The 53,420-nt window shown below is 65.9% G+C and carries 64 protein-coding genes (2 of these 64 only partly in view); 40 read left to right on the top strand and 24 right to left on the bottom strand.

The window, feature by feature from the left end:
• The 15 genes in view from fliG to ACGHN1_RS09535 are tightly spaced (at most 60 nt apart) and all read left to right on the top strand, a layout consistent with a single transcriptional unit that may run on beyond the window.
• Window positions 1–59: the end of a flagellar motor switch protein FliG gene (gene fliG / locus ACGHN1_RS09605; protein ID WP_390550706.1), read on the top strand. Its footprint begins 967 nt before the window's first position; only the last 59 of its 1,026 coding nucleotides appear in the window; the start codon falls outside the window, past its left edge; it ends in the stop codon at window positions 57–59.
• Complete coding sequence (locus ACGHN1_RS09600; protein ID WP_390550704.1) at window positions 52–630, top strand: FliH/SctL family protein; 579 nt, start codon at window positions 52–54, stop codon at window positions 628–630. Before fliG ends, ACGHN1_RS09600 begins: the two co-directional genes overlap by 8 nt.
• The gene (locus ACGHN1_RS09595) at window positions 618–1,943 is read left to right on the top strand and encodes a FliI/YscN family ATPase (protein ID WP_390550702.1); all 1,326 of its coding nucleotides are present in this window, start codon (window positions 618–620) and stop codon (window positions 1,941–1,943) included. Before ACGHN1_RS09600 ends, ACGHN1_RS09595 begins: the two co-directional genes overlap by 13 nt.
• The gene (locus ACGHN1_RS09590; protein WP_390550700.1) at window positions 1,940–2,326 is read left to right on the top strand and encodes a hypothetical protein; all 387 of its coding nucleotides are present in this window, start codon (window positions 1,940–1,942) and stop codon (window positions 2,324–2,326) included. Before ACGHN1_RS09595 ends, ACGHN1_RS09590 begins: the two co-directional genes overlap by 4 nt.
• Window positions 2,327–2,386: 60 nt before the next feature.
• Window positions 2,387–3,985, top strand: coding sequence for a hypothetical protein (locus ACGHN1_RS09585; RefSeq protein ID WP_390550698.1), 1,599 nt, complete (start codon window positions 2,387–2,389; stop codon window positions 3,983–3,985).
• Between the two features lie 33 nt (window positions 3,986–4,018).
• Window positions 4,019–4,600, top strand: a complete 582-nt coding sequence (locus ACGHN1_RS09580; protein WP_390550696.1) for a flagellar basal body-associated FliL family protein — start codon at window positions 4,019–4,021, stop codon at window positions 4,598–4,600.
• Complete coding sequence (locus ACGHN1_RS09575; RefSeq protein ID WP_390550694.1) at window positions 4,597–5,493, top strand: FliM/FliN family flagellar motor C-terminal domain-containing protein; 897 nt, start codon at window positions 4,597–4,599, stop codon at window positions 5,491–5,493. Before ACGHN1_RS09580 ends, ACGHN1_RS09575 begins: the two co-directional genes overlap by 4 nt.
• A gap of 4 nt (window positions 5,494–5,497) precedes the next feature.
• A complete protein-coding gene (fliN, locus tag ACGHN1_RS09570) occupies window positions 5,498–5,821 on the top strand; it encodes a flagellar motor switch protein FliN (RefSeq protein WP_390550692.1) in 324 nt (107 codons plus the stop codon).
• The gene (locus ACGHN1_RS09565; RefSeq protein ID WP_390550690.1) at window positions 5,821–6,102 is read left to right on the top strand and encodes a flagellar biosynthetic protein FliO; all 282 of its coding nucleotides are present in this window, start codon (window positions 5,821–5,823) and stop codon (window positions 6,100–6,102) included. Before fliN ends, ACGHN1_RS09565 begins: the two co-directional genes overlap by 1 nt.
• Window positions 6,099–6,866 (top strand): flagellar type III secretion system pore protein FliP, encoded by a 768-nt coding sequence (gene fliP / locus ACGHN1_RS09560; RefSeq protein ID WP_390550688.1) that lies wholly within the window; start codon window positions 6,099–6,101, stop codon window positions 6,864–6,866. The genes ACGHN1_RS09565 and fliP overlap by 4 nt, the downstream gene beginning before the upstream one ends.
• 5 nt (window positions 6,867–6,871) lie before the next feature.
• Window positions 6,872–7,144: a flagellar biosynthetic protein FliQ gene (locus tag ACGHN1_RS09555; RefSeq protein ID WP_390550686.1), complete on the top strand. Its 273-nt coding sequence runs from the start codon at window positions 6,872–6,874 to the stop codon at window positions 7,142–7,144.
• An 11-nt stretch (window positions 7,145–7,155) separates the two neighbouring features.
• Entirely contained in the window at window positions 7,156–7,941 is a 786-nt protein-coding gene (gene fliR, locus ACGHN1_RS09550) for a flagellar biosynthetic protein FliR (protein WP_390550684.1), read from the top strand.
• Window positions 7,938–9,098: a flagellar biosynthesis protein FlhB gene (locus ACGHN1_RS09545; RefSeq protein WP_390550682.1), complete on the top strand. Its 1,161-nt coding sequence runs from the start codon at window positions 7,938–7,940 to the stop codon at window positions 9,096–9,098. The genes fliR and ACGHN1_RS09545 overlap by 4 nt, the downstream gene beginning before the upstream one ends.
• Window positions 9,095–10,513 (top strand): flagellar filament capping protein FliD, encoded by a 1,419-nt coding sequence (gene fliD / locus ACGHN1_RS09540; RefSeq protein ID WP_390550680.1) that lies wholly within the window; start codon window positions 9,095–9,097, stop codon window positions 10,511–10,513. Before ACGHN1_RS09545 ends, fliD begins: the two co-directional genes overlap by 4 nt.
• A gap of 1 nt (window position 10,514) precedes the next feature.
• Window positions 10,515–10,895 (top strand): flagellar protein FliS, encoded by a 381-nt coding sequence (locus ACGHN1_RS09535; RefSeq protein WP_390550678.1) that lies wholly within the window; start codon window positions 10,515–10,517, stop codon window positions 10,893–10,895.
• 72 nt (window positions 10,896–10,967) lie between these two features.
• On the opposite strand, the gene ACGHN1_RS09530 is transcribed toward ACGHN1_RS09535, so the two are convergent.
• From ACGHN1_RS09530 to ACGHN1_RS09495, 8 genes are all read right to left on the bottom strand, one after another.
• A complete protein-coding gene (locus tag ACGHN1_RS09530; protein WP_390550676.1) occupies window positions 10,968–11,693 on the bottom strand; it encodes a sigma-70 family RNA polymerase sigma factor in 726 nt (241 codons plus the stop codon).
• A complete protein-coding gene (locus ACGHN1_RS09525) occupies window positions 11,690–13,792 on the bottom strand; it encodes a flagellar biosynthesis protein FlhA (RefSeq protein ID WP_390550674.1) in 2,103 nt (700 codons plus the stop codon). The genes ACGHN1_RS09530 and ACGHN1_RS09525 overlap by 4 nt, the downstream gene beginning before the upstream one ends.
• Window positions 13,789–14,649, bottom strand: a complete 861-nt coding sequence (locus ACGHN1_RS09520; RefSeq protein ID WP_390550672.1) for a transglycosylase SLT domain-containing protein — start codon at window positions 14,647–14,649, stop codon at window positions 13,789–13,791. The genes ACGHN1_RS09525 and ACGHN1_RS09520 overlap by 4 nt, the downstream gene beginning before the upstream one ends.
• 76 nt (window positions 14,650–14,725) lie before the next feature.
• The gene (locus ACGHN1_RS09515) at window positions 14,726–15,061 is read right to left on the bottom strand and encodes a hypothetical protein (RefSeq protein WP_390550670.1); all 336 of its coding nucleotides are present in this window, start codon (window positions 15,059–15,061) and stop codon (window positions 14,726–14,728) included.
• Complete coding sequence (gene flgM / locus ACGHN1_RS09510; protein ID WP_390550668.1) at window positions 15,058–15,345, bottom strand: flagellar biosynthesis anti-sigma factor FlgM; 288 nt, start codon at window positions 15,343–15,345, stop codon at window positions 15,058–15,060. The genes ACGHN1_RS09515 and flgM overlap by 4 nt, the downstream gene beginning before the upstream one ends.
• Window positions 15,346–15,425: 80 nt before the next feature.
• Complete coding sequence (locus ACGHN1_RS09505; protein ID WP_390550666.1) at window positions 15,426–15,881, bottom strand: flagella basal body P-ring formation protein FlgA; 456 nt, start codon at window positions 15,879–15,881, stop codon at window positions 15,426–15,428.
• Window positions 15,882–16,004: 123 nt separating this feature from the next.
• Window positions 16,005–16,433: a hypothetical protein gene (locus ACGHN1_RS09500; RefSeq protein ID WP_390550664.1), complete on the bottom strand. Its 429-nt coding sequence runs from the start codon at window positions 16,431–16,433 to the stop codon at window positions 16,005–16,007.
• Window positions 16,430–17,086, bottom strand: coding sequence for a MotA/TolQ/ExbB proton channel family protein (locus tag ACGHN1_RS09495; protein WP_390550662.1), 657 nt, complete (start codon window positions 17,084–17,086; stop codon window positions 16,430–16,432). The genes ACGHN1_RS09500 and ACGHN1_RS09495 overlap by 4 nt, the downstream gene beginning before the upstream one ends.
• Window positions 17,087–17,268: 182 nt before the next feature.
• Between ACGHN1_RS09495 and ACGHN1_RS09490 the strand changes: the two genes are divergently transcribed.
• Genes ACGHN1_RS09490 through ACGHN1_RS09430 form a run of 13 tightly spaced genes read left to right on the top strand, consistent with a single transcriptional unit; the run spans window position 17,269 to window position 26,736 of the window.
• Window positions 17,269–17,616 (top strand): flagellar basal body rod protein FlgB, encoded by a 348-nt coding sequence (locus tag ACGHN1_RS09490; protein ID WP_390550660.1) that lies wholly within the window; start codon window positions 17,269–17,271, stop codon window positions 17,614–17,616.
• Window positions 17,613–18,023, top strand: a complete 411-nt coding sequence (gene flgC / locus ACGHN1_RS09485; protein ID WP_390550658.1) for a flagellar basal body rod protein FlgC — start codon at window positions 17,613–17,615, stop codon at window positions 18,021–18,023. Before ACGHN1_RS09490 ends, flgC begins: the two co-directional genes overlap by 4 nt.
• A complete protein-coding gene (locus tag ACGHN1_RS09480; protein ID WP_390550656.1) occupies window positions 18,020–18,301 on the top strand; it encodes a flagellar hook assembly protein FlgD in 282 nt (93 codons plus the stop codon). The genes flgC and ACGHN1_RS09480 overlap by 4 nt, the downstream gene beginning before the upstream one ends.
• Window positions 18,302–18,317: 16 nt before the next feature.
• Window positions 18,318–19,130 (top strand): flagellar hook-basal body protein, encoded by an 813-nt coding sequence (locus tag ACGHN1_RS09475; protein ID WP_390550654.1) that lies wholly within the window; start codon window positions 18,318–18,320, stop codon window positions 19,128–19,130.
• Between the two features lie 5 nt (window positions 19,131–19,135).
• Window positions 19,136–19,876, top strand: coding sequence for a flagellar basal body rod protein FlgF (locus tag ACGHN1_RS09470; RefSeq protein WP_390550652.1), 741 nt, complete (start codon window positions 19,136–19,138; stop codon window positions 19,874–19,876).
• Window positions 19,877–19,896: 20 nt separating this feature from the next.
• Window positions 19,897–20,685 (top strand): flagellar basal-body rod protein FlgG, encoded by a 789-nt coding sequence (gene flgG / locus ACGHN1_RS09465; protein ID WP_390550650.1) that lies wholly within the window; start codon window positions 19,897–19,899, stop codon window positions 20,683–20,685.
• An 11-nt stretch (window positions 20,686–20,696) separates the two neighbouring features.
• Window positions 20,697–21,350: a flagellar basal body L-ring protein FlgH gene (locus ACGHN1_RS09460; protein WP_390550648.1), complete on the top strand. Its 654-nt coding sequence runs from the start codon at window positions 20,697–20,699 to the stop codon at window positions 21,348–21,350.
• Complete coding sequence (locus ACGHN1_RS09455; RefSeq protein ID WP_390550646.1) at window positions 21,350–22,459, top strand: flagellar basal body P-ring protein FlgI; 1,110 nt, start codon at window positions 21,350–21,352, stop codon at window positions 22,457–22,459. The genes ACGHN1_RS09460 and ACGHN1_RS09455 overlap by 1 nt, the downstream gene beginning before the upstream one ends.
• Complete coding sequence (locus ACGHN1_RS09450; protein WP_390550644.1) at window positions 22,456–22,764, top strand: rod-binding protein; 309 nt, start codon at window positions 22,456–22,458, stop codon at window positions 22,762–22,764. Before ACGHN1_RS09455 ends, ACGHN1_RS09450 begins: the two co-directional genes overlap by 4 nt.
• The gene (flgK, locus tag ACGHN1_RS09445) at window positions 22,764–24,104 is read left to right on the top strand and encodes a flagellar hook-associated protein FlgK (RefSeq protein WP_390550642.1); all 1,341 of its coding nucleotides are present in this window, start codon (window positions 22,764–22,766) and stop codon (window positions 24,102–24,104) included. The genes ACGHN1_RS09450 and flgK overlap by 1 nt, the downstream gene beginning before the upstream one ends.
• Window positions 24,101–25,012 (top strand): flagellar hook-associated protein FlgL, encoded by a 912-nt coding sequence (gene flgL / locus ACGHN1_RS09440; RefSeq protein WP_390550640.1) that lies wholly within the window; start codon window positions 24,101–24,103, stop codon window positions 25,010–25,012. Before flgK ends, flgL begins: the two co-directional genes overlap by 4 nt.
• Window positions 25,013–25,043: 31 nt before the next feature.
• A complete protein-coding gene (motA, locus tag ACGHN1_RS09435) occupies window positions 25,044–25,907 on the top strand; it encodes a flagellar motor stator protein MotA (protein ID WP_390550638.1) in 864 nt (287 codons plus the stop codon).
• A 1-nt stretch (window position 25,908) separates the two neighbouring features.
• A complete protein-coding gene (locus tag ACGHN1_RS09430; RefSeq protein WP_390550636.1) occupies window positions 25,909–26,736 on the top strand; it encodes a flagellar motor protein MotB in 828 nt (275 codons plus the stop codon).
• A gap of 48 nt (window positions 26,737–26,784) precedes the next feature.
• On the opposite strand, the gene ACGHN1_RS09425 is transcribed toward ACGHN1_RS09430, so the two are convergent.
• The 9 genes from ACGHN1_RS09425 to ACGHN1_RS09385 all read right to left on the bottom strand — a co-directional run bounded on the left by ACGHN1_RS09425 (window position 26,785) and on the right by ACGHN1_RS09385 (window position 34,498).
• Window positions 26,785–28,209 carry a sugar transferase gene (locus ACGHN1_RS09425; RefSeq protein WP_390550634.1) on the bottom strand — a complete coding sequence of 475 codons (1,425 nt, stop codon included), beginning with the start codon at window positions 28,207–28,209 and terminating at the stop codon, window positions 26,785–26,787.
• Window positions 28,210–28,812: 603 nt separating this feature from the next.
• Window positions 28,813–30,120, bottom strand: coding sequence for a hypothetical protein (locus ACGHN1_RS09420; RefSeq protein WP_390550632.1), 1,308 nt, complete (start codon window positions 30,118–30,120; stop codon window positions 28,813–28,815).
• Window positions 30,120–30,383: a hypothetical protein gene (locus ACGHN1_RS09415; RefSeq protein ID WP_390550630.1), complete on the bottom strand. Its 264-nt coding sequence runs from the start codon at window positions 30,381–30,383 to the stop codon at window positions 30,120–30,122. The genes ACGHN1_RS09420 and ACGHN1_RS09415 overlap by 1 nt, the downstream gene beginning before the upstream one ends.
• 300 nt (window positions 30,384–30,683) lie before the next feature.
• The gene (locus ACGHN1_RS09410) at window positions 30,684–31,301 is read right to left on the bottom strand and encodes a riboflavin synthase (RefSeq protein WP_390550628.1); all 618 of its coding nucleotides are present in this window, start codon (window positions 31,299–31,301) and stop codon (window positions 30,684–30,686) included.
• A 7-nt stretch (window positions 31,302–31,308) separates the two neighbouring features.
• Entirely contained in the window at window positions 31,309–32,304 is a 996-nt protein-coding gene (ribD, locus tag ACGHN1_RS09405; protein ID WP_390550625.1) for a bifunctional diaminohydroxyphosphoribosylaminopyrimidine deaminase/5-amino-6-(5-phosphoribosylamino)uracil reductase RibD, read from the bottom strand.
• A complete protein-coding gene (locus ACGHN1_RS09400; RefSeq protein ID WP_390550623.1) occupies window positions 32,270–32,713 on the bottom strand; it encodes a hypothetical protein in 444 nt (147 codons plus the stop codon). The genes ribD and ACGHN1_RS09400 overlap by 35 nt, the downstream gene beginning before the upstream one ends.
• 32 nt (window positions 32,714–32,745) lie before the next feature.
• Window positions 32,746–33,468: a M48 family metallopeptidase gene (locus ACGHN1_RS09395; protein ID WP_390550621.1), complete on the bottom strand. Its 723-nt coding sequence runs from the start codon at window positions 33,466–33,468 to the stop codon at window positions 32,746–32,748.
• A complete protein-coding gene (locus ACGHN1_RS09390) occupies window positions 33,465–33,920 on the bottom strand; it encodes a YcgN family cysteine cluster protein (protein WP_390550619.1) in 456 nt (151 codons plus the stop codon). Before ACGHN1_RS09390 ends, ACGHN1_RS09395 begins: the two co-directional genes overlap by 4 nt.
• The gene (locus tag ACGHN1_RS09385; protein WP_390550617.1) at window positions 33,908–34,498 is read right to left on the bottom strand and encodes an SCO family protein; all 591 of its coding nucleotides are present in this window, start codon (window positions 34,496–34,498) and stop codon (window positions 33,908–33,910) included. Before ACGHN1_RS09385 ends, ACGHN1_RS09390 begins: the two co-directional genes overlap by 13 nt.
• Before the next feature lie 87 nt (window positions 34,499–34,585).
• Here ACGHN1_RS09385 and ACGHN1_RS09380 point away from each other — a divergent pair, with 87 nt between their 5' ends.
• The 5 genes from ACGHN1_RS09380 (at window position 34,586) to ssb (ending at window position 38,646) form a co-directional block, all read left to right on the top strand.
• A complete protein-coding gene (locus ACGHN1_RS09380) occupies window positions 34,586–35,191 on the top strand; it encodes an ankyrin repeat domain-containing protein (RefSeq protein ID WP_390550615.1) in 606 nt (201 codons plus the stop codon).
• Window positions 35,188–35,871, top strand: a complete 684-nt coding sequence (locus ACGHN1_RS09375; RefSeq protein ID WP_390550613.1) for a COQ9 family protein — start codon at window positions 35,188–35,190, stop codon at window positions 35,869–35,871. Before ACGHN1_RS09380 ends, ACGHN1_RS09375 begins: the two co-directional genes overlap by 4 nt.
• Before the next feature lie 58 nt (window positions 35,872–35,929).
• Entirely contained in the window at window positions 35,930–36,169 is a 240-nt protein-coding gene (locus tag ACGHN1_RS09370; RefSeq protein ID WP_390550611.1) for a ferrous iron transport protein A, read from the top strand.
• Window positions 36,166–38,028: a ferrous iron transporter B gene (locus tag ACGHN1_RS09365; RefSeq protein WP_390550609.1), complete on the top strand. Its 1,863-nt coding sequence runs from the start codon at window positions 36,166–36,168 to the stop codon at window positions 38,026–38,028. The genes ACGHN1_RS09370 and ACGHN1_RS09365 overlap by 4 nt, the downstream gene beginning before the upstream one ends.
• 90 nt (window positions 38,029–38,118) lie before the next feature.
• The gene (gene ssb, locus ACGHN1_RS09360) at window positions 38,119–38,646 is read left to right on the top strand and encodes a single-stranded DNA-binding protein (protein ID WP_390550607.1); all 528 of its coding nucleotides are present in this window, start codon (window positions 38,119–38,121) and stop codon (window positions 38,644–38,646) included.
• Window positions 38,647–38,652: 6 nt separating this feature from the next.
• Here the strand turns inward: ssb and ACGHN1_RS09355 are convergent, their stop codons facing one another.
• On the bottom strand, window positions 38,653–40,473 hold the full coding sequence (locus tag ACGHN1_RS09355; protein WP_390550605.1) for a hypothetical protein: 1,821 nt from the start codon (window positions 40,471–40,473) through the stop codon (window positions 38,653–38,655).
• A 77-nt stretch (window positions 40,474–40,550) separates the two neighbouring features.
• Between ACGHN1_RS09355 and ACGHN1_RS09350 the strand changes: the two genes are divergently transcribed.
• Window positions 40,551–41,792 (top strand): glycosyltransferase family 2 protein, encoded by a 1,242-nt coding sequence (locus ACGHN1_RS09350; protein WP_390550603.1) that lies wholly within the window; start codon window positions 40,551–40,553, stop codon window positions 41,790–41,792.
• Window positions 41,789–42,406: a class I SAM-dependent methyltransferase gene (locus ACGHN1_RS09345; RefSeq protein WP_390550601.1), complete on the top strand. Its 618-nt coding sequence runs from the start codon at window positions 41,789–41,791 to the stop codon at window positions 42,404–42,406. Before ACGHN1_RS09350 ends, ACGHN1_RS09345 begins: the two co-directional genes overlap by 4 nt.
• Here the strand turns inward: ACGHN1_RS09345 and ACGHN1_RS09340 are convergent.
• Window positions 42,403–42,927: a YceD family protein gene (locus tag ACGHN1_RS09340; RefSeq protein WP_390550599.1), complete on the bottom strand. Its 525-nt coding sequence runs from the start codon at window positions 42,925–42,927 to the stop codon at window positions 42,403–42,405. The genes ACGHN1_RS09345 and ACGHN1_RS09340 overlap by 4 nt on opposite strands.
• The gene (locus ACGHN1_RS09335) at window positions 42,924–43,436 is read right to left on the bottom strand and encodes a ubiquinol-cytochrome C chaperone family protein (RefSeq protein ID WP_390550597.1); all 513 of its coding nucleotides are present in this window, start codon (window positions 43,434–43,436) and stop codon (window positions 42,924–42,926) included. The genes ACGHN1_RS09340 and ACGHN1_RS09335 overlap by 4 nt, the downstream gene beginning before the upstream one ends.
• A gap of 193 nt (window positions 43,437–43,629) precedes the next feature.
• Between ACGHN1_RS09335 and ACGHN1_RS09330 the strand changes: the two genes are divergently transcribed.
• The 4 genes from ACGHN1_RS09330 to ACGHN1_RS09315 all read left to right on the top strand — a co-directional run bounded on the left by ACGHN1_RS09330 (window position 43,630) and on the right by ACGHN1_RS09315 (window position 46,658).
• Window positions 43,630–44,106 carry an outer membrane protein assembly factor BamE gene (locus ACGHN1_RS09330; RefSeq protein ID WP_390550917.1) on the top strand — a complete coding sequence of 159 codons (477 nt, stop codon included), beginning with the start codon at window positions 43,630–43,632 and terminating at the stop codon, window positions 44,104–44,106.
• Window positions 44,107–44,176: 70 nt separating this feature from the next.
• Complete coding sequence (gene hslV / locus ACGHN1_RS09325) at window positions 44,177–44,737, top strand: ATP-dependent protease subunit HslV (RefSeq protein ID WP_390550595.1); 561 nt, start codon at window positions 44,177–44,179, stop codon at window positions 44,735–44,737.
• Between the two features lie 7 nt (window positions 44,738–44,744).
• Entirely contained in the window at window positions 44,745–46,043 is a 1,299-nt protein-coding gene (gene hslU / locus ACGHN1_RS09320) for an ATP-dependent protease ATPase subunit HslU (RefSeq protein ID WP_390550593.1), read from the top strand.
• Window positions 46,044–46,121: 78 nt separating this feature from the next.
• A complete protein-coding gene (locus ACGHN1_RS09315; protein WP_390550591.1) occupies window positions 46,122–46,658 on the top strand; it encodes a hypothetical protein in 537 nt (178 codons plus the stop codon).
• 34 nt (window positions 46,659–46,692) lie between these two features.
• Here ACGHN1_RS09315 and ACGHN1_RS09310 read toward each other — a convergent pair whose 3' ends face one another.
• The 3 genes from ACGHN1_RS09310 to ACGHN1_RS09300 form a co-directional block, all read right to left on the bottom strand.
• Complete coding sequence (locus ACGHN1_RS09310) at window positions 46,693–48,198, bottom strand: SulP family inorganic anion transporter (protein ID WP_390550589.1); 1,506 nt, start codon at window positions 48,196–48,198, stop codon at window positions 46,693–46,695.
• 97 nt (window positions 48,199–48,295) lie between these two features.
• Window positions 48,296–50,125: an ABCB family ABC transporter ATP-binding protein/permease gene (locus ACGHN1_RS09305; RefSeq protein WP_390550916.1), complete on the bottom strand. Its 1,830-nt coding sequence runs from the start codon at window positions 50,123–50,125 to the stop codon at window positions 48,296–48,298.
• Between the two features lie 40 nt (window positions 50,126–50,165).
• On the bottom strand, window positions 50,166–51,155 hold the full coding sequence (locus tag ACGHN1_RS09300) for an aspartyl protease family protein (protein WP_390550587.1): 990 nt from the start codon (window positions 51,153–51,155) through the stop codon (window positions 50,166–50,168).
• Window positions 51,156–51,260: 105 nt separating this feature from the next.
• On the opposite strand from ACGHN1_RS09300, the gene ACGHN1_RS09295 reads away from it, so the two are divergent.
• Window positions 51,261–52,136: a glycosyltransferase family 2 protein gene (locus ACGHN1_RS09295; RefSeq protein ID WP_390550585.1), complete on the top strand. Its 876-nt coding sequence runs from the start codon at window positions 51,261–51,263 to the stop codon at window positions 52,134–52,136.
• On the opposite strand, the gene ACGHN1_RS09290 is transcribed toward ACGHN1_RS09295, so the two are convergent.
• A protein-coding gene (locus tag ACGHN1_RS09290) for a lipopolysaccharide biosynthesis protein (protein WP_390550583.1) crosses the window boundary here: on the bottom strand, window positions 52,060–53,420 show its 3' portion. The gene runs 172 nt beyond the window's last position; 1,361 of the gene's 1,533 nt are visible here — the last part of the coding sequence; its start codon lies off the right edge, out of view; its stop codon occupies window positions 52,060–52,062. The genes ACGHN1_RS09295 and ACGHN1_RS09290 overlap by 77 nt on opposite strands.

The raw sequence follows: 53,420 nt of genomic DNA, 5'->3' as shown, positions 1-53,420 counted from the left end.
AGCGCCTGATCGCGCAGGGCGACCTCATCATGGGCGAGGGCGACGAGGATTATGTCTAGGATCGCCTATTCCGCCCTCGGCAAACGGGGCAGCTTCGCGCGCGACATCCGATACTCCCGATTGCCCGACCCGGCCGATAACCACGCCGCGGGCGAGGATGCCGTCGAAAAAGCCTATCGCGACGGTTTTCAGGACGGGGTGGTCTCCGCCCGCGCCGATTGCGAGGCGCAAGCCGTGGCGGAACGGGCGCAGCGGGCGGCGATCGAACTGGCCTTTGCTCGCTTCGATACCGACAGCGAACAGCTTCTGCGCGAACGCCTGCTCGCGACCGTGCAGGCGCTGTGCGAGGAGGCGGTCGTGCCGCTGGCGCTCGATGCAGATGGGCTCGCCCGGCGCATCGAAGCCGCCGCAGCGATGCTCCAGCGCAAGCACGACCAGCGCATCGTCCATATCCATCCCGACGATCTAGACCTGGTGCGACAGAGCCTGCCCGACAATCTCGAACTCCTGCCGGACGCCAGCGTGGAGCGCGGCGGATTGCGCATCGAGACCGATGACGGCGGGGTCGAGGACGGCCCGCAGCAGTGGCGGCGTTCGCTCGCCGAGGCCTTCGACGCATGCACGCACTGATAGACCGGACGTTTTCGGCGCTGGAGACGGCCTCGGTCGACTTCGCGCCGCGCCGCTTCGGCCGCGTCGTCGCCTGCGACGGCGGGCTTATCGAGGTGTCCGGCCTCGGCATACCGATCGGCACGATCTGTTCGATCGCGCAGGGCCAGTCGGCACCGCATCGGGCCGAGACGATCGGCTTTCGCAACGGCAACACGATGATGATGATGCTCGGCGATACCGTATTGCTGCGGCCCGGGGCGATCGTTCGCCCCGAAGGCACGCCCGGCATGCTCAACGTCGGGCAGGGTTTTCTCGGCCGGGCGGTCGACGGGTCGGGCGAAGCCATCGATGGCGGGGGTACGATCCTCGCCAGCGCTTCCTGGCCTGCGGGCGGTCATCGTGTGGGCGCTCTCGATCGCTCGCGCGTGACTCAGGAATTCGACAGCGGGATCCGCTCGCTCAACGCGCTGACGACGTTCGGCGTCGGCCAGCGCATCGGGATCATGGCCGGTTCGGGTGTCGGCAAATCGGTGCTCATGGACATGATCGTCGACAATGCCCAAGCCGATGCCGTCGTCGTCGGGCTGATCGGCGAACGGGCACGCGAGGTTTCCGACTTCGTCACTCGCCACATGTCCGGCGATCGCGCCGCCAAGACGGCGATCGTCGCCGTGCCCGCCGATCATGCGGCGAATTTGCGCCTGCGGGGTGCGATGTTGGCGACATCGATCGCCGAGCACCTGCGTTCGCAGGGCAAGCGCGTCCTTCTCATTCTCGACAGCCTGACCCGCGTCGCCCATGCAGCGCGCGAGATCGGCATTCTGTTGGGCGAGCCCGGAGCCGCGCGTGGCTATCCGCCATCGGCACTATCGACCATTACCAAACTGATCGAACGGGCCGGGAATTCCGAACGCTCGGGCGGCGCGATCACCGGGGTCTACACCGTCCTCGCCGATGGCGACGACCAGAACGACCCCGTGGTCGATACCGCGCGCGCGATCCTCGACGGGCATATCGTGCTCTCGCGCGAGATCGCTCAGCGCGGGCAATATCCCGCCGTGGATGTCGGCGCGTCGCTGAGCCGGGTAATGAACGATATCGTCCCGGCGGACCATGCTGCCAATGCTCGCCGGTTCCGCGCGCTGAGCGCCAGCTACGAGGCCAACCGCGACCTGGTGATGATGGGCGCCTATCGGCAGGGCACCGATCCGCTGCTCGACGAAGCCATCGCCATGCAAACGGGAATGGGCGCATTCCTGTCCCAGCGGCAGGACGAAAGCGTAAGCTTAGTCGCCGCGCGCGAACAGCTCGCGGAACTCGTCGCGAAATGAACCTCGAACGACGCAAACTCAAGCGAGCGCAGTTGATCCAGCGGATCAGAAGCGTCGAGCGGATGCAATCGGCCTTCGCCGCCAGCGAGGCCGAGGCTACGCGGGCGCGGCTGTTCGGCGTGGCGGAGCGCACCCGCAGCCTGGCGGCGCATTACGACCTGCGCGAAGGCGATCGGGTCGGTGCCGATCTGCGCAGCGGCAAGGCAATGCGCGATCAGTTGCAGAAGCTCACCGAACTGAGCGCGACCCAGGCCCAGGAAGCCGAGCTTCAGTCGCAAGCGCGGCGCGAGACCTTGGGCCAGTCCGACCTGCGTCTGCGAAAGGCGGAAGAGAAAACGCGCGAACTGGTCCGCACGATCGTCGCCGGTCTCGAGAAGGGCTGACGTCGACCCGATTTGGCACGGTTCTTGATAGATTGTCCGCAAATGAAAGACGGACACGCCATGAACCTCTCGCCAAGCATCGCGAACTCTTCGGACTTCCTATCCCTAAGCCCCGGTCTGGACGGCGGGAAGGGGCAGAAATCCGCGGGCTCTGCGCTGGCGGATGGCTTCGCCGACCTTCTGGACAGCCTTTCCCAGATCACGCCTTTGCCCAAAGTCGAAGGAGTCGTGGGCGAAGCGGCGGATGCACCCATGATCGCGCGGCAAGTTTTCGAGTTGCCGACCGGCAAGTTCTTGCCGGACGCCCTGCCGAAGGGTCGGATTGCCGGGCTTGCGCCGACGGACTTGGGCTCGGAAGCGAAGACCGAAGAAAACAGCCAGGGAATACAGCGCGCGCCCGAGGAGATAGCCGCCTTGGTCATGCCGCTCGTAGCGCCGACCCTCACCGAAGCTTCGATCTCGTTCACGCCAAGCATTCCAAACGCGTCGACTCCGGGGTTGGTCGCGCCTCTGGCGTCGACAATGCTGTCCGCTGTGACGGTCGAAAGCACTGCCAACGACACAACAGGCTCGACGAACACCTCGGCTCCCGCCGACCCGTTCGGAGCAAAGCCGGTGAGGGCGCTCTCGACCTTGTCGGCCGAGGCGAAGGCCGGGTTGTCCAGCGCGTCAGCTAGCATTTCGACGTCGGTTGCCACGGCAACATCCTCCACCAACGCGAGCATCCCGTTCGGGACGACTTCGGCTGCGGCGACCCCGTCCTCGGTTCTTCCCAACATGCCGCAAGTGCAGTCCGCACCGGCTGTCACAACAGCAGCAACGCAATCGATCGCCATACCGGTGCAGCTGGCTGCATCTTCCGCGATGATCGTCGAACCGGCCAGTGTAGCAGGCAAGGAAGCCACGACCGCGGCGGTCACTTCGACCGTGGCCGTCCCAAAGACCGCAACCGCTTCGGGTCGATCGGACGCATTGGCGACGCCAGCACTTGCCGAGGCGCTTGCCGCTACGGAATCCTCAGGTGGAGAGGCCGCGGCGGAACACCACGACACCGGGACAACGAGTGGCTCGGACAAGCAGCAGTTCGCGCTGCGTGGTGCGCATGTGTCGGAGATCGCCAAAGCTCAGGCCCCGACCTTGGCTCCGCAATCCGAACCGACAGGGGATACTCCCCGGCCCGTCGCGGCAACAGCCCGACCGGTGGTCAACGATCCCTTCGCAGATGTCGAACGCGTCGTCGAACAGCTCACAGCCGCACGTCATGTCGATCTGTCGAAACCGGCCGCGATCGCCGTGGCTCACAGGGAATTCGGCGCCCTGACCGTTGCCTTCGATCATTCGTCGGATGGCATCAAGGCCGAAATCTCCGCCGAAACCAGCGAGGCCCAGCGCGCGCTCGCCGCCGCCATGGCGAACGAAAAGGGAGCCTCGCGGTCCCACGAAACGTCCGCTCCGGCCCATCCTTCGCAGACCCAGCACGCGCCGACCGGTTCGGATCGAGGCGGCCTTGGAGGCCAAGCCGGCTCCAGCCTGGGCCAGGGCGGCAACGGCGACCAACGCTCGCCGTCTTCCGATCCGCGCAGCCAGCGCGAGGAACGCGCCGCACAGCATCACAAGCAAGCGCCGAAATCCGCGTCGGACGACGCACTCTACGCCTGATCACTTTCTATCCCACTCACGCAGGAACTCACAATGTCGAACGAAGTCACTTCGCAGGAACCGGTCAAGAAGAAGGGCGGCAAGCTCAAGCTCGTTCTGTTCGCGCTCGTCCTTCTTGGCGCGGGCGGTGGCGGTACCTACGCCGCGGTCGCCAGCGGCATGCTGGGTGCCGGTGGCGAGAAGGAGGATCCCAACCCCAAGCTCGTGCTGAAGGGTGAGGAGGATCCCTATCCGATCGCCGATGACGGCAAGGCCAAGGAGCATGTCGAGGTCGTGCACGGAGCCGGGGGCGGCAAGTACCGCACCGCCTATTACGATTTCAGCGAGGAATTCACCTCGAACCTCGCCAACGGCACGGCGCTGGTCCAGGTCAGCCTGGCGGCCTCGACCCATTACGACGGGCGCGTGCTGATGTGGCTGGACGAGCACGAGACGGCACTGCGCTCGCGCATTCTCGCCGAACTCGCCGCCACGAGCGAGGAAGAGCTCGCCAGCATCCGCGGCAAGGAAGAGCTCCAGCTGCGGCTCACCAAAGCCATCAACGAAGCGCTCGAGGAACGCGAAGGCTTCGGCGGCGTCGACAGCGTCTACTTCCGGTCGTTCATCGTCCAATGATCTCCGGTTCCGTCCCTCTGGCAGCGGCGCGGGCCGCGTGCCATTGCAGCGAGCTGCTGAGCCGCGCCGCCGCACCGCCCGATCTCGAGGCGGAGTTCGCGCGGTTCGCGGCCGGTTTCGCCGCGCGGGCTGCTTCCGAGCTCGCCGCGATCTGCGACGACCGCGGCCTGACGGCCGATGTCGTCGCAACGGGAATGCTGAGCGCCGACCAATGGTTCGCCGAGGTCGGGGATACGTATCGCAACGGCTTCTATTCGGTGGGTCAAGAACGCCGCGGCGTCCTGGTCTCGGTTCGGATCGGCGAACTCGTCGCCCAGTTCGAACGCCTGCTCGGCGGGCCAGGAGAAATCGACGAGGACTGCACCGTGCTTCCGGTCTCGACCGCGCGCTTCGCACGCCAGTTCGAAGAGCGCATTGCCGATGTCTTGCGCGGCCTGTGCGACGGCCGCAACGTCTCCGCGGCAACCGACGGCGATCAGTCCGATCGTCCCGCGCCCTTCGCGCCCGAAGAGACCGTCTGGACGGCGACCGTCGTCGTCAGCAATGCCGGCGGAGGCACGGCGTGGAAGCTGCGCCTCGCTGCCTGCAACTCGACGATCGGGGATTTCGTGGACAGCCGGGCCGTCTCGCCCGCCACAGGCCGGACCATCGGTGCCCGCGGGATCGACGGTTCGGCGATCGCGGAGGTCGACCTGCCGCTGCGCGCGGTCCTGGTCGACGTGCCGATGTCGATCGCCCGTCTCGCCTGCCTCGAGCCGGGGTCGGTCATCCCGGTCGCGGTCAACCGCCACGTGCCCCTGATGACCGGCGATCTCACCATCGCCCACGGGTCGGTCGGCGAGCTCGACGACCGGGTCGCGCTCGAACTCACGCAAATCCATCTTTCGGAGTAAGCCAATGATCTCTCAAGCAGAAGGCTTCGGCCTCATTCAGGATATCGACGTCCGCATGACCGTCGAGCTGGGCCGCAAGTCGATGCGCCTGCGCGACGTGTTGGCGCTGGGCGAAGCGAGCGTGGTCGAGCTGGATCGCCTGACCGACGAACCGCTCGACATGTTCGTCAACGGCAAGCTGATCGCGCGCGGCGAAGTCATCGCCCAGGGTGGCCGCTTCGCCATTCGCGTGCTGGAGATCGCCGGGGCCAGCTCCGCCGAACCGGCGGTCGACCGCCGTTCGCAGCCGATCACCGTCGCCGCCACGGGTGCGAGCGAGACCGCCTGATGTTCTGGTACGTCCTCAAGCTCCTGATCCTCCTCCCGCTGATTGGAGCGATGATCTGGGGCAGCCTCAAGCTTGCCAAGAAGATGCAGGGCCAGTTCGGCGCGCCTGCCGGCGGCAGCAAGGCGGTGCGCATCGTCGAGAGCACCATGCTCTCGCCGACGATGCGGCTCGCGGTGATCGAATTTCACGGCCGCGAGATCCTGGTGTCTACGTCGCGCAACGGCCTGACGCGCCTTGCCGAGGCCCCGGCGCGCGCGAGCAGCGAGGACGTCGTTCCATGATCGCGCGCCTGACCAAGTTCGCGGCTGCCGCAACCGCCTTCGTCTATCCCGCGCTGGTGAATGCCCAGACGGGCGACACCGCGGTATCCGGCGCGCTCGATCGCGCCTTCGGCGAGATGGCCGGGGCCGGTGGCGAGCCGCTGAGCCTGTCGCTTCAGCTGCTCCTGATCATGGGGCTGCTGACGATCCTGCCCGCCCTGCTGCTGATGATGACCAGCTTCACGCGCATCATCGTGGTCCTCGCGATCCTGCGCCAGGCACTGGGGCTCCAGCAGTCGCCGCCGAACCAGGTCCTGATCGGCATCAGCCTGTTTCTGTCGCTGTTCATCATGGCGCCGACGCTCGAGCGGGTGAACGAGGCGGCGATCGCGCCCTATTCCGCGGGGCAGATCGGCGCCGAGGTCGCGATCGAACGCGCCGGGGACCAGTTCCATGCCTTCATGATCCGGCAGACGCGCGAATACGATCTCGAGATGTTCGCCGACATCGCAAATGCCGGACAGTTCGAAAGCCCGCAGGACGTGCCGTTCTCGATCCTGCTCCCCGCCTTCGTGACCAGCGAACTGAAAACCGCGTTCCAGATCGGCTTCATGCTGTTCCTGCCCTTCCTCGTCATCGACCTCGTCGTCTCGAGCGTGCTCATGAGCCTGGGCATGATGATGATGAGTCCGATGATCGTCTCGCTGCCCTTCAAGTTGCTGCTCTTCGTCCTCGTCGACGGATGGGCGCTGCTGATGGGCTCGCTCGCCTCCAGTTTCGGATAGTTCCCATGGACGAAAGTGCCGTTCTTCTCTCGTTCGCCGACCGCATGCTGTGGATCTCCGCGCTCGTGGCCGCGCCGATCCTTATCGCGAGCCTCGCCATCGGTCTCGTCATCGGGCTCGTCCAGGCGGCGACCTCGGTCAACGAACAGACGCTGACCTTCGTCCCCAAGCTGGGCGCGGTCGCCTTCGTCATGGTCGTGCTGGGGGCCTCGATGATGGCCCTCGTCGGCGATTTCATGCACGATATCTTCTACGAAATCGCCAAGATCGGCGGCTGAGCCGCACCCTCGTGAACGGACTCGATCTCGGCATCGGCGCGCTCGAGCAGGACATGTGGCGCGTCGTCTTCCTGATGACGCGGCTCGGCGCCGCGCTCCTCGCCGCACCGTTCTTCGGCGCGACTTCGGTGCCGATGTCGGTGCGGGTGTCGATCACCGGGGCGCTCGCCATCTTCGTTTCGGTGTGGATGCCCGAAGTGCAGACACCCGAGGCTCTCGTGTCCCTGGAGGGACTGCTCGTCATCGCGGGTGAAGTGATCGTCGGGCTGGCGCTGGGTTTCGTCCTGCAGCTTGCCTTCGCCGCCCCCACCGTGGCGGCCGAACTGATCGGCGGCGGGATGGGCATGAGCATGGCGGTCTCGCCCGATGCGATGGGCGGCGGGACTACGACCTCCTTCGGCCAGTATTTCATGATCGTGCTGACGCTGATCTTCCTCGGAACAGGCGCGCACCTGCATTGGATCGCGCTGGTGACGGAAAGCTACAACACCTTCCCGCCGGGGCAGACCTGGCTGGGTCCGGAACGCTTTGCCGCGATCGCCGGTTTCGCCAGCTTCATGTTCGAGACCGCGGTTCGGATCGCCTTGCCGGTGACGCTGATCCTGCTGCTAGTCCAGGTCCTGACCGGAATTCTCAGCCGGTCCGCGCCTTCGCTCAACCTCTTCGCGCTGGGTCTGCCGGCGGGGGTCCTCGCCGGCATGGCCGCACTCATCATTTCCGCCCCGCTGATCTACGACCAGTTCACCGATCTGGTCGGCGACGCGCTGGAGCAAGCCGAAAGCGTGATCGTGCGATGAGCGAGACCGCCGGCGAAAAGACCTTCGCGCCAACCGAGAAGCGTCTCGCGGACGCCGCCAAGAAGGGCGACGTCCTGCGCTCCAAGGACGCGGGCACGGCGGCCGTGGTGCTTCTGGGCGGAGCGTGGCTGGCGCTCGCCGGCCCGTTGCTGCTCGACGGGCTTGCCGACCTGACGCGCGAGGCGTTCTCCTTCGACGCGCGGGACCTTCGCGATTTCGGCGTCCGTGGACTGTTCCTGCAGGGTCTACTTCTCGGCGTGCCGGCGATCCTGACACTCGCGGTCCCGGTGATCGTCGTCACGCTGATATCCCAGCTCGCCTTCGGTCGCGGGCGATGGGTGGGGGACAATTTGAAAGCCAAGGGCCAGCGCATCAATCCGCTGTCCGGGCTTAAGCGGATGTTCGGCCCCCAGGGTCTGATCGAAATGGGCAAGGGCCTGCTCAAGATCACCCTCCTCGGCGGCATCGCTGCGGTCTGGTGGTGGACCAGCATGGAGACCGTGATCGGACTCGGCCGCGGAAATCTCTCCGCCCAGCTCACTGCCGCCTGGGATGCGATCGTCTCGCTGATCTTCGCGCTCGGTGCCGGGCTGGTGGTGATCGCCCTGGTCGATCTGCCGATCCAGTGGCTGCGCCAGCAGAAGCGGCTCAAGATGAGCCACCAGGAACTTCGCGACGAAAACAAGGAAACCGAGGGCTCGCCCGAGATGCGCGCTGCGCGCCGCCAACGCCAGCGCGACATCGCGTCGGGTTCGGTCGCCGGGGCAATGCGCGAGGCACAGTTCGTGATCACCAACCCGACGCATTTCGCCGTCGCGATGACCTACGATCCGGCCAAGGCCTCGGCGCCGATCGTTCTTGCCAAGGGACGCGGCGACAAGGCCATGGCGATGAAGGAACTGGCGCGCGAGTTCGATCTGCCGGCCATCGAGATTCCGCAGCTCGCCCGTTCGGTCTACTACACCACGCGCGAGAGGCAGATCATCTGCGAAGACCTTTATGGAGCGGTCGCCTCCGTCCTCGCGTACGTCCTCTCGCTCAAGCGCGGGGAAACGCCGCCGCTCCCGGATGTCGACGTGCCCGCGGCGCTGCGCTTTGACGCCGATGGCCGGATCGCGGTTAATCCGCGGCAAGACGGGCCGTTATCAGAACGATGAACATTTCTCCTTCCTCGATCGCCAATTCGCTAGGCATCGGCAGCGGCGTCGACATGACCGGGCTGGCGAATCAGCTTGCCGAGGCCCAGTTCGCCAGCCGCAACCAGCGGCTGACCTCGCAGTCGGAAACGCTCGAACGCCGCATCTCGATCGCCGGATCGATCCGCAGCAGCCTCTCGACCTTCGCCGCGGCGCTGGGCGACCGCCTGCGCACCGGCGATCTCGCGCCGCTTCCGACCATCACCAATCCTTCTGTCGCCGCGGTGTCGAGCCCGATCGGATCGATCGGCAAGGGCAGCTATTCGCTCGAAGTCACCAGCCTGGCGACCAATCAGGTGCTGACCAGCCCGAACTATTCCAGCGGAGCGGATCCAGTCGGTTCGGGAACGCTGACGATCCGCTTCGGCGCGACGGATGCGGCGGCATTCGCTCCCGATGGCGCCCGCGAGCCCTTGACGCTCGCCATCGCCGAAGGCGCGACGCTGGACGACGTGGCATCCGCCATCAACACCGCCAATGCCGGGCTGAGCGCCTATGTAGCGCAGACAACCACCGGCGCGCAGCTTGTGGTCAAGGGTGCCGACGGACGGGCGAACGGCTTCACTATCGAGGCGACCGAGAACCCCGGCGAGCCCGGACTTTCAGCCCTGGCGTGGCAACCCGGCAGCGATCCGGCACGACTGCTCAAGGCATCCGGCGATGCGCAGTTCCTGCTCGACGGCATTGCCCGGCAAAGCCCCTCCAACACCATAGACAACGCCGCCCCGGGCCTGTCCCTGGCGCTGACCGGGACCAATCCCGGCGCGCCGGCAACGATCGGCTTTCGCAATTCCTCCGGAGCGCTCGCCTCGGTGATGCAGGACATCACCGGCGCCCTCAATGAGATCGTGGGTGAATTGCGGACTGCGATCGACCCGAAGACGGGCGATCTGGCGCGCGATACCGGCGCCAAGGCCTTGGCTCGCAGCCTGTCGGCCCTGGGCACATCGGTGCTGATGCCCGATGCTCCGGAAGGCGCGCCGCGCACGCTGTCCGAGCTCGGCCTGTCGATCCAGCGCGATGGCAGCTTCACCTTCGACAGCAGTCGGCTGACCGCGGCCCTGGCACGCGACCCAGCGGGTGTCGCCGCGATGTTCACGACCGGCATCGACGGGGTCTATTCCTCGATCGAGCGGCTCGCGCGGTCGAACAGCATTGCCAGCGATCCCGGCGGTCTTGCCGGATCGATCGCGCGCTACGAGAGCCAGGCGCAGCAGGTCACGAGCGATCTGGAAAAGCTGACCGCCCAGCAGGAAACCCTGCGCGCCACAATGGTCGCGCGTTTCGCAAAGGCCGACACCCGGGTCGCCGCATCGATGTCGACGCTGTCCTTCCTCCAGTCCCAGATCGACGTCTGGAACGCCCAGAAAGACTGACATGCTGAGCCGTTCGAGACCCGATGAAGCCTATCGCGAGGCGAGCTTCGACGTCCGTCTGCTGGGCAGTTCGCGCGAAGAGCTGGTGCTCTTCTGCCTGGAGGATTTCCTCGAGAATATCGCTCGCCTGGAATTGGCGGACGCCAAGGAGGACAGGGCGGCCCGGAGCAGGGCCATAACCCGCTGTGTCACTGCGCTCACCGCTCTCGAACTCGGCATAGACCGGAGCGCGGAGATGGGCGATGCACTCGCCCAGTTCTACGGCTCGGCCAAGAGCACGTTGCTGGATTCGATCCGTCACACCGACGGTGCCGCGATCGCGACGCTCAAGGCCGATTTCGGCGAAGTCGCCGGCGCGTTCCGCGGGGCGCTTTACCACTAAAAAGGGGAAGGGGAGGGGGCTTGGCCTTCTCGCCAACCATGCCACGCCTGCAGCTTCCGCGGGAAAGCTGGGCTAAGCAGCCTCTGCCGCTACCAGCCCGATCCGCAGTTTCTCGAGTGCGCTGGCCTTCAGCTGGTGGACGCGAGGTACGCTGACATCCAACACCGCGGCGATCTCGGTCAGGTTGAGTTCTTCCAGGAAATGCAGTTGGATCACCAGCTGCAGGCGTTCGGGCAGGGCGGCGATGGCGACGGCGAGCGCGGCCTTGTCCCCGGCTTCGAGCAGGGTCGCCTCGGCGTCGGGTTCCTGGCTGGCGAAGGCGGGATTGGTGTCGGAATAGCATTCCTCGAGATCGACGATCCTGGTCGCCATCTGGCCGTGGAACCGATGGTAGTCCTCGGTCGACATGCCCAGCGAGTGCGCCATTTCGTCAGGGGAGGGGTCGCGGCCCAGCCTCTGTCGCAATTCGTCCGCCGCAGCGTCCATCCGGCGTCGCAGGGCGGCGGCGCCGCGCACATGGTGAGACTGGGAGCGCAGCAGGTCGATCATCGCGCCGCGCACGCGGATCTTGGCATAGGCGGCAAAGCCGTCGTCGTTGGGGCGTTCGTGGCGCTGCGCGCATTCGGTCAGCGCGATCATTCCGGCCTGGAGAAGATCGTCGATATCCAGCGAAGCTCCGCAGCTGCCTTCGTAATACCAGGCCAGCTTGCGAACCATGGGCATGAACTGCTCGATCCGCTGGCTGATCTCGCAGCCATAGGCACGCTGCGCATCGAAGTGGGTGTGGTCGTGCTTCATGCTGCGAGGGCCTCCGTTGAATGGCCGATTTGTGCAGGTGCCTGGTTGGCTTCGTCGCCGATCACCGCGATCACTTCGATCGGCTGGGCGGCGGGGAGTTCGTTGATCGACAGCACCACGCATTGCGGCGCGCGCAGGCGCAGCAGTGCGGAGAGTGCACGGCGGGCGCGGGGCTGGACGATCAGTGCCGGACGGGGCGCGGCGGGATCGCGCTGGGCGATGATCGCCGAGATGCGTTCGCCGATGGAACGCGCCAGATCCGGTTCGATCACGATCTCGCCGGTCGCAGGGTCCTGCAGACCGCCGACGACCATGTCTTCGAGCCCCGCTGCCAGGGTCAGTACGGGAAGTTTGGCATGCGGCGGGCAGATGTCCGCAACGATCATCGAGCCGAGATCGGCGCGGACGATGTCGATCAACCGGTCGTGTTCGGCGGTCTGCTGCGCGGCGAGCGAGATGCTCGAGAACACGCGCAGGGCGTGGCGCAGCGAAATGCCGTCGGCGAGCAAGGCCTTGAGCAGGCGGGTGAGGGCCGCCAGCGTTAGCGGTTGCGGCGTGATCGTATCGATCAGCTGGCCGTGGCGCGCGCGCAGATGATCGACGAGATCGCGGACTTGGTCGGGGCCGAGAAGGTCGTGCGCTCGGGCACCCAGGAGCTGGTGGATCTGGGTCGCGATGACGCTTTCGGGATCGACGGCGAGATAGCCTTCCGCGACTGCGAGGTCACGGGTGCCGGGATCGATCCACAGCGCGGGACATCCGAAGCTGGGATCCACGGTCGCTTCGCCATGGACGACCTGCGAGTGCATGACTTCGCCGGTGTCGATCGCCAGCAGATGCCCCGGTTTGATCTTGCCGCTTCCGATGTTCGCGCCGCCGAGAGTGATGCGATAGCCGTCCGGTTCCACTTCGAAACTGTCCTCGATGCGGAATTGCGGGACGATGAAGCCGAAGGTCTGGCACATCTGCTTGCGCAGCCCGGTAAGCCGGGCGACCAGAGGCGCCCCGCGCTTCTCGTCGGTCATCTGGATGAGGCCGTACCCGAGCTGGATGGTGACCAGGGTCTGATCGGTCACCTCTTCGATGGCGATGTGCGAGGGATCCCGCACCACTTCCGGTTCGGGCACATTGTTCGCTGCATCCTGCCGCTTGCGCAGGCTAAACCACAGCCAGAACGCCCCGGCCGAGAGGGGCAGGATGATCGACTGGGGCATGGCCGGGATGCAGCCGATCACGAACAGAATGCAGGCGACGGGCAGCCAGATCTTGGGATCGGCGAGCTGACCGCCGATCTGGCCGGTCAGGTCGCGCGTATCCGCAACGCGAGTGACGATGACCGCCGCGGCAATCGACAGCAGCAGCGCCGGAACCGAAGCGACCAGCGCATCGCCGACAGCGAGCGTGACGTAGAATTCCGCCGCCTCGCCGGCCGAAAGGCCGTGGGTGGTGACGCCGAGGACGAGCCCGGCAACCACGTTGATCAGCAGGATCAGCAGGGCTGCGACGGCATCGCCCTTCACGAACTTGCTGGCGCCGTCCATCGACCCGTAGAAATCGGCTTCGGTGGCGATCTCGCGCCGGCGGGCCTTGGCCTCGTCGGCGGTCAGCAGTCCGGCGGCAAGATCGGCGTCGATCGCCATCTGCTTGCCGGGCAAGGCATCGAGGGTGAAACGCGCCGAGACTTCGGACACGCGGCCCGCACCCTTGGTGACGACCATCAGGTTGATGATCATCAGGATCAGGAAGACGAAAATGCCGACGGCGAAATTGCCGCCGATGAGGAAGGCGCCGAACGCCTCGATTACCTTGCCCGCGGCAGCACCGCCTTCGTGCCCGTTGAGGAGCACGATACGGGTGGAGGCGACGTTGAGCGCCAGGCGCAGCAGCGTCGCGAACAGCAGGACGGAAGGGAAGGACGAGAAATCGAGCGGCTTCTTGGCATTCATCGCCGCCATCAGGATCGACACCGACAGTGCGATGTTCATGACGAAGAACACGTCGAGCAGCATCGCCGGGATCGGCATCACCATCAGGAGGATGATCGTGAGAATGCCGATCGGCAGAGCGAGGCCCGGGTTGAGGATTTGGCGGGCGGTCACAGGTCGAACGCCCGGAATTTGCTATAGGCTGCGTTGATCTGTGCGTGGGCCCGGCTGCCGGCGACGCTTCCGTCGCCGAAAGTCGAACGCAGCGTATCCGCCATCGAGGCGCGCGGACCTCCGCCGCCACCCCCCGGGAGGCTGGGGGCGGAGAGACTGCCCGAACCGAAGGATGCGCGCCGCGCGGCCTGCTGGCCCGCAAGCCCCGCGAACCGCTGTTCGACGCCGGGGCCTACGGAAGGTAGCCCGCCCTCGCCATAAGCGCCCGCGACCTTGTCGCGCATCAGGTTCATCACCTCGCCGATCGATCGCGGCGAACCGCCGCTGAAGAAGATCGAACGATTGGCCCGTGCCGCCTGCGGCATCAGCGCCACTGCGGACTGGTCGGGATTGCTGCCCAGCGCACCCAGAAACTGCTGTGCACCGCCGAGTCCCAGGAAATGGGCGAGATAGAGTTCGGCCGGTTCCGGTTCGCGCCCGAGAGTCGTGCGCAGGCCCTGTGCGTTTTCGCGGGTCAGCTCGGCCGCCATGAGGGAGGAAGCGTCGGCATCGTAGCGCAGCGCGAGAAGCTGGCTGCGGGTCGTCGGATCGCCGACACGGCCGCCCGATCCGATCGCCGCGTCCGCCCAATCCATGCCATGCTTGGCCCCGTGCCGGTCGAGCGTGCGCAGCCAAGTGGAATCGATGAACTGGTAGAGTCCGGTGGCGCTCGAGGTACGCGCCTTGGCGCTTGGATCGAGACCGGACTCCAACCTGGCCTGGGCCAGAAGATAGTCGAAATCGACCCCGGTCCGCGTCGCCGCGCGGGCGATCGCGCCTCGCACCTCGGCGGTCTGGACAGGATTGATATTGGGCACACATCCTCCGGGAAAAGCTACCCGGGGTGTTCAGCAAGATGCGTGCCAACCAGAGCGCCGAACCGGTCGGCGGCGGTCACACGATGGCGAGATTCCCACCATGTCTGGGATGCGCGGAATAGGCCGCGCCGCCACCGGTGAAAGCGCCCAGGCGGTTCTGTACGTTGCTGGCGATGAGGTTGCGCAGGCGGCGGTTGATTTCGTTGAGGCGACGCACGGCATCGAGAATGCCCAGGCATTCCTCGTCGAGGCTGTCCTTCTCGACAGCTTCCAGCCGGTTGCACAGATCGAGCTTCCCGTTGGTGCAGGTCACGATGCGTTCGAGATCGAGAGCGGCAAGCGCCTGCCGCTCGCCCTGCAAAAGTGCGAGCATCTGCTGCAGCGTTGCCAGGGTTTCCTGTTTGCGCGTCATTGACCGATCTTTCCGTACAGCCGCGCCGCGATGAAGGCGTCGGCGATCTTGGCGGGGAGGAGCGGATAGGTGCCGCTCTCGATTGCCTGGCGAATTTGGGCGACGCGTTCGTGATCGACCGGGGCTTCGGCGCCGGCGGAAAACGATGATGTGGCCACCGGTGCCTCGGACTGGCGTGCCTGGGATGCGGCCTTCTGCGACGCTGCGACCCGTTCGGTCGGATTAACCGGGGCACCAGGCCTCCGAACCGATCCTCCGAATTCCGGCAATCCGACAATACGCATCGTTTCGCTCCACTGACTGGTCACCCAACAGAACGGCGAATGCGGACGGGTTTTAACACCCCCGGCAAGCAAATTGCCGCTTACGGCAAATCGATGCCGACCTTGCCGGGCTGGATGACCTGCGCCCGCATGGTTTCGCGGCCCTTGCCCTCGACATTCACCCGTATCCATTCGCCCTGTGCACCGTCCTCGACGGCAGCGCCTTGCCGGGTCAGAGTGAAGCCCTTGCCCCGGACGAGGATGCTCACGTTCTCTCCGCGCTTCACGATGGGCTCGCCGAATTGCTCGCCGGGGCGGTTTCCGGGTGAAGGAGCGGTGTTGGCAGTGCCGTCCACGGCGACGTAGATCCGCCAGCCGACCGCCGGACAGGCGACCTGAACCGACCTTCCTTCGCGGCCGAACCATTGCAGGTCGAGCGCCGCAGGGCAGGCGGTTAGGCGCAGGCGCCGATCGACGGGCAGCTTGGCGCCGCCCGGCTGGCCGACACCCGCACCGGTGAAATCTGCGACCGCCCGGTCGATAATCGAGAGGTCCATCGGTGTTGCCGCGAGGGCGGTCGAGGCAAATGCGAGCGCTGCAAGAGGCGCTAGAAATCTATGGCTGGCCATCGTTGTCGACTCCGGATCCTTGGCTTCCCCGGGCTTCGGGGGCATCATCGCTTATTCAGCAAAATCCGTGCCAGCCATGCTGCTGCGGAAGTAATCGATGGTGACGATGGCCCGCGTTTCAGGACCGGGCGCGACGATCAGCCGCGCATCGACCGCCTCCGCCTCGGCGCTTGCGAGCAGGCGATCCGCCTCGCGCAGAGCGACGGCGCGTTCGCCGGGCGCGTAATCGATCGAGATGGTCGCCACCTGGCGTTCGTCGATCGCCGCCGAGCGCAGCCATTCACCCATGTCCTCTCCGATGGCCGGTCGATGGACGGCAAGCGCTCCTGTCGATTCCACCGGGGCCCCGGGTTCGCTTCGTGCCAGAGTCGGCTTCTGCTCCGGCTCGGGCTCCGACACAGCCTGGGCGGTGATAAGAAAGAGGATCAGGGCCAAATCGGCCGTGATCGTCTGCCAGCCGGAGGTCGCGCGCAGGATCATGCCGCCTCGCGCTCGATCCGCGGTTGCGGGTCGGTGATCCCCGTCTGGCGGATACCCTGTTCGAGCCAGGCCAGCACGGCGTCGCGATCGCGCTCTTCGCGGCGCGATTTACGGGCAATGGCACTGCCGAGCGGGGCGAACACGAAATTGGCGGCGACCAATCCGTAGAGGGTCGTCACCACGGCCATGGCAATGGCACCGACCAGCCCTCCACCCTGTGCCGCCGGACCGGGGGCCTGGGCCAGCGCCATCAGTGTGCCGGCAAGGCCGAAGACCGGCGCAAGCTCGGCAGCGCTCTCGAAGACGCGGGTCGCCGTCTGCGCATGGGCAAGCCGCGCCTCCTTGAATTTCTGGTGCTCGCCGTGAAGCGACTGGATCGAACGCTGGTGGATGATCAGGTCGGACAGGCTGTCGAATTCGGTGTCGCCGATATGGCGCGGTTCCGCGCGGATGAAACCGTCGTCCGCGATCTCGCGAATCTGCACGGACAGTTCCGCCTTGGCGCGATCGACGGCGAAGGGCCTGTCCAGCAGAGTCCGTACGCCAGCAATCGCCAAGCGGCTGTCGGCCACGCCGCATCGCAGCAGGGTCGCAGCCAGCGTCCCCAGCAGGACGATGGCGATGGCCTGGGGATCGAGCAGGGTTTCGGTCATTTCGCGGAATCTCCTTGCCATCGAGAACGGCGGCGGAAGCGACGTTTTTATCCGGCGGACGAACTTTGCCGCCCTCCGGCAAATCCTTGCCAGCCGTTGCCGTTTTCTCCGGTGAATGAGCGCGTCACGCGGTTTGGCACGGGCATTGCAAAGAGGGCTTCGCAATAATCGCGGAGGCTCAGATGAGCGAAGGTTTGTTCGGCATTCATGGGGCGGCACTGGAGATCCGGTCGCAGCGCATGGGCGTGCTCGGTTCGAATATCGCCAATGCGGCGACGCCCGGATACAAGGCGCGCGACGTGAACTTCGCCGCGGCGCTGCAAGCGCGGCTGGGCGGGGTCGAGGCCGACCGCGCAACCGACGGGGCGATCCAGTACCGCGTCCCGACGATGACCAGCCTCGACGGCAACACCGTCGAGATGTCGACCGAACAGGCCGCCTTCGCCGAGAATGCGGTCGCCTATTCGGCGACGCTCAACTTCCTTCGCGGCCGGGTCGAGACCGTCACGCGCGCGATAAGGGGCGAGTGACCGTGAGCGGCCCCACCTCCTTCTTCGATGTCGGCCACCGCGCCATGTCCGCGCAGCTCGTGCGGATGAATACCGCGGCGTCCAATCTTGCCAATGCCGGCTCCGTCGCGGGCAGCGAGGCCGAAGCCTATCGACCGATGCGCACCGTCTTCGAGCAGGAGCTCGACCGCGCGTCGGGCCTGTCCTCGGTCCGCGTCGGCGGCGTCGTGCGCGAGGATGTCGCGCCCATTCGTCGGCACGATCCGGGTCACCCGCTCGCCGACGAGAACGGCGACGTGTGGGAAGCGCCCGTCGACGAGAATGCCGAGATGGTCGAGATGCTCGAAGCCTCGCGCCAGTATCGCAACATGGTCGAGGCCCTCTCGACCGCCAAGCAGCTCATGCTGGAAACGATGAGGATGAAATGATCACTTCCGTCACCAACACCACGCCCGCCCCGGGCACCACCGGCCAAGTCCAGGGCCGCGGCATGGATTCGCTCGGCCAGGGCGATTTCCTCAAGCTGCTGACGGTCCAGATGCAGCAGCAGGACCCCTTCGACCCGGTCGATAACAAGGAGATGCTGGCGCAGATGGCGCAGTTCTCCTCGCTCGCCGGCGTCGCCGAAACCAACGCCTCGCTCGAGCGGATTGCGGACAAGCTCGACCTGCTGATCAACGCCACGACGACCGCATCCGACACCTGATCAAAGGAGACCAGACATGTCCTTCTACACTTCTCTCAACGGCCTGAAGAACGCGCAGACCTCGCTCGGCGTGATCGCGCACAACATCGCCAATTCGGAAACCTACGGCTTCAAGCGCAGCCGCACGGAATTCTCGGAGATCGTCGCCGGATCGGCGCTGACCAACCCGAAGATGATCCAGGGCATCGGCGCATCGGTGAAATCGATCAGCCAGAACTTCTCGCTCGGCCCGGTCGAACAGACCGGTTCCGCGCTCGACCTCGCCATCACCGGAGACGGGTTCTTCACCACCCGCTCGCCGATCGACGGCGTCACCCGCTACACGCGTGCGGGCTCGTTCCAGCTGAGCGAGACCGGCAACATCGTCGACAACAGCGGCAACAGCCTGCAGCTGTTCCCCGTCGATGCCAGCGGCCGGGTCACCGGCAACAGACTTGGCAATGCGACGGTGCCGACCCAGAACGCGGCCGGTTCCGAATTCATCGGCGTCACCATCAGCGAGACTGGTGTCGTCAATGCATCCTATGCCGACGGTTCGGTCGAACCGGTTGGTGCGGTGGCGCTCGCCACCTTCATCTCCCCCGGCGGATTGAAGAAGGTTGGCGACGCCAATTGGGAAGGCACCGGTCTTTCCGGCCCCGCCAGCTACGGCGCGCCGGGTTCGGGTGCCTATGGCACGCTCCTTTCGGGCGCGCTGGAGCGGTCGAACGTGGACATTGCCGAGGAACTGGTCGGGCTGATCACCGCCCAGCGCAACTTCCAGGCCAATGCCAAGGCGATCGACACCGCGACCCAGATTTCGCAGACCGTCATCAACCTGCGGACCTGATCGCCATGGACCGCCTCATCCATACCGCGCTTTCGGGCATGCGGGCGTCGATGGACAGCCAGCGCGTCATCGCGAGCAATATGGCCAATGCCAACACGCTCGGGTTTCGCGCCGAATTGCTCGATCAGCGCGCCGTCACTCTCGAAGGTCAGCCCGTCGAAGCCCGCGCGATGCAGATCGCGCAGGTTCGCGGCGCGGATATGGCGAAGGGCGAGGTGATCGAAACCGGTCGCGATCTCGACCTGGCGATCGCTACCGACGCGCTGATGGCGGTTCAGGCGGAAGACGGCACCGAAGCCTACACCCGCCGCGGCGACCTCTCGATCTCGGCCACGGGGCTCCTCGTCAATGGCGAGGGGCGCCCGGTGCTGGGAGACGGGGGTCCCATCACGGTGCCTCCGGTCGGCACCCCGGCGATCGCGCCCGACGGAACGGTGACCATCGCCGATCCCGCCACGCCCGACCAGCCGCCCGCCGAAATCGGCCGGATCAAGCTGGCGGCCTGGCAGGGCTCGCCGCTCAGCAAGGGTCTCGACGGGCTGTTCCGGGTCGAGGGCGGGGGCATCCTGCCGACCGACGAGGCCGCCACCGTCCAGGTCGGCGCGCTCGAGCAGTCCAACGTCAAGACCACCGAAGTCCTCGTCGAGATGATCGACGCGCAGCGGCTCTTCGCCATGCGCAGCAAGCTCATCTCCACGGCACGCGAAATCGACGAAAGCGGCGCGCAGCTCATGCGCCTCGGCTAATCAGGGGAAAGGACAGTTCCATGCCCACTTCAGCTCTTCAGGTCGCCCGCACCGGGCTCGAGGCGCAGGATGCGCGGATGCGCGTCATCGCCAACAACCTCGCGAACGTCGGCACCACCGGTTTCAAGCGCGACCGCGCCAATTTCGCCACGCTCGCCTATCAGGATGCGCGGGTCGCAGGCCAGCGCTCCTCCGGTGAGACGGCCTATGCGACCGGTCTCAACCTCGGCACCGGCGTGGCGGTCCAGTCGACCAGCCAGATCATGACGCAGGGCGCGCTCAACACCACGAACAACGCCTTCGACCTCGCTCTGGATGGGGACGGCTATTTCCAGATCGAGATGCCCGGCGGACGTACCGGCTACACCCGCGCCGGCAATTTCACGCTTTCCGCCGAGGGCCAGCTGGTCACCCAGCAGGGCTATGCGGTCCAGCCGGCGATCACCGTGCCCGAAGGCGCGACGGCCATCGCCGTCTCCCCCGACGGAACCGTGTCCGCGACGCTTCCCGGCGAGGCCGAACCGGCAGAACTCGGCCAGATCCAGGTCGCGCGTTTCACCAATCCTTCGGGATTGCAGGCGATCGGCGACAACTTCCTGGTGGAGACCGCTGCCAGCGGTGCCGCCGAGGTCGCGCCCGCTGGCGAAAACGGTCGCGGCAACATCCGCCAAGGCATGCTCGAAGGCTCGAACGTCAACATCGTCGAGGAGCTGGTCGAGATGATCGAGTGCCAGCGCGCCTACGAAATCAGCTCGAAGATGGTCTCCGCCGTCGACGAGATGCTGCGCAACGCCAACCAGACGCTGTGAGGACCGGAACGATGACGAACCGCATCCTGGCCCTGCCGCTCGTGCTGGCCTGTACCGCCTGCGGCACCGCGAGCTCGCGGCCCCTGGGCTTCGACGCCGCGCTGCCGCCACCGCCTGCCTATCTCGAGGCGCGCCATGCGGATGGCGCGATCTATCAGGCGAGCCACGGCTACGCGCCGCTCTACTACGGCAATCGCGCGTCGCGCGTCGGCGATCCGCTGACCGTCGTGCTCGTCGAACGCACGCAGACCAGCAAGTCGACCAGCGGCTCGACCAAGCGCGACGGCAGCCTCGGACTGACGTTGCCCGAATTCGTCGGGATCGACGAAGCCGATCTTAATGCCGCGGCGCGTGCGTCGTTCAAAGGTTCGGGCGACGCGTCCCAGGCAAGTTCGATCCGGGCGGACCTCACGGTGACCATCGCCGAGGTGCGGCCGAACGGAACGGCTCTGATCAGGGGGGAAAAGGTCATGCGCCTCAGTCAGGGCGACGAATGGGTGCAGCTCGCCGGGATCATCCGGCTGGCCGACATCGACCAGGACAACCGCATCGCCTCGATCCGGGTGGCCGATGCGCGCATCACCTATTCGGGGGCGGGATCGGTCCAGCAGGCCGGCCGCGAAGGCTGGCTGTCCCGCTTCTTCGGCGCGGTATCGCCCTTCTGATGGCCCGCCAAATGCTCCGCCGCCTCACCCTTGTCCTCGCGCTGATCGTCGCCGCGATGCCCCTGCCGGCGTCGGCCGAACGGGTGCGCGATCTCGGCCAGTTCCAGTCGGTCCGCTCGAACCAGCTGACGGGCTACGGCATCGTCGTCGGCCTCGACGGGTCGGGCGACGACAATTTCGCCTATCTGACACAGGCCATGCGCGGCGTTTCCGGTCGTCTCGGCCTCCAGCTTCCGCCGGGCGTCAACCCGGCGCTCAAGAACGCGGCGGCGGTCATCATCACCGCAGACCTTCCCGCCTTCGCCAAGCCGGGCCAGCGGATCGACGTCACCGTGTCGACCATGGGCAAGGCCAAGAGCCTGCGCGGCGGCGCGCTGATCATGACCCCGCTCTACGGCGCCGATGGCCAGGTCTATGCGATGGCGCAGGGCAACCTCGCGGTCGGCGGTCTCGGCGTGTCCGGCAAGGACGGGTCGAAGCTGACCGTGAACGTGCCGACCGTGGGCCGCATCGCCGACGGCGCAAGCGTCGAACAGGCGGTGGTCAGCAATTTCGACTTCAGCGAGGTTCTGCGCTGGAACCTGTTCAACGCCGATTTCCTCACCATGACGCGGGTGCGCGACGCCATCAATGCGGTCTATCCGGGGATGGCGCGGATCGAGGACGGGGTCACTCTCGCCCTCGCCATGCCGCCTGGCGCGGACACCCGCGCCGAGCTGATGGCCAATATCGAGATGCTTTCGGTCGAGCCCGCCGAACGCGCCGCCAGGGTCGTGATCAACAGCCGCACTGGGACCATCGTCATTTCCAGCGCGGTTCGCCTGGCGCCCGCGGCGATCAGCCACGGCAGCCTCGTGGTTCGCATCGACGAGGATCCGCTGGTCGTCCAGCCGGAGCCCTTTTCTCGGGGGCAGACCGCGCTCGAGCCCAGCAGCACGATCAGCGCCAGCCAGCAAGGCAGCGTGGTCACCGGCATCGGTCCGGGCGCTTCGCTCGCCGAGGTGGTGGACGCGCTCAACGCGCTGGGTGCGAGCCCGGCGGATCTGGTGGCGATCCTGGAAGGCCTGAAGCAGGCCGGCTCGCTGACCGCGGAACTGGTGATCATATGACCGCCCTGCCGATCAACCAGACTGGCCCCCAGCCGATCGCAACCGAGCGAACGCCCTCCCCTGCGCGCGAGGAATTGCGCCAGGCGGCGCAGCAGTTCGAGGCGATCCTCCTTCGCCAGATGCTGTCGAGCGCGCGAAGCACGGATTTCGGCGGCAACGACCTGTTCGGCGGCGAGGGCGAGGAAACCTTCCGCGAGATGCGCGATTCGCGCTTCGCGGAGATCACCGCGCAGTCCGGCCAACTCGGCTTCGCCACCGCCATCGAGGCGCAGCTCGCCCGGTTCCTGCCGGAAAGCGACGGCTGATGGCATCCGACCTCCTCTCGATCGCCGTCAGCGGTGCCCGCGCCGCGCGCGGAGCGCTGGACGTGACCGCGCAGAACATCGCCAACGCCTCGAGCGACGGCTATGTCAGGCGCAGCCTGCGGATCGAGGAAGTCTCGGCCTCGGGCGGCGCCGGACGGATCGGTGACATCTCCCTTTCCGGCGCGCGCATCGCCGAAATCCGCCGCAACGCCGATTCCTTCCTTCAGGGCGAGGTGCGCCGGACGTCCGGCGATCTCGCGCGCGCGGATGTCGAGCTCAAGGGCCTGTCCAACATGGAAAGCGCGCTCGAACAGTCGGGCGTGTTCACCTCGATCGTCGAATTCGAAGCGGCGCTGCAGCAGCTCGCCGGCAACCCGGTCGATCCTTCGCGCCGCGCCGCGGTGATCGGCGAGGCGCAGACGCTGGCCAGCAAGTTCAACATCACCGCATCGAGCTTCGATGCGGTTGGCGCCGGTCTGCGCTTCGATGCCGAAGCGGAGGTTTCCGAAGCGAACATCATCGGCGGCGAGCTCGCCCGCGTCAATCTGCGGCTGACCCGGGCGGGCAGCGGCAGTTCCGATCGCGCCGCTCTGCTCGATCAGCGCGACCAGCTGCTCGAACGCCTCGCCGGCTTCACGGCGATTTCCACGAATTTCGAGGCGGACGGGACCGTTTCGGTATCGCTCGGCACCAGCCCGGCCCGCAGCTTCGTGCAGGGTGGGAGCGCGAGCGTGCTCTCCTCGGCAACCGGCGCCGACGGAACTCTCAGCTATGCGGTGGACGGGCAGGCGATGACGCCAAGCTCGGGCAGCCTGGCGGGCGCGGCGCTGGCCCTGAATGATCTTGCCGCGGTCCGCACGCGGCTCGACACGATCGCCGCGGGGATCGCGAATACGGTGAACAGCGCCCAGGCCGCCGGCGTCGCGCTCGACGGCACGGCGGGGCAGCCGATCTTCGCCGGAACCACGGCGGCGACGCTGAGCGTGGTCATGAACGAGGGCAGGGGCATCGCCACCGCCCCCGCCGGCGCGGCCGCCGGAAGCCGCGACGATGCCAATCTCAACGCCCTGCGCCAGTCGCTCGCCGGGATCGATCCCGCGCAGCAGCTCAGCGGCCTCCTGTTCGATGTGTCGAGCAAGGTCGCCGGGCGCAAGGTCACTCAGAGTGCGCTCGATACGATCGCATCCTCGGCCAGGATTTCATTGGAACAGCAATCCGGCGTCGATCTCGACACCGAGGCCGCCAACCTCATCCGCTTCCAGCAGGCTTTCCAGGCCTCGGGCAGGGCGATGCAGACCGCCAGCGACATCTTCGACACACTTCTGGGGATCGGACGATGATCAATCTCAGCACGGGTGCTTTCTACGAGCGCAGCGCGCGACAGATCGGCAGCCTGCGCGCTCAGGCCGAGACGCTGCAGCAGCAGATCGGGACTGGCCAGCGGCTCGAGCGGTCTTCGGACGACCCGGTCGCCGCGGCCCGGCTGCGCATGCTCGCGCGGCAGGAGCGGATCGCGACAGTCGATTCGCGCAATTCGCAGCTCGCCCAGGCCGATCTTTCGTTGACCGATCAGACCCTTGCCTCGATCGCCGACGTGGTCGTGCGGGTGCGGGAACTCGCGGTCCAGGCTTCGGCAGCGACGATGAGCGACGAACAGCGGCAGGCGATCGGAACAGAAATCGTCGGCTTGCGCGAAAACCTGGTTCTCCTCGCCAACAGCCGCAACATCGCCGGCCATGCGCTGCTCGGCGGGCAGGCGACGGGCGCGGCCTACGTCGACACGGGCACCGCGGTCCAGTTCGTCGGTACCACCTCCGTGACGCCGCTGGAGATCGGCGAGGGACAGTCGGTCGATCCCGCTCTCGTCGGTCCCGACGTCTTCGAATTCACCGGTGCGAACGGCAACACCGATCTCTTCGCCGTCCTCGGCACCCTCGCCAGCGCGCTGTCCGGAGGCGGTCAGGCCGCGCTCGACGCGAGCACGGCAGCGCTCGGCGATCTCGATGCGGGGCTCGAGAAGGTCACGACGGCTCAGACCGTCGTCGGCTCCCGGCTCAACTGGGTCGATCTGATGGACGAGCGCCGCGAGAACAATGCCGAAAGAGTGGCCGACGAACGGCTCGATGTCGGGGGGGCGGACATCGCCACTACGATGACCCGGCTCCAGGAAACGCTCACCATACTCGAGGCGAGCCAGGCGAGCTTCGTTCGCCTCGCCAACCTCTCTCTGTTCTCGATCCTGCGCTGATCGCGCGTCTCAACGAAGGAAGTTCATCAAGATGTACGCGATCATCGGCATAGTCGTTCTGCTGGTCATGGTTTTCGGCGGCTTCATGCTCAGTGGCGGTTCCATGGGTCCGGTGCTGAAGGCGATGCCTTTCGAAATGCTGATCATCGGCGGTGCCGCGGTCGGCGCGCTGGTCGCAGGCAATTCGATCGAGGGTCTGAAGGCCATGGGCGGGGCGTTCGGCAAAATCTTCAAGGGGCCGCAGCACAACAAGCAGGACCATATCGACGCGATCGCGCTCACCTCGCAACTGATGCGCATGCTCAAGAACGATGGCCCCGTCGCGCTCGAGAGCCATCTCGAGGATCCCGGCAATTCGACCGTGTTCAGCGCCTATCCCAACCTGCTCAAGAACAAGCCGCTGATCGCCCTGATCTGCGATACGCTGACGCTGCTGGTGGTGTCCTCGGGCACGCTCGAGACCCATGCCGTCGAGGAAGTCATGGACAATGCGATGAAAACGCATTTCCACGAGCTTCACGAGCCGCAGCACAATCTCCAGACGCTGTCCGACGCCTTGCCGGCACTCGGCATCGTCGCCGCCGTCCTCGGCGTGGTGAAGACGATGGGCTCGATCGACCAGCCCCCGGAAATCCTCGGCAAGATGATCGGCGCGGCGCTGGTGGGAACCTTCCTCGGCGTGCTGTTAGCCTACGGCATCGTCGGCCCGCTGGCCGGCCGGCTCAAGCAGGTGCTGGAACAGGACGAGCAAATCTTCCACGCGGTCAAGCAGGTCATCATCGCCTCTCTCTACGGGCATCCGCAACCGCTGGTGGTGGAAAGCGCGCGTTCCGGCCTGGGGCATACCGTGCGACCGGGCCTGAACGAGCTTCTCGACGCGCTTCGGGGCCGCTGAGATGGCGAGCAAGCCCGCCGGACGCAACGATCCGGTTCCGATCATCGTCAAGAAGGTCACCGTCGTTCAGGGCGGGCATCATGGCGGCGCCTGGAAGGTCGCCTATGCCGACTTCGTCACGGCGATGATGGCGTTCTTCCTGCTGCTGTGGCTGCTCGGTGCGACCACAGAGGACCAGCGCAAGGGCCTGGCCGACTATTTCACGCCCACGCTGGTCAAGACCAAGGAACAGAGCGCCGGCTCGGACGGGTTGCTCGGCGGTTCGTCGCTGACCGATGTCGAGAACTATCCCCACGCCATGGGCCAGACCGGCACGAAGACGCTGACCGTGCCGCGCGACATGACCGGCGGCCCCAAGGAGGGTGCCGCGAAGATCAAGCGGATCCAGGAACGCGTGTCCGACGCGGTCGCCGAGGAGGAGCGGCTGAAGCGTCTCATGCGCCAGGTGCGCATGATCGATACCACGACCGGAATCCGCATCGACCTTGTCGACGACGCGAATTTCTCGATGTTCTCGCTCGGCACCACGGTGCTCACCGGAGATGCGCGCGGCTTGCTGGAGGTGGTGGCCAAGGCAATCGCGCCCGAGCACGGCAAGATTACCGTGCGCGGTCATACCGATGGGCTGCGCTATCGCGACACAAGGCTGGTCAACAACTGGTCGCTTTCCGCCGGCCGCGCCGAAGCGACGCGCCAGACGCTGATGCGTCAGGGTATCGGTGCCGACAGGTTCCGCAGGATTGAGGGCGTCGCCGACACCGAGCCCCTGATCCGCGACGACCCCACCGACCCGCGCAACCGCCGGATCTCGATTTCGCTCGAGCACTGATGCATCTTGCGGATCGGTCCACGCCCCATCCGCGGGCGGCTGGTTTGTTCAGTATGCGTTGGGGTGTGTAAGGACGCGGAAGGTACGCAGGAGGATGGCGATGTCGCGCCAGATGTCCCATCCTTCCATGTATTCCATGTCTGCCTGGAGCCTGTTCGTGAGGTCGGAGGCGTGCTGGGTGGCGCCGCGATGTCCGCGGATCTGGGCGAGCCCGGTGATGCCGGGCTTGAGCTGGTGGCGGTGCCAGTAGGTCTCGTCGATCTCCCAGAACAGGCGTTCGCCGGCGAGCGAGCCGAGCGCGTGCGGCCGCGGCCCGACCAGGCTCATGTCGCCGAGCAGGACGTTGACGAGCTGGGGCAGCTCGTCGATGCTGGTTGCGCGAATGATCCGGCCGACCCGGGTGATCCGCTCGTCGTCGCGACTGGCGGACCGATTGCCCTGGGCATCGCACCCTTCGGTGCGCATGCTGCGGAACTTGAGGACCGCGAACTGGCAGTTGCCCCTGCCGACCCGCGCTTGCCGGAAGAGTATCGGCCCCCGGTCCTCCAGCTTGATCGCCAGCGCGACCACCGCCAGCAGGGGCAGGACCAGGATCAGCAACGGGATCGTCAGCGCCAGGTCCAGGCCCCGCTTCTTGATGCGGTTGGCCAGGCTGAGCGGCTTGCGCGAGACCGACAGGGTCTGCCGGCCCTTGAAGGTGCCAAGGCCGATCGCGCCGACCGAGTTGGATTGTTCGACGAGGATCTCGCCATCGATGTTCGCGCCCTTGAGCATCAGCGACCAGGCCATCTGCCGCTCGGACACGCTCGCTATCACGATGCGGTCGAAGGCCCTGGCCAGCAGGCCGAACCGATGGAGCATCTCCGGATTGTCGAGCTCGGGCCTGATGCCCAGATGCCGGGCATCGACCGCATTGGCGAACACCTGGGTGTTATCGGGGGCCACCGCGTCCATCAGCACCAGTTCCTGAACCAGATTGCCCCTGATGGCTCTTCGCACGGACCGAACGTAGAGCGCCCGGGCGACCGCCAGGCTCGCGATCGTCGCAAGCGCGGTGATGCCCAGGGACAGGCGCGAGGTCTCGTCGGAATGCTTGAGGAAGAAGATCACCGCCAGGCAGCACAGCTGCGCCAGCACCAGCGACCTGACCCCGCGCCGCGCGCATTCGACGGGGTTCTTGAGAACGCCGAGCGCATAGGCCCGGCCATCGCCGGCGATGAGCGCGTAGAACGGCACGATCAGAAAGGTGAGCAGGGCATCGTAGCGCTCGCTCAGGGGTTCGATCAGGCTCAGCAGCGGCGGCAGGCCGGCGATGACGAGAAAGTCGAGCGCGACGAGGCCGGAAAAGAGGCGAACCCGGAGCGCCTTTTGCGAGGAGGACCTGCGAACATGGTGCCCCCAGGCGGCAACCGTCTCGAACCCTTGAAGATCGGACTGAACCGTCAAATCGCCCCCGCCACGCGTGGATGCCACACGGCACGCAATTGCCGTTGTGCATTGCAGCAAATACCATGAGCCGGGAAAAATCGCCAACGGATTCCGGAGACTGTCTCCAGGTGAGGCAGGTCGCGACACACCGGTCCGACCCCCGAGACGCGCGATGCCCGCGTGGGGGCAGCCTCAGATCAAAACGGTCGCCAGACCCCCGAGCGCGACGACGAAAAGAACCGGACCGGACCAGCGCGAAACGATCGCAACCGCCGTCTCAACCCCATCGAAAGCAAACCCATCCGACCCCGAACCCGCCGAATGTTGGCGAGTCGATGAAGCCAAACGGCCTGTCGCGAAAGAGCCTTCCGCGTTCATGGTGGTATCACGGGTCGCATCGCCTCGGTCGTATTGCGGCGAAACCGATGGCCTTTCCGCTGCGCGTGCAGACATGGCAAAACCTCTCATCCGGCGGCCATACCGTGTTTCACAGCGAACCCAAGTATTGGTAGAGCCTATTCAGATCCAATTCCCACCTCTCCTTTTCATTATTCGCTGCGCTTGTAAAGCTGGGTAGAGAAAAGTCTGCTCGTCAAAAATTCCGGTCGAGGTCCAATCACCCTTTCCGAAGAGTCCGACATCGCGCGCTCATCCTGCCGTTACCGGCCCGACGCGCGTTATTCGAAGGATATTGTCGCTGCCTGTCCCTGCGGGCTGGTGGAGGGAAAGATAGCTGGTCGCAGCAGGGGCAGTGAAGGTGAAACTGGGCGCACCATGGCTTGCACTGCTCGGTGTGGCCGGCGTCGCCGAGCCGCCGTTGGAACTCGCCGATACGCTGATTGTGGTCCCGCCGCTCGCCGAACTTCCTTCCACCTCGAGGATCGTCGCTACCGTATAGATCTCGCCGGGGGTAAGCCCTCCCATCGGAAAGGTGATGCGGTTGAAGTTGGGCCCCGAATTGGCTCTCGTCAGCACGACCTGCCTGCGCGCGGCATCCCAGGTCACGCCACCGCCGAACATCTGGCCGAAACCGGCGAAGCCGTTCTGTTCGCCGTCCCATGCATATTCGGGCGTGGGATCGGGCTCGGTGGATGCCAGGATAATCTTCCGCGTGACCGTCTCGCTGCCCAGAGCCGCTACGGGATCGAGCCGGGGGTAGAGTTTCTGACGGGTTCCGTCTGCGCTGATGTATTTCGTTGCGAACGCAGATGAGGCGCGAACGTCGTCGATCACGGTCACGGTCAGCCCCGTCCTAGGATCGCGGAAGGTCAGGCTGTCGTGGTCGTCCATCGCATAGTCGCCAACCCCCGAGATATCGACGGGGCCGGCGCCTGTCGGTGTGACCTCGCTGAACGCTGTCGAGAGCATGGTCATGTCCAGGAACACCTGGTCGAAACCGGCGTCCGATGCAGCCGTCGTGACGCTGGTGATACTGCCATCGGCATGCAGCGTAACCGTCTCGGAGATTTCCGCGATCGCTCCGCCGCCCCAGTCTATCGTCGCCGTATGCACCAATGCGAAGTCGGCGACATAATGTTGGCTCGTCAAATCCGGCACGGTCTCACGTGTGAATCCACCCACGCCAAACCCATGGTAGATGCCCCCGAAATCGCCCGGTGCGCCCGGTACCTGCAAGGCATATTGCTGCGAACCGCCGCCTTCGTAGAGGATTTGGGTCGCTTCTGTTTCCGGATCGCTCTCCACGGCCGGCAGGATGCGAAGGCCGCGGATGCGCCACCCACCGAAATTGGTGCCAAGGCTGATCGCGGGCGTGGTCGTGTCGCCGGCATTGCCTCGCATCAGATGAAGAGCCACTGCGCCCAGTTCGGCGTGCGGCGCCACCGCATAGGCTTCGTCGGATCCGTGGGGAACGATGCGAAGGACGGCCGGCGCCGAAACCGGGGGCGATACCCGCCGCTGTGTCGCGATTCCCAAAGCGATGCCGAGCCCCGTCATCAATCGATCACCAGCATGTCTGTGGCGGTTGTTCCGCTTGCGCGGATCATGGCCGGGCGAAAAGGCAGGAGCGTGCCCGCGGGCACGTTTCGCCAGGCGGTCTCCGTGCCGCTCTGATCGCGCATGACGAGGTCGCCTGTGCCACCGACGTAGACCGCCCGGGGAAGGAACGGGAGCGATTGGAGATCGCTTGGAGTAACCATTTCCGCACGCGTGGCGGGAGCGGAGAGACCCGGCGCGAAGTTTTCGAAGCGGTCGATCATATGCCAGTCCTTTTCCAAACAACCGATGTGGTCATTACGATATAACCGCATTGGCACAAAACCTACATTACAATATACTATTTTTGGAATGATGACGGGTGGTAGATTGGATAAGGAGCGATGGCGGTTGGCGGACCGAGCGCCACCTTTCCGGTTCGCCAACAGATCACCACCCGAAACAAAGCTCGGTTGGTCTATGGATCTCGGTGGCTGGTCGTACTTCGGGGACAGAAGCGCGCGGCGCGACGGTACCCGAGCGATCGGGAATTGCCTATCCGGTTGTCGAAACCAACGGTCGGGTCAGCGTCGCACGCTTTCCAGCCGCTTGAGATAGCGCGCAAGAACGTCGATCTCGAGATTGACGCGGTCGCCCTCCTTCAGCGCTCCGAGCGTCGTCACCTCGGCAGTGTGCGGGATGATGTTCAGGGCGAAATCGCAGGTGCCATCCGGGCGGTCGCGCACGTCGTTGACCGTCAGGGAGACGCCATCGACGGTTATCGAACCCTTTTCCGCGATGAAGGGGCAGATCGCGCGCGAGGCTCGGATCGCGAGGCGGATCGAACCGTTTTCGGCCTTCGCCATGCGTACGTCCCCGACGCCGTCGACATGGCCGGTAACGAGGTGGCCGCCGAGCTCGTCGCCGACCCGCAAGGCCGGTTCGAGATTGAGACGCCGACCCTTCTCCCACATGTCCGGAACGGTGCGACGCATGGTTTCGACCGACACATCCACGGTGAACCAGGCATCCCCTTTCTCCCCGCCGCGATCGACGACGGTAAGGCATACGCCCGAACAGGATATGGACGCCCCGATGGCAATCGTACCGGGGTCGAAGGGGGCGCGGACCGTTACCTGAGCGCCGCCGTGCTGCTCCACGCTCTGGATGCTGCCGATGGCGGTGACGATACCGGTAAACATGTCCGCTCTATCCCTCCCGCAGCCGCCGATAGGCCTCGAAGCCGTCGCTGCCAAGGCGGCAGTTCTCCACGAGCGCCCAGCGGCCATGCGCCTCGTCCAGCGCGCCGAGACCGATATCCTCGATGGCTGGGCGGCCGCTGCCGATCAGGATCGGGGCGCGGTAGATATCGAGCCGGTCGACGAGATCGGCGGCCAAGAAGGCCGCCGCGGTGCCGGCCCCGCCTTCGATATAGAGATACTGCGTGTCCTTGAGGTCCGCGATATCCTGCGGCGTGGAGATCGCTTGCGCACCCTTCGGCGCTTCGCCGCGGGTCAGGACGAGACGGCGCGGCGACCGATCTTCGAGCCCGGACAGTCGGACGTCGAGGGCGGGCGCATCGTCGCGCCAGGTACCGCCGCCCACGAGGATGGCATCGGCCAGGGCCCGGCGCGAATGGACATGCGCGCGCGCCATCTCTCCGGTGATCCAGCGGCTCGATCCGTCGGGAAGCGCGATCCGCCCGTCGAGGGACAGGGCGAGCTTGAGCGTGACGTGCGGGCGACCCAGGCGCCGCTGAACGAGATAGCCGGCAAGGCTGTCGCGGCTCGGCGTGTGGTCGAGAAGCTGGACGCCGATCCCGGCCGCGCGCAGCCGCGCTATGCCCTTTCCGGCGGTACGCGGATCGGGATCCCCGCAGCCGACGATGACCCGCGCCGGCGCGGCATCGGCAAGGAGTTCGGCACAGGCGGGGCCGCGTTCCGATCGATGGGCGCAGGGTTCGAGCGTGACGAAGACGTCCGCGCCACGCACCGCGGAACCTGCCTGTTGGAGCGCCGCGGCCTCGGCATGGGGGCGGCCGCCGGGCCGTGTCCAGCCGCGTCCGACGATCACCCCATCGCGGACGATGATAGCTCCGACGGCGGGGTTTGGTCGGCTCGACGGCCGGCCGCGCATCGCGAGGCGGGCGGCGGCATCGAGCCAGTCGGCGTCACTCGGAATCGCTGCCGCTCCCGGCGTTGGCATTCAGCCGCGCCGCGCGCCGGGCCTCCTCCCGTGCCTGTTCGGCGGCGATCTCGGCTTCCATCGCATCGACATCGAGGCCCGTCGCGCGGCCGAGCTCGCGATACATGTCGCGGACCTTTTCGTCGCGTTCGGCCTGAAGCGCGCGCAGGCGGTCGTTGTAGCGCTGGTTCTCAAGGATCGACTGGCGGATTTCCGCGTCGGTGCGGCCTTCCGGGAACGTCGAGATCAGCGTCACCTCGGGGCGTGGGGGCGGCAGGACCACACGTTCGCCCGTCGCCCACCAGACCGTCAGCAGCATGGGTATCGCGGAGGCGATCAGGATCGGCCAGCGATAGGGGTTGGGCTTGCGGAATTCGGTCCAGAAGTCGCGGATACCGCCCGCGGGATTGAATCGGCTGACCATACGCATGATGCAAAGATAGGGCTTCCGGCCCGCCGACGCTAGCCGAAGTCGGCGTAAAGTCCGCGGCCGCGGGCACGCAGCCAGCCGTCGGCCTCTTCGAGAGAACCGCCGTAGATCGTTTCCAGCAGGGCATGGAATGATGGCGAGTGATCGAAATGGACCAGATGCGCGACTTCGTGGGCGACCACCGAGCGGCGAACGAAATCGGGGGCCTGGACCAGCCGCCAGTTGATCCGCACCACGCCGCTGCTCGAACAGCTGCCCCAGCGACGCTGCGCTCGGCTCAATCGGATGTCGGGCACGTCGCGGTGGGCCCGAGGGGCGAATTCGGCAAGATCGGCGCGCATCAGCGCCAGCGCCTCTCCCTCGAGCCAGCGCTGGAGCCGGCTCGACAGTGTTTCATTCGGGCCACCGATGCGCAGGACGTTCCCGATGTGCGCGGGTTTGCGGGGAAGATCGGCGCGCCAGTCGATGACGAGTTCCGCGCCCCGATGGCGAAGGGTGCCGCGTGCCACCGGGTCCTGCGCTTGCGGAACCTTGGCGAGCTGGGTCTCGAGCCACTTGCGGCGAATAGCGGCGAAGCGCACTGCTTCATCGGTGCGGCACCAGCGCGGCAGCGTGATCCGCACCGCACTGCCGTCGGGCGCCAGGCGCAAGGTCAACCGGGTGGCGCGCGGATGGCGCCTGATATCGATCGGGACGATGCGGCCTGAAAGCTCGATCGTCGGCGAGCGCCCGGTCTCGCGCAGCCATTCGATCATACGGGATCGCGCTCCGTTTCCCATTCGACGATGTGATGTTCCAGCGGTCCGGCCTTGGTCTCGCTGATCACGCGCCCGGCAGCCGAAACGCCGGCGCGCACCACCGCCTCGCGGTCGCCCGAAAGCAGGTAGTGCCATGACGGGAGCGGGCGGCCTTTGGCGCGGCGGGTGTAGGCGCAGGTTTCCGGCAGCCACTCGATCTCGCGCGCGAGCTTCGCGGTCAGTTGCAGGCAGTCGGGGACAAAGGCCTTGCGGTTCCTGTAGTCGCGACAGCCGGCCGAAGCGCAATCGAGCAGCTTGCAGGCGACATTCGTGTCGGCAATCTCGCCGGTATCCTCGTCCTCCACCTTATGCAGGCAGCAGCGCCCGCAACCGTCGCAGAGCGCTTCCCATTCGGCGCGTGTGAGGCGATCCAGCGGCAGCTCCCAGAACCGCTCTCTCAGCGCACCCATTTTTCCAGCTCCGCCGCGACGGCCTGAGGTCCGAGATCGGTGGGCAGCGTTGCGAGCGGCTTCCCATCCGGTCCGAACAGCAGGGTGAGGTTGGAATGGCCGACGAGATAGCCGGCCTCGCCGCGCTCCTCCGGCGGCGGCACGCTGAAGCTCGCGCCGAATTCCTTCGCCGTCGCCTCGAGATCGTCTGGCGATCCGGTCATGCCGATCAGGCGCGGATGAAACGCGTCGGTGAACTGGGTCAGCACTTCGGGGGTGTCGCGATCGGGATCGACGCTGACGAACAGCGGCTGGACCTTGGCCGCGCGGTCGGGGTGCTCCTCGGCGAACTGGCGCAGCCCGGCCATCGCGCGCTGATTGTCGGTGGGGCATACGTCGGGGCAGAAGGCATAACCGAAGTAGATCGTCCGGTACTGCCCGGCGAAATCGTTCCAGCTCACCTGATTCCCATCTTCCCCGGTCAGGGTGAAGTCGCCGCCCAGCGCCGCGCCTTCGAGAGGGGGCGGGTCGGCGGGTGCGGACGGCCCGCAAGCAGCGATCGACAGGGAGAGGGCGAGGGGCGCGAAAAAGCGGAGCATGGTATCGTGGTTCATGGTCTGCTAAACCGCGCGGAGCAAGGGGACAGGACCCCGAACTGCGCAGAAATCGAAGGACTGACAGGCACCATGCGCGCGATTTTCGTTTCCACTGCTCTGGCGGCTGCTCTGCTCGCGCCGACACCGACCAGTGCACAGAATTTTTCCGCCGGCTACGAGTTCTTAAAGGCGGTCCGCGATCGTGACGGGGATGTCGTCACCGATGCGCTGAACAAGCCGGGGACGACGATCGTCAACACGCGCGACATGAGCAGTGGCGAAAGTGCCCTCCATATCGTCACTCAGCGGCGTGACCTCACGTGGATACGTTTCCTCACCGGCAAGGGCGCCAATCCCAATGTCGAGGACAAACACGGGACCACCCCGTTGCAGCTTGCCGCCGATCTCGGGTTCATCGACGGGGCCGAGGCGCTGCTGAAGGCCGGGGCCCGGGTCGACGTGACCAATGTGGCCGGGGAAACGCCGCTGATCTCTGCCGTCCATCGGCGTGATACCGCGATGATCCGGCTGCTGTTGAAGAATGGTGCGAATCCCGAGCGTACCGACAATTCGGGCCGTTCTGCGCGCGATTACGCGATGCTCGCCACCGCCAACGCCCAATTGCTCGAGGCCTTCGACAGCGCCGACAAGGCGCGCGCCGGCGAAGGGCCGAGTTACGGGCCGGAGATAGGATGATCGCGGACGATCCAACCCCCGCGGACATGACTCTCGACGAACTGCGCCTCCACCTCGCGCCGTCGGTAGCCGATGCGGCGATCTTCGACGGATGGAGCGAGGAGGCGCTTGAGATGGCGGCGACGCAGGCGGGGATCGATCCCGATGTTGCTCGTCTGGCCTACACGCAATCCGCCGGGGGCATGGCGATGGACATGATCCGTGCCTGGATCGAGACGATCGATGCCGCCATGGGCGAAGCCCTGCCGGCGGAGCGGCTCGCCCGGATGCCGATCCGGGAGCGCATCCGCAGCCTCGTCCAGTTCCGCCTCGACGCGGTGCGAGGGCGGGAGGAATCGCTGCGCCGCGCGCTTGCGATTATGGCGATGCCGCAGAACGTCGCCGCCACGCTCAAGACCGGTTGGCACAGTGCCGATGTCATGTGGCGCCTCGCGGGCGATACCGCGACCGATTACAATCACTACACCAAGCGCGCGATCCTAGCCTCGATCTATGGCGCGACGCTGGCGGTGCTCGTGGACGACGAGAGCGACGACAAGGCCGAAACCCGCGCCTTCCTCGACCGCAGAATCGAGGGCGTGATGCGGTTCGAGAAGGCCAAGGCGAAATGGCTCGCCCCGGATCGCGACAGTTTCAGCGTCACGCGATTTCTCGGTCGGCTCCGTTATCCGGCGCGCTGACAGGCGCTATTGATAATCGGTTGCAATTGACCGCGGGCTTCTGCAAGGCGCGCTGGCGATGACGCTCGATGCTCTGGATTCTGGAAGGCCGGCGACGATCACGGCGGTCGACTGGTCGGTCGTGGCCGCCGACGAGGCCAAGCGGCTGCGCGCGCTGGGCGTGGACGAGGGGGTCGAGATTTCCGTCACCCACCGCGGTGTGTTCGGCACCCGCGACCCCATTGCCATCAGGCTTGGCCGCACCATGATCGCTTTGCGCCGTGCCCATGCCCTCGCGATCGAGGTGGAGGCCGCGTGAGCCGCGACGATCCGACCCGAAGCCGCACCGTGGCCTTGGTGGGCAATCCCAATGCGGGCAAGTCGGCACTGTTCAACGCCCTTACCGGGGCACGGCAGAAGATCGCCAATTACCCCGGGGTGACCGTGGAGCGGAAGGCGGGGCGGTTGCAGCTGCCCGGCGGCGACGCTCTCGAACTGATCGACCTGCCCGGTTCCTACAGCTTCGATGCCGCAAGTCCCGACGAGGAAGTGACCCGCAAGGTCGTCCACGGCGAATTTCCCGGAGAACGCCAGCCGGACGTGCTGGTGCTGGTGCTCGATGCGGCCAATCTCGAGCAGCATCTGGTCTTCGTCCAGGAGGTGCTCGAGCTCGGCCGTCCCACAGTGGTTGCGCTCAACATGATCGATCTTGCCGAACGCGACGGTCTGACGCTCGACCCCGCGGCATTGTCCGAAGCGCTCGGCGTTCCCGTGATCCCCACCGTGGCGGTGCGCCGCAAGGGGCTGGACGAACTCGTCGGCGCCATCGCCGCAGCCGAGGCCCATGCCGACGAGAAGGCCCATGCACGTTGGCACCTGACCCTGCCGGAACGGCGACTGGCTGCCAAGCACATGGCGCGCGGAACGATCCTGTCGCAATCCACCAGGCATACGGTCGAAAGCGGCGTCGACCGGGTCCTGCTGAACCCCTGGGTCGGGCCGGTCATCCTGTTCGCTCTGCTGTTCGTGATCTTCCAGGCCGTGTTCGCCTGGGCGACCCCCTTCGCCGATGCGCTGGAGGGCGGGGTGGGCGCGTTGTCCGCCGCCGTCACCGATACGCTGCCCGAAGGATTCCTGCGCGATGCGATCACCGAAGGCGTGCTTGCCGGGGTCGGCTCGGTGGTCGTGTTCCTGCCGCAGATCGTGATCCTGTTCTTCTTCATCCTCATCATGGAAGCGACCGGCTACATGGCCCGCGCCGCGTTTCTCATGGACCGGTTGATGGCGGGGGTCGGCCTTTCGGGCAAAAGCTTCATCCCGCTGCTCTCCAGCTTCGCCTGCGCGATCCCGGGGATCATGGCGACGCGCTCGATCAGCGATCCGAAGGACCGGCTGACGACCATCCTGGTCGCTCCGCTGATGACCTGCTCGGCGCGGCTTCCGGTCTATGCGGTGATCATCGCGGCCTTCATTCCCGCAACCACCGTCGGCCCGGGCATCGGCCTGCAGGGGCTGGTGCTGTTCGCGCTCTATGTCGCGGGCATCGTCGGCGCGATGGTGGTCGCGCTGGTGCTGCGCGGCACGCTGGCCAAGGGCGCAGCGAGCGGCTTCATCATGGAGATGCCCCGCTACCAGATGCCGCGGCTCAAGGACCTTGCCATCGGGCTGTGGCAGCGCGCCTGGGTGTTCCTGCGTCGGGCGGGCACGATCATATTCGTCGCCACCATCGCCCTGTGGCTGCTGCTCAGTTTTCCGCAGGCCGAACCGGGCGAGAGCCAGCTCGACGCGAGCTTCGCAGGGTCTATCGCCGACGGGCTCCATCCAGTGCTCGAGCCGATCGGCTTCAATCGGGAGATGAGCCTGGCGCTCATTCCGGCGCTGGCCGCGCGCGAGGTCGCGGTGTCGGCGCTCGCCACCACCTACGCCGTCGATGCCGAGGACGAGGATGTCGCCGCGCAGGGCGTCACCGACAGGATCGCCGGGCTGTGGAGCCTGCCGACCGCACTCGCTTTCCTCGCCTGGTTCGTCTTCGCCCCGCAGTGCCTCTCGACCATCGCCGTGACCCGGCGCGAGACCAATTCGTGGCGCTGGCCGATCTTCATGACCGTCTATCTTTTCGCGCTGGCGTGGATATTCGCCGGGCTGACCTACTGGATCGCCGTGGCAGCGGGCTTGTAGCCCCGATCGCGAAAAAAGCGGGATTGGGCACTGGCCCCTGTCCCGCCCGTTCGATAGTCCGCGAACGAACAGTTACGAAGGGACGAATCGATGGCCGGTAGCCTCAACAAAGTCATGCTGATCGGAAATCTCGGGCAGGACCCGGAAGTCCGCAGCTTCCAGAACGGCGGCAAGGTGTGCAACCTGCGCATCGCGACGAGCGAGCAGTGGAAGGATCGCAACACCGGCGAACGCCAGGAACGCACCGAATGGCACACGGTCGCGATCTTTTCCGAAGGGCTGATCAACGTCTGCGAGAACTATCTCAAGAAGGGCAGCAAGGTCTTCATCGAAGGCCAGCTCCAGACCCGCAAGTGGCAGGACCAGAACGGCCAGGACCGCTACAGCACCGAAGTCGTGCTGCGCGGCTTCAACGGCACGCTGACCATGCTCGACGGCGCGGGCGGCAGCGGTGGCGGCGGCGGTGGCCAGCGCAGCGGCGGCGGCTGGAACCAGGGGGGCGGCGGTCAGTCCTCAGGCGGGGGTGACGACTGGCGCGGCGGCGGCAACAAGGGTTCGGGCTCCGGTTCGGGCGGCGGATCGAATTACGACGATCTCGACGACGACATCCCCTTCTGATCCGCGCTAGCGGACGGCGTAGAAGGCGTAGTCACCGGTGGGTGCGATCGCGATCGGCTGGAGCCATTCTGGAGCATTCCCGACCGCCAGCATGGCGCCCAAACTCGCATCCGTGGAGCGGGGAAACCCCCCGAATTCGAGGCTTGGGCAGTAGAACAGATAGGCGACGCCGCGAGCTGTCAGGATTTTCCGGGCGGCATCGGGCGGGGCGAGAAGCGCATCCACCGTCGTTGCCACGCCCTGTACGTTACGGTGGAATCCCAGCGACAGGGTCTCATGTCTTGAGCGCAGGAGGATGGGCGCTCCGGCATCAAGGCTGCTGAGGACCAGCCCCGGCGGCACGCTGTCCAGCGGCGCAGCCCGCACAGCGGCTTCGCAGCGGCTGATAGGCCGTTCCTCTTCCCCCTCGATGGCGCCTGACGGCATTCCCGCGATTTCTTGCCCTGTCCGGTTTTCGGAGCGAACCTCCAGCCTTTCCAACAGGGCCTGAAGCGCGAGGCCGCTCCAGCCGTTCATCACGAGCACCAAGGTGCCGGCCACTGCCCGGCTTCTCCTTCCGTTCGTCCCTTGCCAGACATGCGCTATCGCTGCGCTGGCGATCACTATTGCAACGCAGGACGCAGCGGCGCCGGCGCGCAACTGCCACATCGTGAGCACGAGGCCCCCGGCCAGTACCCCCAGCAGGAGCAGGACCGGACCGCGGCGATCGAGATCCTTCGCGAGCCACAGGCCCACCGCGAAGGCAATTAAAATGAACATAAAATAGCGCGGCAGATGGCTGGGTTGAGATTGCGCCACATCCACGATCGAAGCGGTTTCGCGGATGTTCTCGATCCACAGGTCGTAAAGTCGTGGCGGAATGTTCGAATAGGGCGATCGGACGAGCTCCGGCGCGAGCAAGGGTGCGGATACGCCAGCAATTGCAGCCATGATCAGCCAGAGCAGGCGTGTTCGCCGATTGGTCGATGTCTTGTCCGATGCGAAGAGCAGGACCGTCCCGACCGATCCGATCGCGACGAAATGGCCGCGGCCGAGCTGGTCGGCCGTCGCGCGGGCATATTCGCCCGGCGGAACGCTCAGCACGTAGAAAAACACGCTCGAGACCATCAGCCCGGCGATCAATCCGTTGAAGATGCGCGCCATCGGCGCGCCTTCGATAAGCCAGCGGGCCGCCATTCCGGCACAGGCGATTGCCAGCAAGGGCGCCATCTCCAGCCCGATGTTCAGCGAAAGGCCGATCGCAGTTCCGGCGATCGCTCCCGCTCGCCAGGAAGGACGGTCCGTCAGGGCTGACAGACACAGGGCCAGAAGGACCAGCTGGATATTGTGATGGTCGATACGGCCGGGGGCGAATTGCGACAGGAAAAGGGTGGCGGTTAGGGCCAGAAGGCGGGCGACCTTTGCCGCTTCGTCGCCCGCGAGGTTGGCTGCCGCCCGCCCCAGGAAATATAGCGTCGGTATCAGGAGCAGCGGCGGCTCGACAATCACCGCAAGGACTTCAGCCCGGGCGGTATCGGCGAACAGCGAGAAGAAGAGGATCAGCGCCGCCAGCGGCAAATCCGCCAATCGCGACCAATGCATGTTGTTCGGAATGCCTGCGGCCATCCGATGTTGCGAAACGTCCCACCAGCTTTGCCCCGCCAGAAAATCGCGCACCTGGACCAGCCGCATGACATTGTCGGGATCGCGCAGCAGCAATTCGGGCGCGTGCCGGCCGCCGGGGGTGAGAAGAACCAGGATCGTGAACCCGATCGCGATGAAGACAAGGATGGGCCAGTCGGCATACCCTTTCTCGAGCCCCCGTGGCTTCCCGATTACGGGACGCATCGCCGATTTACCCAAAGTTAAGCTCTTTCTTTCATTTCCTGCTCACCAATCGCGGGATTGGAAACGAGGGGCAAGTCTTGGAACAACCAGCTCACAGCCAGTTCGCACGCGAGGCTTGCGAATCCGTTGCCGCAGCGGGGACCGGGACGGAACCCGAACTTTCCATCGTGATCCCCTGCCTCAACGAAGCCGAAACTCTCGCCACTTGTATCGTCGCCGCGCAGCGTTTTCTTCGTGCCTACGATGTTCAGGGTGAAATCATCGTTGCCGACAATGGCTCGACCGACGGTTCGCAAGCGATCGCCCGGGAACTCGGGGCACAGGTGATCGATGTCGCCGAGCGTGGCTATGGCGCAGCGCTGCGAGCCGGGATCGCTGCCGCGCAAACGCCCTTCGTCGCCATGGCCGACGGGGACGACAGCTACGATTTTATGGGCCTGATGCCGTTTTTGGTCAGGCTTCGCGAAGGTTACGATCTCGTCATGGGCAATCGCTTCATGGGCGGGATCGCGCGAGGGGCCATGCCGCCACTGCACAAATATCTCGGCAATCCGGCGCTGAGCATGGCCGGCCGGGTCTTTTACCGGGCGCCCGTCGGCGATTTCCATTGCGGGTTGCGGGCCTTCCGCCGCGAAGCGATCCTCGGCCTGGGCCTGTCTTCGACGGGGATGGAATTCGCCTCCGAAATGGTGGTCAAGGCGCAGCTCTCCGGTCTGAGCATGACCGAAGTTCCCACCACCCTCAAACCCGACGGACGCAGCCGCGCGCCGCATCTGCGCAGCTTCCGGGATGGCTGGCGGCATCTCAAGTTCCTGCTGATCTTCGCACCGCGCTGGCTCTATCTGTATCCGGGACTTGCGCTGGCGGCAGCCGGGCTCATCGGTTTCCTCATCCTTTTGCCGGGCTTCGTCAGTCTGGGCAGCGTACGTCTTGGCGTCAATTCCTTGCTGTTCTGCGGCCTGTCGCTGCTGCTGGGGGTGCAACTGGTCAGCTTCGGGCTCCTCGCTAAGCTTTTCGGCACTCGCGAACGCTACTGGATGGAATCGCGCGACATCCGGGCCATCCGCCGTTGGCTGACGATCGACAAGACGTGCATCGCGGGTGGAGGGCTCTTCGTAGCCGGCATCGCCGGTTCTACGCTGGCCGTGTGGCAATGGGGCGCGGCCGGGTACGGCGACATGGTGGCCGAGAGACTTCTCCGCCTGAGCATTCCATCCGCCCTGGCCTGCGCCATCGGCATTCAGATCGCCTTTACCGGGTTTCTCGCCGAATTGATGAACCACCCGGCGAGACTCCGTTCCACAGGAGCAACCGCATGAAATCCGCTCATGAATATCTGGTGTTTCGTCGCCGCGTTCGGGTCTTGGCCGAGAGCCTCGCCCGGCTGATCCCCGCAAACGCGCGCGTCCTGGATGTCGGTTGCGGTAGCGGCGATATCGCCGCCGCGATCATGCAGATTAGGCCCGATATCGCGATCGAGGGCGTTGACGTTCTGGTGCGTGACGACACCGCGATCCCGGTCCGGGCGTTCGATGGCTATTCGATCGATGCAGAGGACGAAGCGTTCGATGTCGCCATGATGGTCGATGTTCTGCATCACACCGATGAACCGGCTCGAATCCTGGCAGAGGCGGCTCGCGTCGCAAAATATGGCGTGGTGGTGAAGGACCATTTCCGCGACGGCTTCCTCGCCGGACCGACCCTGCGGTTCATGGATTGGGTCGGCAACGCCTCGCACGGCGTGCGGTTACCCTACAACTATCTCGCACGCGAAGAATGGCAGACCATCTGGAGCGACCTCGGCCTGACGCCGCGCCATCTCGACACGGAAATCGGCCTCTACGCCAAGCCGTTCGATGCGCTATTCGGGCGCGAATTGCATTTCGTCACCATGCTGGCGAAGGATGCGCAACTCCATTCGCTGGCAGCCTAGTCGCGATCCTTCTTAAGCGCCGCCAGCGCCGCGAAGGGGCCGGCGGCGGCTTCGTCGAGCAATCCCGCCTCGCGCCGCGCCGCGGCGGCATCGGGACCTTCGGCATAGGGATCGATCGAGAGGGCGAAGCTCTGCGCGATTGCCTCGCCGAGATCGAACTCGCGACCCTCGAAAGCTATCTCGTCGAGTTCGTCGTCGGCGAGCTCGATCTCCTCCTCGGGATCGAAAATCTTCTCCGGAGAGGGGACGAAGAGGAGCCCGAGAGGCTCGTCGAGAGTGTTGCCGAACGGATCGCCCGATACCGCGCAGAGCTGATCGAAGCTGGCGGCAAGCGTGCCCTCGGCCCGAACCCCCTCGCCATCGGGCGAGAAGGAGACCTGCGCCTCGAGCGCATGGATGGCGGGCAGGCCGAAACGCCGGGCAAGGGCGAGCCGCTCGGCCTCGTTGGCAGTCACCGTCAGCGGCCTGGCGGGCAGGGCGTCGCTGCGCACCATTCGCGTGAACTCGCCGGGTTCGCTCATGCGATCGCTCCCCGAACAAGATCGTTCGCGGAGATGTTCGCAAGGCGATCGCGCAGCTGTTCGATACGCACGGCCAAGGCGTCGGCCAGGTTTTCGTCGGCCATGGTCACATTACGCCTGGCCGCTGCCGCCAGGGCCTCGCGCCCCCCTTGCAGGCCGTCGCGATAAGCGCCGATGCGACCCCCCAGCGTGCCCATCAGCTTGCCGATCTTCTTGCCCACCACGAGATCGCCGACGCCCGCCTGGCGCAGCTGCCCGTCCATGTCCTCGACGAAGAATTCCGTATAGGGGCCGGTCAGTTCGGCGAGTTCGGGATCGGCTTCCATCCGCAGCAAGACCAGCGCAGTGGCGGCGGTGACCATGTCGAACCGTCCTTCGAGCGTGTCGGCGACGCCGCATGTCGTATACCATTCGGGCTCGCGCGCGATCGCCACGGTGCGGTGCCACAGGGGGCGCACCGTCTCGCGCGGATCGCGCCGGGAGCGGATCAGGCGGGAAAGCAGGTTCATCGCGCAATGGTCTCCGGTGGCTCGTCGTTCAGCGGCAATTCAATCCGCGGCGGGCAGCGCCCGGCTTTCGCGAGTTGCGCGCCTTGTCCGGGGCCCCTAAGGCACCCCCTGCGGTGAGCGCTCGCATAGACAGGATTTCGCTTGCCGTCGAGTTCGCGGCGCGGTTCGGAAAGACGGAGTTGAAGTGACGGCAATGACAGGTTTCGCGCGCAAGGTTCTGGCTCCCACGATCCTCGCCTCGGCGCTCCTGGCGGGCTCCGGCTGTTCGTCGATCCGCGAATCCCGCGGCTACATCGTCGACCCGGTGCTGACCGCCGCCATCCAGCCTGGGATCGACAACCAGCGCAGCGTCGAGGGCACGTTGGGCCGCCCGACTTTCAGCAGCCAGTTCGGGCAGCCGACCTGGTATTACGTGTCGAGCACCAATGCGCGCCGTCCGTTCGTTTCGCCCCGGATCGATCAGCACAACGTCCTCGCAGTGCGTTTCGACGAGGCGGGCAACGTGATCGCCGCCGATCGCACGGGGATCGACCAGGTGGTCTATCTTTCGCCGGATGGCGATCAGACCCCGACGCTGGGTCGCGAACGCGGGTTCCTGGAAGACCTGTTCGGCAACATCGGCCAGGTCGGCGGGATCGGGCCCGGCGCCACGGGGCCGACCCAACCCTGATCTTGATCGGAGGGCTCATGCCCGGCGCAACGAACTTGATCGCGCGGGTCCGCCCCCCATATCGCGCCGCATGAGCGAACGATCAGAGCGCCACGGCCTCGTCCAGTGGCATTCCACGACCATCATCGGGGTCAAGCGCGGCGGTACCACGGTGATCGCCGGCGACGGCCAGGTCTCCATGGGCAACACGGTGATGAAACCCAACGCCCGCAAGGTTCGCCGGATCGGCAAGGACGATGCCGTGGTGGCGGGCTTCGCCGGAGCGACCGCCGACGCCTTTACCCTGTTCGAGCGGCTGGAGAAGAAGCTCGAGCAGTACAGCGGGCAATTGCTGCGCGCCTCGGTCGAGTTGACCAAGGACTGGCGCACCGACAAGTATCTGCGCAATCTCGAGGCGCTGATGATCGTCGCGGACAAGGACAATCTCCTCGTCCTCACCGGCAATGGCGACGTGCTCGAGCCCGATGGCGGGATTGCCGCGATCGGTAGCGGCGGAAACTACGCGCTCGCTGCGGCGAAGGCCCTGTCCGATTACGAGGACGACCCGGAAAAGATCGCTCTGAGGGCGATGGCGGTGGCCGCCGAAGTCTGCGTGTTCACCAACGACAATGTGACGCTCGAACGCGTCTGAGGATTCCATGGACAATCTGACCCCGAAGGCGATCGTCGCCTCGCTCGACGAGCACATCATCGGCCAGAAGGAGGCCAAGCGCGCGGTCGCCGTGGCTCTGCGCAACCGCTGGCGACGCCAGCGGCTGGGCGCCGATCTGCGCGACGAGGTGACGCCCAAGAACATCCTGATGATCGGGCCCACTGGCTGCGGCAAGACCGAGATCAGTCGGCGGCTGGCGAAGCTGGCCGAAGCGCCGTTCGTCAAGGTCGAGGCGACCAAGTTCACCGAGGTCGGCTATGTCGGGCGCGACGTCGAACAGATCGCCCGCGATCTGGTGGAAGAGGCGATCCGGCTGGAAAAGGACCGGCGCCGCGATGCCGTGCGCGAGAAGGCGAGCGAGGCCGCGATGGACCGGCTGCTGACCGCGCTGGTCGGCGACGGCGCCAGCGAGGCGACGCGCCAGGCGTTCCGCGAACGGATCGTCCAGAACGCGATGAACGACACCGAGGTCGAGATCGAGGTCAAGGACACGCCGAACAAGCAGATGGACATTCCCGGCATGCCCGGCGGTGTGGGAATGATCGATCTTTCCGACATGCTCGGCAAGGCGATGGGCAAGAGCCTGTCCAAGCGGCGCAAGCTCAAGGTCCCCGACGCATGGGATCGTCTGGTCGAGGAAGAGGCCGAAAAGCGCATGGACCAGGACGACGTCGCCCGCGTCGCGCTGGAGAATGCCGAGACCAACGGGATCGTCTTCCTCGACGAGATCGACAAGATCGCGGTCAGCGACGTGCGCGGCGGATCGGTCAGCCGCGAGGGCGTGCAGCGTGACCTGCTGCCGCTGATCGAGGGCACGACGGTGGCGACCAAATACGGGCCGATGAAGACCGACCACGTGCTCTTCATCGCCAGCGGCGCGTTCCACGTCTCAAAGCCGTCCGACATGCTGCCCGAGTTGCAGGGCCGCCTGCCGATCCGGGTCGAGCTGCGCGCGCTGACCGAGGAGGACTTCGTCCGCATTCTCACCGAGACGCGCGCCAATCTGCCGCAGCAGTACAAGGCGCTGATCGGCACCGAGGACGTGACGCTCGACATCACCGAGGACGCCATCGCCGAAGTCGCCAAGATCGCCGCGCAGGTGAACGAGAGCGTCGAGAACATCGGCGCCCGCCGCCTCCAGACCGTGATGGAGCGGCTCGTCGAGGACATCAGCTTCACCGCCGAGGACCATGCCGGCGAGACGATCACGGTGGACGCGGCCTACGTCCGCGAACGGCTAGACGAACTGGCGGGCGATGCGGACCTGTCGAAGTATATTCTCTAGGCTGAAGCGGACATTGCGGAACGGCAGGTAACGACCCCCTTGCAGACGTTCACTCATCTTGCGAAACTGCTACCCATATTGGACGATATAGAACCTTTGAAGACGCGCCGAATGATGGTGGGCCTAGTTTGCGGCTCATTGGTTGGTTTGCTGTGCTATATTTCGTTGGAAGCGGCTACCGATTTGCTCACTCAACTCATAGCGCGCGAGTTCTTAGGGTTTGAATCGCGCGACCTCCATATCTTCGAAACGGTATGGATCTTTGCACTGTTTGGAGCGCCCGTCGCTATCTTTATGGGCCTGCTAGTCGGCCTTCCCGTTTGGAAAGTGGCCGAAGGTCGGCCATTGCGCTCTAAGCGAAGCGCCTTGATCTATGGCGCGATTGCGGGCGCTTTCATCGGACTTATCTTCTTGTTGCTGGGACTGGCTATCGGCCTCTCCACTTTCCTGGACGATCGGTCATCCTACAACAGTTGGTCTCATGGATATCAAGTTACCCGCGACGGTCTGCCGACGGCGCTTGGCTGGCTGATACAGATTAAAACCCTGCTGTTCTATTGTGCGGCGGGCGCAATAGGTGGAGTTGCGGCGCGGTTTGTAGCTCTCCCTCGCTAACGTCCGCTTCCCACCCCAATAGCCGCCCGTCCGCTCACGGATGCGGGGCCAGCCCGCTCTCCACACCCGTCTTGTCGGTCAGCGCGAATTTGTCGACGAGGTCGGCGCTGGCGCGGTTGAGGCCGACGATTCGCACGCTGCGACCGTTCCGGCGCATCCGTTCGACCACCTTGTCGAGTGCGCCGACCGCGCTGATGTCCCAGAAATGCGCGGAGGACACGTCGATCACCACGTGGCGGGCGGGGTCGGGCTGGGCGCTTTCGGGGCCGAAGGCAGCCTCGAACCGGTCGACGCTGGCGTAGAAGACCTGGCCCGTGGCACGGTAGATCGCGCTCTCGCCCTCGCGGGTGCGGACGACACTGAACATGCCCATCACCTTCTGGGTGAAGAACACGCCCGACAGGATCACCCCCGCCAGCACGCCGAGCGCGAGATTGTGGGTGACCACCACCACGCCGACCGTGGTCAGCATCACCACCGAGCTCTGCCAGGGGTGCTTGGCGAGATTGGGGATCGAGTTCCACGAGAAGGTGCCGATCGACACCATGATCATGATCGCCACCAGCGCGGGCATGGGCACGCGCCCGACGAGATCGCCGAGCAGCACCAGCATGACGAGCAGCGAGAGGCCGGCGACGAAGGTCGACAGCCGTCCGCGCCCGCCGCTGGTGACGTTGATGACCGACTGGCCGATCATCGCGCAGCCGCCCATGCCGCCGAACAGCGCGGCGACGACATTGGCCGCGCCCTGGCCAGCGCTCTCGCGCCGCTTGTCCGATCCGGTGTGAGTCATGTCGTCGACGATCTGCGCGGTCAGCAGCGATTCGAGCAGGCCGACCGCTGCCATTGTCGCCGAATACGGCGCGATGATCCGCAGCGTCTCCCAGGTCAGCGGTACGTCGGGCAGAACGAAATAGGGCAGGCCGTCCGGCAGTTCGCCCATGTCGGCGACCGTGTTCACTGGCACGCCGAGCCATATGGCTAGCGCGGTCAGCACCACGATTGCGATCAGCGGGCTGGGGATCGCGGTGGTGACGCGGGGCAGGAGGTAGATCATCGCCAGCGCGGCCGCGACCATCGCATAGGCTTCGAGACCGACGCCGGGATTGCCGGGGATCAGCTGCGGCAGCTGGGCCATGAAGATCAGGATGGCGAGCGCGTTGACGAAGCCGGTGATGACGCTGCGCGAGACGAACTGCATCAACAGATCGAACCGCAGCAGCGCGGCCACGCCCTGGAACACGCCCATCAGGATCGTCGCGGCGAAGAGATATTCGACCCCGTATTCGCGCACCAGCGGCACCACGACTACTGCGACGGCCGCGGTCGCGGCGCTGATCATTCCCGGCCGCCCGCCGGTAAAGGCGATGACCATCGCGATCGCGACCGAGGCGTAGAGACCGACGCGCGGATCGACCCCGGCGATGATCGAGAAACCGATCGCTTCGGGAATCAGCGCAAGCGCGACGACGATGCCGGCGAGAATGTCGGCGCGAACATTGCCGAACCAGTCGCGCCGCAGCGCGTCGGAGTTTTTCATGACGATACCTGATCGGGTGCGAGTGGCGCGGAACGGAAAGCGCTCCGGTGATCAGACCCCTACCATTTGTGCGGTGCAGCACAACCCGGGACGCCGGTCACTCGGCCGCCTCGTCGATCAACTCGCTTTCGGCCTGCTGGCGCGCCCACATCTCGGCGTAGAGGCCGCGGGCTCGCAACAGTTCGGAATGCGTGCCACTTTCCGCCAGGCGGCCCTCGTCGAGGACGAGGATGCGATCGGCATCGGCGATGGTCGACAGGCGGTGCGCGATCGACAGAGTCGTCCGGTCGCGGCTGATCCGCCGCAGCGTGCCGAGTATGTCCTGCTCGGTCCGGCTGTCGAGCGCGCTGGTCGCTTCGTCCAGCACCACGATCGGCGGATCCTTGAGCAGAGTGCGGGCAATGGCGACGCGCTGCTTCTCGCCGCCCGACAGTTTCAACCCGCGCTCTCCGACCTCGGTCTCGAAGCCTTGCGGCAGACCCTCGACGAATGGGAGGATTGCCGCGCCCCGCGCCGCCTCGACGATCTGCTCGCGCGTCGCTTCGCCTTTCGACCGGGGCAATCCGTAGGCGATGTTGTAGCCGATGGTCTCGTTGAACAGCACGCTGTCCTGCGGGACGATGCCGATCGCCTCGCGCACGCTGGCCTGCTGGACATCGCGGATATCCTGCCCGTCGATCAGGATGCGCCCCGACTGCGGGTCGTAGAAGCGGAACATCAGCCGGGCGATCGTGCTCTTGCCGGCCCCCGAGGGGCCGACGATGGCGACGTTCTGGCCGGCTTCGACCTCGAAGGTAAGGCCGTGGAGGATCGTCCGGTCCGGCTCGTAACCGAAGACCACATTCTCGAAGGCGACGCTCGGCCGGCGGACCACGAGAGCCGGCGCGCCGGGGCGGTCCTCGACCTCGACCGGGGCGTCGATCAGCCGGAACATCGCCGCCATGTCGACCAGTCCCTGGCGGATCGTGCGATAGACCCAGCCGAGCATGTCGAGCGGGCGGAAGAGCTGGACGAGATAGGTTTGGATCGCGACCAGATCGCCGACCGACAGGCGCCCCTGGCTCCATTCCCACACCACGAAGGCCATCGCGCCGGCCATCAGCAGATTGGTGATCAGTGCCTGGACCATATTGAGCAGGCCGAGCGAATTTTCCGAGCGGATCGCCGCCTCGGCATAGGCCCCGGCAGCGCGAGCGTAGCGTTGCTCCTCGCGCCGTTCGGCACCGAAATATTTGACCGTCTCGTAGTTCAGCAGCGAATCGACGGCGCGCGACAGCGCGGTGCCGTCGAGATCGTTCATCTGCGCGCGCAGCTGGGTGCGCCATTCGGTGATCAACCGGGTGACCCAGATGTAGAGCACCACCGTGACGGCGGTGGCGGCGACCAGTTCCCAGCCGAACAGCGTCCAGAAGATCGCCCCGACCGCGATCAGTTCCACGATCGTCGGCGCGATGTTGAACAGCAGGAAATAGAGCATCGAATCGATGCTCTTGGTCCCGCGCTCGATGGTCTTGGTGACCTCGCCGGTGCGGCGCGAGAGGTGGAAACGGAGGCTCAGGCGATGGAGGCGCGAAAAGACGTCCTCGGCGAGATGGCGGGTGGCGACCTGGCCGACGCGCTCGAAGGCGATGTTGCGGACCTGGTCGAACATCGTCGCCGAGAAACGCCCGGCGGTATAGGCAAGGACGAAGCCGACCGCGATCCACAGCAGCGGTTCGCCGTCGAGGGCCATGGTATCGACCACCCGCTTGTAGAGCAGCGGCAGCGCCAGGGTAACACCCTTGGCCGCGAGCACGAAGATCATGGCGACGACGATCCGCACCCGCAGCGCCGGTGCATCCTTGGGCCAGAGATAGGGCAGGAACCGCCGCAACGTCGCCCAGCTTTCCGGATCGCGCTGGCCGGGCACTACGGTATCGGGCGGCATGTCGCCCATCTGGTGCCGCCTGCGACCGGGTGCAACCTCCTCAATCGATCCTGCTGTCGATCCCGGTACGGAACGGCGTCATCCGGCGCAGCCGCTCAACCGCGACTTCCCGGGGGAGATCGAAGAGGATCCTGCGGTCTTCGAAGTCGATCGCCACCCGGCGGAAGGCGCGCAGATCGTCCATGCCCAGAACCAGCGCGGGCTTGTCCGTCAGCCCCAGCGCTTCGAAGATCGGACTGTTCGCGAAGCCCACGGAAACGCCGCTGAGAGAGAGGCCGCCGATGACAATCCGTCTCGCCTGACGCAGTTCGTTCCTGACCTCGACGCCGTGGACATCGGTGGCGATCTCGCTGCCCACGTTCCTGTCGATCAGGCGCCTGCGCAGTTCCTCGTTGCCGAAGGAGCGCTGAGCCCCCGTGTCGATGAGCACGTTGACCCGCATGCCGTTGATCCGGGCATCGGTGATTATCATCTGGCCCAGCTTGCGGCGCGCGCGAACGACGATCTCGAAACCATTCCTCCCGCCCAGCTCGCCGGCGTCGGCGACGACGATGCGGTCGCCTTCGAAGTCCATCAGCACTCTCAGGCTCTGCAGCGCATCGAGCCCCAGAATGCCATCGGCGCCGACATGCCGGCTGAGGAGCAGGGGGGCGCGGATGCCATCCAGGCTGCGGTTGGCGAACTCCAGTCGGTCGAGCGGGACGGTGGCGACCAGCGCTTGCGATCCCATGGCGACCAGCATCGCCTCGCCATCGGGCCGCAACGCAAGATCGTCGACCACGCGCTGGGTGATGGCGGTCGCCTGCGAACCGGTGTCGACCATGAAGCGATAGGGCCCGCGCCCGGCGATGGTGACGGGCACCGTCATGCGTTCGTATCGGTCGCGATCGATCGCGACCTCCTCGAACTCCGCCGGTATGGATGCGGGATTGTCGGGAAGCTCAGCCGACGCGCCCTGCGTTGCGGGCGGCATGGCGGACGCGATCGCGCCGGCGAAAGACAGGAGCGGAACGAAGAGCGACAGAATCATCGGTCCTCTCCTTCCGACAACAATCGCGTACGGCATTCTACCACGGGCGATCCGGCCCGCCAAATTCCAGTGACCTCGCCCCGCGGCGCTGGTAGGAGAAGGCCGATGGCCTCTGCCGATCCCGCTCCAGCGCCCGTCTTGATCACCGTCCTCGCTCACAACGAAGAGCGTCGGATCGCCGCTTGCCTGGACAGCCTTCCGCTATCGGACCCGGAGGTCCGGGTGGCGGTGGTGGTCAACGGCAGCAGCGACGGGACGGCGGATGTCGTCCGATCCTATGCCGACCGGGGAGTGCGGCTGGTCAATTACGCCGAAGGGGGGAAATCGCGCAGCTGGAACCGCTTCATGCTCGACGAGGCGCCAGCTGCCGAGACCTTCGTCTTCGTCGACGGGGATGCGCAGGTCATTCCCGGTTCGGTGCAGGCACTGACGCTGTGCCTCAATGCCAATCCCCAAGCCAATGCCGCGGCTGGAATGCCGCGCAACGGCCGGCGTGCCGCAACCTATCGCCGGCTCCTCGTGCGCGACGGCGGGATGTTCGGCGATCTGTACGCCCTGTCGGGCAATTTCGTCGAACGGCTGAGGGCAAGCGGATTGCGGCTGCCCGAGGATCTGGTGGGCGACGACAGCCTGCTGGGGGCGCTGGCGCACACCGATCTCGGCGGCGACTCCGACTGGGTCGATGCTCGCATCGTCGCTTGCGAGAAGGCGGGCTTCCTGTGCGAACCGAACACGCTCGCCCCGGCGAGCCTTCGCATGCAATCCCAGCGGATGGTCAATTACGCGGTCCGGCATTTCCAGAACCGGATGATCAGCGCGATCATGCGGCGACGCGGACCACGCGACCTGCCGCAGCGGATGGCCGACATCTACGGCGATTGGCTGCCGCAGCTTCGTCCCCGGCTCAGTCCGCTGTGGTACTGGTTCGACCGGCGGGCGTTGGCCCGGATGCGGCAGGCGGCTGCGGAGCGCGGTTCCTGAGCATGGCCCAGCTGTCGCGCACCATGTCGCGCCACCCGAACCAGATGGTCGCGACGTAGGCGACAGCACCGACCGGGACCATCACCAGCAGCCTCGCCCAGGGCGGATCGGCCGGCAGCAGAGCACTCACCGACGTCACTGCCAGCGCCATGACGCCGCAGGCGATCGCGGCCGGTGCGAGCGCGGCGACGAGGCGGGACGGCGCCATCCCGATTCGGGGAAGTGTCAGGGCCAGTGTCACTGCGAGCAGCATCGGGGCGGCGACCCACCACGCGTGGACGAGGCCCATCGGCCCGTAGGCCGCACCGAAGGCGAAGCAGGTAACGAAGATCGCCGCCCCGCAAGCGCTGGTCATCACGTAGATCCGGGGCTGCCCCATGGCATTGGTCGTCGGGCTGCAGACGATCTGGAGCGCAAAGAACGGCATGGCGAGCGCCAGGCCTTGGGCGATCGGCGCCATTTCCGCCCATTTCTCGCCGAACAAGGTCAGCACCGCTTCGGGAGCGGTCAGCGCGAGCCCGACGTAGATCGGGGCGGTGATCAGCGCGACACTGCGCAGCACGCGTTCGAAATAGGGGGCGAGGCTGCGGCCCGCCTTGTGCAGTTCGGAATAGGCCGGAAAGGCGACCTCGTTGATCGGCGGAAGAAAGCGTCCGGTGACGATGAGGGCGAGGAACAGCGCTTCGGAATAAAGGCCGAGATCGTGGATTTCGAATCGGCGCCCGGCGATGACGATGTCCGCCTGGCTCTGGACGATCCAGAAGAACTGACAGGCGATCATCGCACCGCCAAAGCCGATCATCGCTCCCGCGCCGCGGAAGCCGAATCGCGGCCGGTTTCTTAGTTTTGCGGCCAGGACCAGAACCACGGCGCGCGCTCCGAAAGCGAGGATCGGCGCTACGACCAGCGCCCAGACGCCGTAACCGAACCAGGCCATGCCCAGCGCGGTCGCCGCGCCCGTGATCGCACCCGACATGCTGGCGAGCGCCTGGAAGCGGAAACTGATCTTGCGGGCGAGCAGCGCGTCGGGGAGGGCGATGAAGGGCACGACCAGGAACAACAGGACCTGCAGCCGCAAGATGTCGGTCAGCAGCGGCTGGCCGAAATAGTCTGCGGCCAAGGGGGCCAGCAGGAACTGGGCGATCGCCAGGGCGGTGTTGGTGAGGAGCAGGAGACCGAAGGCCTGTCCGATGTCGCGCTCGTCGATCGAATCGGCCTGAATGAGTGCGCCGGCGAATCCGTATCCGTTGAGGAAGGCGAGGGCGGTCACCACCACCTGGCTCA

It is taken from the genome of Qipengyuania sp. MTN3-11 (assembly GCF_042851825.1).
Taxonomy (GTDB): Bacteria; Pseudomonadota; Alphaproteobacteria; order Sphingomonadales; family Sphingomonadaceae; genus Qipengyuania.
Note: the sequence above shows the minus strand (reverse complement) of the source record. Positions and strands in the feature narration are given on the sequence as shown.

Excerpts from the sequence above, each read along its gene's own strand:
- flgG (WP_390550650.1), top strand. The coding sequence starts at position 19,897 with ATGCCCACTTCAGCTCTTCAGGTCGCCCGCACCGGGCTCGAGGCGCAG.
- ACGHN1_RS09565 (WP_390550690.1), top strand. The coding sequence starts at position 5,821 with ATGTTCTGGTACGTCCTCAAGCTCCTGATCCTCCTCCCGCTGATTGGA.
- ACGHN1_RS09590 (WP_390550700.1), top strand. The coding sequence starts at position 1,940 with ATGAACCTCGAACGACGCAAACTCAAGCGAGCGCAGTTGATCCAGCGG.
- ACGHN1_RS09355 (WP_390550605.1), bottom strand. The coding sequence starts at position 40,473 with ATGCGTCCCGTAATCGGGAAGCCACGGGGGCTCGAGAAAGGGTATGCC.
- ACGHN1_RS09400 (WP_390550623.1), bottom strand. The coding sequence starts at position 32,713 with ATGCGTATGGTCAGCCGATTCAATCCCGCGGGCGGTATCCGCGACTTC.
- ACGHN1_RS09475 (WP_390550654.1), top strand. The coding sequence starts at position 18,318 with ATGTCCTTCTACACTTCTCTCAACGGCCTGAAGAACGCGCAGACCTCG.
- ACGHN1_RS09585 (WP_390550698.1), top strand. The coding sequence starts at position 2,387 with ATGAACCTCTCGCCAAGCATCGCGAACTCTTCGGACTTCCTATCCCTA.
- ACGHN1_RS09410 (WP_390550628.1), bottom strand. The coding sequence starts at position 31,301 with ATGTTTACCGGTATCGTCACCGCCATCGGCAGCATCCAGAGCGTGGAG.
- ACGHN1_RS09450 (WP_390550644.1), top strand. The coding sequence starts at position 22,456 with ATGACCGCCCTGCCGATCAACCAGACTGGCCCCCAGCCGATCGCAACC.
- fliN (WP_390550692.1), top strand. The coding sequence starts at position 5,498 with ATGATCTCTCAAGCAGAAGGCTTCGGCCTCATTCAGGATATCGACGTC.
- ACGHN1_RS09335 (WP_390550597.1), bottom strand. The coding sequence starts at position 43,436 with ATGAACCTGCTTTCCCGCCTGATCCGCTCCCGGCGCGATCCGCGCGAG.
- ACGHN1_RS09495 (WP_390550662.1), bottom strand. The coding sequence starts at position 17,086 with ATGACCGAAACCCTGCTCGATCCCCAGGCCATCGCCATCGTCCTGCTG.
- ACGHN1_RS09430 (WP_390550636.1), top strand. The coding sequence starts at position 25,909 with ATGGCGAGCAAGCCCGCCGGACGCAACGATCCGGTTCCGATCATCGTC.
- flgM (WP_390550668.1), bottom strand. The coding sequence starts at position 15,345 with ATGCGTATTGTCGGATTGCCGGAATTCGGAGGATCGGTTCGGAGGCCT.
- ACGHN1_RS09505 (WP_390550666.1), bottom strand. The coding sequence starts at position 15,881 with ATGGACCTCTCGATTATCGACCGGGCGGTCGCAGATTTCACCGGTGCG.
- flgK (WP_390550642.1), top strand. The coding sequence starts at position 22,764 with ATGGCATCCGACCTCCTCTCGATCGCCGTCAGCGGTGCCCGCGCCGCG.
- ACGHN1_RS09470 (WP_390550652.1), top strand. The coding sequence starts at position 19,136 with ATGGACCGCCTCATCCATACCGCGCTTTCGGGCATGCGGGCGTCGATG.
- ACGHN1_RS09375 (WP_390550613.1), top strand. The coding sequence starts at position 35,188 with ATGATCGCGGACGATCCAACCCCCGCGGACATGACTCTCGACGAACTG.
- ACGHN1_RS09515 (WP_390550670.1), bottom strand. The coding sequence starts at position 15,061 with ATGACGCGCAAACAGGAAACCCTGGCAACGCTGCAGCAGATGCTCGCA.
- ACGHN1_RS09305 (WP_390550916.1), bottom strand. The coding sequence starts at position 50,125 with ATGCCGCCCGATACCGTAGTGCCCGGCCAGCGCGATCCGGAAAGCTGG.
- ACGHN1_RS09455 (WP_390550646.1), top strand. The coding sequence starts at position 21,350 with ATGGCCCGCCAAATGCTCCGCCGCCTCACCCTTGTCCTCGCGCTGATC.
- ACGHN1_RS09415 (WP_390550630.1), bottom strand. The coding sequence starts at position 30,383 with ATGATCGACCGCTTCGAAAACTTCGCGCCGGGTCTCTCCGCTCCCGCC.
- ACGHN1_RS09390 (WP_390550619.1), bottom strand. The coding sequence starts at position 33,920 with ATGGGTGCGCTGAGAGAGCGGTTCTGGGAGCTGCCGCTGGATCGCCTC.
- ACGHN1_RS09295 (WP_390550585.1), top strand. The coding sequence starts at position 51,261 with ATGGCCTCTGCCGATCCCGCTCCAGCGCCCGTCTTGATCACCGTCCTC.
- ACGHN1_RS09340 (WP_390550599.1), bottom strand. The coding sequence starts at position 42,927 with ATGAGCGAACCCGGCGAGTTCACGCGAATGGTGCGCAGCGACGCCCTG.
- motA (WP_390550638.1), top strand. The coding sequence starts at position 25,044 with ATGTACGCGATCATCGGCATAGTCGTTCTGCTGGTCATGGTTTTCGGC.
- ACGHN1_RS09530 (WP_390550676.1), bottom strand. The coding sequence starts at position 11,693 with ATGAAGCACGACCACACCCACTTCGATGCGCAGCGTGCCTATGGCTGC.
- ACGHN1_RS09330 (WP_390550917.1), top strand. The coding sequence starts at position 43,630 with ATGACAGGTTTCGCGCGCAAGGTTCTGGCTCCCACGATCCTCGCCTCG.
- ACGHN1_RS09535 (WP_390550678.1), top strand. The coding sequence starts at position 10,515 with ATGCTGAGCCGTTCGAGACCCGATGAAGCCTATCGCGAGGCGAGCTTC.
- ssb (WP_390550607.1), top strand. The coding sequence starts at position 38,119 with ATGGCCGGTAGCCTCAACAAAGTCATGCTGATCGGAAATCTCGGGCAG.
- ACGHN1_RS09555 (WP_390550686.1), top strand. The coding sequence starts at position 6,872 with ATGGACGAAAGTGCCGTTCTTCTCTCGTTCGCCGACCGCATGCTGTGG.
- ACGHN1_RS09420 (WP_390550632.1), bottom strand. The coding sequence starts at position 30,120 with ATGACGGGGCTCGGCATCGCTTTGGGAATCGCGACACAGCGGCGGGTA.
- ribD (WP_390550625.1), bottom strand. The coding sequence starts at position 32,304 with ATGCCAACGCCGGGAGCGGCAGCGATTCCGAGTGACGCCGACTGGCTC.
- ACGHN1_RS09385 (WP_390550617.1), bottom strand. The coding sequence starts at position 34,498 with ATGCTCCGCTTTTTCGCGCCCCTCGCCCTCTCCCTGTCGATCGCTGCT.
- fliD (WP_390550680.1), top strand. The coding sequence starts at position 9,095 with ATGAACATTTCTCCTTCCTCGATCGCCAATTCGCTAGGCATCGGCAGC.
- ACGHN1_RS09460 (WP_390550648.1), top strand. The coding sequence starts at position 20,697 with ATGACGAACCGCATCCTGGCCCTGCCGCTCGTGCTGGCCTGTACCGCC.
- ACGHN1_RS09395 (WP_390550621.1), bottom strand. The coding sequence starts at position 33,468 with ATGATCGAATGGCTGCGCGAGACCGGGCGCTCGCCGACGATCGAGCTT.
- ACGHN1_RS09310 (WP_390550589.1), bottom strand. The coding sequence starts at position 48,198 with ATGAAAAACTCCGACGCGCTGCGGCGCGACTGGTTCGGCAATGTTCGC.
- hslU (WP_390550593.1), top strand. The coding sequence starts at position 44,745 with ATGGACAATCTGACCCCGAAGGCGATCGTCGCCTCGCTCGACGAGCAC.
- ACGHN1_RS09580 (WP_390550696.1), top strand. The coding sequence starts at position 4,019 with ATGTCGAACGAAGTCACTTCGCAGGAACCGGTCAAGAAGAAGGGCGGC.
- flgL (WP_390550640.1), top strand. The coding sequence starts at position 24,101 with ATGATCAATCTCAGCACGGGTGCTTTCTACGAGCGCAGCGCGCGACAG.
- ACGHN1_RS09300 (WP_390550587.1), bottom strand. The coding sequence starts at position 51,155 with ATGATTCTGTCGCTCTTCGTTCCGCTCCTGTCTTTCGCCGGCGCGATC.
- ACGHN1_RS09575 (WP_390550694.1), top strand. The coding sequence starts at position 4,597 with ATGATCTCCGGTTCCGTCCCTCTGGCAGCGGCGCGGGCCGCGTGCCAT.
- ACGHN1_RS09370 (WP_390550611.1), top strand. The coding sequence starts at position 35,930 with ATGACGCTCGATGCTCTGGATTCTGGAAGGCCGGCGACGATCACGGCG.
- fliP (WP_390550688.1), top strand. The coding sequence starts at position 6,099 with ATGATCGCGCGCCTGACCAAGTTCGCGGCTGCCGCAACCGCCTTCGTC.
- ACGHN1_RS09480 (WP_390550656.1), top strand. The coding sequence starts at position 18,020 with ATGATCACTTCCGTCACCAACACCACGCCCGCCCCGGGCACCACCGGC.
- ACGHN1_RS09595 (WP_390550702.1), top strand. The coding sequence starts at position 618 with ATGCACGCACTGATAGACCGGACGTTTTCGGCGCTGGAGACGGCCTCG.
- ACGHN1_RS09345 (WP_390550601.1), top strand. The coding sequence starts at position 41,789 with ATGAAATCCGCTCATGAATATCTGGTGTTTCGTCGCCGCGTTCGGGTC.
- hslV (WP_390550595.1), top strand. The coding sequence starts at position 44,177 with ATGAGCGAACGATCAGAGCGCCACGGCCTCGTCCAGTGGCATTCCACG.
- ACGHN1_RS09600 (WP_390550704.1), top strand. The coding sequence starts at position 52 with ATGTCTAGGATCGCCTATTCCGCCCTCGGCAAACGGGGCAGCTTCGCG.
- ACGHN1_RS09500 (WP_390550664.1), bottom strand. The coding sequence starts at position 16,433 with ATGATCCTGCGCGCGACCTCCGGCTGGCAGACGATCACGGCCGATTTG.
- ACGHN1_RS09545 (WP_390550682.1), top strand. The coding sequence starts at position 7,938 with ATGAGCGAGACCGCCGGCGAAAAGACCTTCGCGCCAACCGAGAAGCGT.
- ACGHN1_RS09380 (WP_390550615.1), top strand. The coding sequence starts at position 34,586 with ATGCGCGCGATTTTCGTTTCCACTGCTCTGGCGGCTGCTCTGCTCGCG.
- ACGHN1_RS09490 (WP_390550660.1), top strand. The coding sequence starts at position 17,269 with ATGAGCGAAGGTTTGTTCGGCATTCATGGGGCGGCACTGGAGATCCGG.